At 68.8% G+C, this 55345-nt stretch carries 54 protein-coding genes and 1 tRNA gene (1 of these 55 cut by a window edge); 29 read left to right on the top strand and 26 right to left on the bottom strand.

The features are described 5' to 3' along the window. On the top strand, positions 1-464 hold a 464-nt coding region (locus tag V6M45_RS09840), incomplete at its 5' end, for a hypothetical protein (protein ID WP_332655951.1). Position 465: 1 nt separating this feature from the next. Here V6M45_RS09840 and V6M45_RS09845 read toward each other — a convergent pair. The 3 genes from V6M45_RS09845 to V6M45_RS09855 form a co-directional block, all read right to left on the bottom strand. After that, a complete protein-coding gene (locus tag V6M45_RS09845; protein ID WP_332655953.1) occupies positions 466-804 on the bottom strand; it encodes a VOC family protein in 339 nt (112 codons plus the stop codon). A gap of 161 nt (positions 805-965) precedes the next feature. Beyond that, positions 966-1706 (bottom strand): ABC transporter permease, encoded by a 741-nt coding sequence (locus V6M45_RS09850; RefSeq protein ID WP_332655955.1) that lies wholly within the window; start codon positions 1704-1706, stop codon positions 966-968. Beyond that, complete coding sequence (locus tag V6M45_RS09855; RefSeq protein ID WP_332655957.1) at positions 1706-2650, bottom strand: ABC transporter ATP-binding protein; 945 nt, start codon at positions 2648-2650, stop codon at positions 1706-1708. The genes V6M45_RS09850 and V6M45_RS09855 overlap by 1 nt, the downstream gene beginning before the upstream one ends. A 102-nt stretch (positions 2651-2752) precedes the next feature. Between V6M45_RS09855 and V6M45_RS09860 the strand changes: the two genes are divergently transcribed. Together V6M45_RS09860 and V6M45_RS09865 are read left to right on the top strand one after the other, a co-directional pair. Then, positions 2753-3253, top strand: a complete 501-nt coding sequence (locus tag V6M45_RS09860) for a DUF2975 domain-containing protein (protein WP_332655959.1) — start codon at positions 2753-2755, stop codon at positions 3251-3253. Further along, positions 3253-3489 carry a helix-turn-helix domain-containing protein gene (locus tag V6M45_RS09865; protein ID WP_332655961.1) on the top strand — a complete coding sequence of 79 codons (237 nt, stop codon included), beginning with the start codon at positions 3253-3255 and terminating at the stop codon, positions 3487-3489. Before V6M45_RS09860 ends, V6M45_RS09865 begins: the two co-directional genes overlap by 1 nt. Here V6M45_RS09865 and V6M45_RS09870 read toward each other — a convergent pair. From V6M45_RS09870 to V6M45_RS09885, 4 genes are all read right to left on the bottom strand, one after another. After that, entirely contained in the window at positions 3486-3980 is a 495-nt protein-coding gene (locus tag V6M45_RS09870; protein WP_332655963.1) for a DUF6702 family protein, read from the bottom strand. The two genes, V6M45_RS09865 and V6M45_RS09870, sit on opposite strands and share 4 nt — an antisense overlap. A gap of 1 nt (position 3981) precedes the next feature. Beyond that, positions 3982-6378, bottom strand: coding sequence for a M1 family aminopeptidase (locus tag V6M45_RS09875; RefSeq protein ID WP_442880576.1), 2397 nt, complete (start codon positions 6376-6378; stop codon positions 3982-3984). Between the two features lie 660 nt (positions 6379-7038). Then, complete coding sequence (locus V6M45_RS09880; RefSeq protein WP_332655965.1) at positions 7039-8220, bottom strand: thiolase family protein; 1182 nt, start codon at positions 8218-8220, stop codon at positions 7039-7041. A gap of 78 nt (positions 8221-8298) precedes the next feature. After that, the gene (locus V6M45_RS09885; protein WP_332655967.1) at positions 8299-8802 is read right to left on the bottom strand and encodes a winged helix-turn-helix transcriptional regulator; all 504 of its coding nucleotides are present in this window, start codon (positions 8800-8802) and stop codon (positions 8299-8301) included. Between the two features lie 168 nt (positions 8803-8970). Between V6M45_RS09885 and V6M45_RS09890 the strand changes: the two genes are divergently transcribed. Continuing rightward, on the top strand, positions 8971-9810 hold the full coding sequence (locus tag V6M45_RS09890; protein WP_332655969.1) for an acyl-CoA thioesterase: 840 nt from the start codon (positions 8971-8973) through the stop codon (positions 9808-9810). Between the two features lie 9 nt (positions 9811-9819). On the opposite strand, the gene V6M45_RS09895 is transcribed toward V6M45_RS09890, so the two are convergent. The 6 genes from V6M45_RS09895 to V6M45_RS09920 form a co-directional block, all read right to left on the bottom strand. Continuing rightward, a complete protein-coding gene (locus V6M45_RS09895; RefSeq protein WP_332655971.1) occupies positions 9820-10395 on the bottom strand; it encodes a hemerythrin domain-containing protein in 576 nt (191 codons plus the stop codon). Continuing rightward, positions 10388-11590 carry a tRNA 2-thiouridine(34) synthase MnmA gene (gene mnmA, locus V6M45_RS09900; protein WP_332655973.1) on the bottom strand — a complete coding sequence of 401 codons (1203 nt, stop codon included), beginning with the start codon at positions 11588-11590 and terminating at the stop codon, positions 10388-10390. Before mnmA ends, V6M45_RS09895 begins: the two co-directional genes overlap by 8 nt. A 117-nt stretch (positions 11591-11707) precedes the next feature. Continuing rightward, on the bottom strand, positions 11708-11998 hold the full coding sequence (gene sciP, locus V6M45_RS09905; RefSeq protein ID WP_332655974.1) for a CtrA inhibitor SciP: 291 nt from the start codon (positions 11996-11998) through the stop codon (positions 11708-11710). A gap of 164 nt (positions 11999-12162) precedes the next feature. Continuing rightward, positions 12163-13647 (bottom strand): flagellar hook protein FlgE, encoded by a 1485-nt coding sequence (gene flgE, locus V6M45_RS09910; protein WP_332655976.1) that lies wholly within the window; start codon positions 13645-13647, stop codon positions 12163-12165. A gap of 13 nt (positions 13648-13660) precedes the next feature. Then, the gene (locus V6M45_RS09915; RefSeq protein ID WP_332655978.1) at positions 13661-14416 is read right to left on the bottom strand and encodes a flagellar hook assembly protein FlgD; all 756 of its coding nucleotides are present in this window, start codon (positions 14414-14416) and stop codon (positions 13661-13663) included. 3 nt (positions 14417-14419) lie between these two features. Next, positions 14420-15661 carry a flagellar hook-length control protein FliK gene (locus V6M45_RS09920; protein ID WP_332655980.1) on the bottom strand — a complete coding sequence of 414 codons (1242 nt, stop codon included), beginning with the start codon at positions 15659-15661 and terminating at the stop codon, positions 14420-14422. Between the two features lie 625 nt (positions 15662-16286). Here V6M45_RS09920 and flgK point away from each other — a divergent pair. The 8 genes from flgK to V6M45_RS09960 all read left to right on the top strand — a co-directional run bounded on the left by flgK (position 16287) and on the right by V6M45_RS09960 (position 25630). After that, entirely contained in the window at positions 16287-18383 is a 2097-nt protein-coding gene (gene flgK, locus V6M45_RS09925) for a flagellar hook-associated protein FlgK (RefSeq protein WP_332655982.1), read from the top strand. Positions 18384-18433: 50 nt separating this feature from the next. Next, positions 18434-19309, top strand: a complete 876-nt coding sequence (locus V6M45_RS09930; protein WP_332655984.1) for a flagellin — start codon at positions 18434-18436, stop codon at positions 19307-19309. 63 nt (positions 19310-19372) lie between these two features. After that, entirely contained in the window at positions 19373-20614 is a 1242-nt protein-coding gene (locus tag V6M45_RS09935; protein WP_332655986.1) for a putative DNA modification/repair radical SAM protein, read from the top strand. Next, positions 20614-22059 carry a UdgX family uracil-DNA binding protein gene (locus V6M45_RS09940; RefSeq protein WP_332655988.1) on the top strand — a complete coding sequence of 482 codons (1446 nt, stop codon included), beginning with the start codon at positions 20614-20616 and terminating at the stop codon, positions 22057-22059. The genes V6M45_RS09935 and V6M45_RS09940 overlap by 1 nt, the downstream gene beginning before the upstream one ends. Positions 22060-22160: 101 nt before the next feature. Then, entirely contained in the window at positions 22161-23276 is a 1116-nt protein-coding gene (locus V6M45_RS09945) for an ABC transporter permease (RefSeq protein ID WP_332655990.1), read from the top strand. Continuing rightward, on the top strand, positions 23273-24067 hold the full coding sequence (locus tag V6M45_RS09950) for an ABC transporter ATP-binding protein (protein WP_332655992.1): 795 nt from the start codon (positions 23273-23275) through the stop codon (positions 24065-24067). Before V6M45_RS09945 ends, V6M45_RS09950 begins: the two co-directional genes overlap by 4 nt. A gap of 13 nt (positions 24068-24080) precedes the next feature. Next, positions 24081-25019, top strand: coding sequence for an MlaD family protein (locus V6M45_RS09955; RefSeq protein ID WP_332655994.1), 939 nt, complete (start codon positions 24081-24083; stop codon positions 25017-25019). Beyond that, a complete protein-coding gene (locus V6M45_RS09960; RefSeq protein ID WP_332655996.1) occupies positions 25016-25630 on the top strand; it encodes an ABC-type transport auxiliary lipoprotein family protein in 615 nt (204 codons plus the stop codon). Before V6M45_RS09955 ends, V6M45_RS09960 begins: the two co-directional genes overlap by 4 nt. A gap of 36 nt (positions 25631-25666) precedes the next feature. Here V6M45_RS09960 and V6M45_RS09965 read toward each other — a convergent pair whose 3' ends face one another. Both V6M45_RS09965 and V6M45_RS09970 read right to left on the bottom strand, forming a co-directional pair. After that, positions 25667-26320, bottom strand: coding sequence for a 3-oxoacid CoA-transferase subunit B (locus V6M45_RS09965; protein WP_332655998.1), 654 nt, complete (start codon positions 26318-26320; stop codon positions 25667-25669). Next, a complete protein-coding gene (locus V6M45_RS09970) occupies positions 26320-27024 on the bottom strand; it encodes a CoA transferase subunit A (RefSeq protein WP_332655999.1) in 705 nt (234 codons plus the stop codon). The genes V6M45_RS09965 and V6M45_RS09970 overlap by 1 nt, the downstream gene beginning before the upstream one ends. Positions 27025-27554: 530 nt before the next feature. Here V6M45_RS09970 and V6M45_RS09975 point away from each other — a divergent pair. The 7 genes from V6M45_RS09975 (at position 27555) to V6M45_RS10005 (ending at position 35994) form a co-directional block, all read left to right on the top strand. Further along, positions 27555-28457, top strand: a complete 903-nt coding sequence (locus V6M45_RS09975) for an SGNH/GDSL hydrolase family protein (protein WP_332656001.1) — start codon at positions 27555-27557, stop codon at positions 28455-28457. A gap of 11 nt (positions 28458-28468) precedes the next feature. Continuing rightward, on the top strand, positions 28469-29368 hold the full coding sequence (locus V6M45_RS09980; RefSeq protein WP_332656003.1) for a GDSL-type esterase/lipase family protein: 900 nt from the start codon (positions 28469-28471) through the stop codon (positions 29366-29368). Then, complete coding sequence (locus V6M45_RS09985) at positions 29369-30775, top strand: MBOAT family O-acyltransferase (protein ID WP_332656005.1); 1407 nt, start codon at positions 29369-29371, stop codon at positions 30773-30775. A gap of 15 nt (positions 30776-30790) precedes the next feature. Continuing rightward, a complete protein-coding gene (locus tag V6M45_RS09990) occupies positions 30791-31306 on the top strand; it encodes a hypothetical protein (RefSeq protein WP_332656006.1) in 516 nt (171 codons plus the stop codon). A 54-nt stretch (positions 31307-31360) separates the two neighbouring features. Further along, positions 31361-32683: a tyrosinase family protein gene (locus tag V6M45_RS09995; RefSeq protein WP_332656008.1), complete on the top strand. Its 1323-nt coding sequence runs from the start codon at positions 31361-31363 to the stop codon at positions 32681-32683. Beyond that, positions 32680-33480: a hypothetical protein gene (locus V6M45_RS10000; protein WP_332656010.1), complete on the top strand. Its 801-nt coding sequence runs from the start codon at positions 32680-32682 to the stop codon at positions 33478-33480. The genes V6M45_RS09995 and V6M45_RS10000 overlap by 4 nt, the downstream gene beginning before the upstream one ends. A gap of 69 nt (positions 33481-33549) precedes the next feature. Beyond that, entirely contained in the window at positions 33550-35994 is a 2445-nt protein-coding gene (locus tag V6M45_RS10005; RefSeq protein WP_332656012.1) for an alpha/beta hydrolase family protein, read from the top strand. Positions 35995-36046: 52 nt separating this feature from the next. Here the strand turns inward: V6M45_RS10005 and V6M45_RS10010 are convergent, their stop codons facing one another. Continuing rightward, complete coding sequence (locus V6M45_RS10010; RefSeq protein ID WP_332656014.1) at positions 36047-36802, bottom strand: hypothetical protein; 756 nt, start codon at positions 36800-36802, stop codon at positions 36047-36049. A 169-nt stretch (positions 36803-36971) separates the two neighbouring features. Between V6M45_RS10010 and V6M45_RS10015 the strand changes: the two genes are divergently transcribed. The 4 genes from V6M45_RS10015 (at position 36972) to V6M45_RS10030 (ending at position 41001) form a co-directional block, all read left to right on the top strand. Next, positions 36972-38399 (top strand): circularly permuted type 2 ATP-grasp protein, encoded by a 1428-nt coding sequence (locus V6M45_RS10015; RefSeq protein WP_332656016.1) that lies wholly within the window; start codon positions 36972-36974, stop codon positions 38397-38399. Next, positions 38399-39331 carry an alpha-E domain-containing protein gene (locus V6M45_RS10020; protein ID WP_332656018.1) on the top strand — a complete coding sequence of 311 codons (933 nt, stop codon included), beginning with the start codon at positions 38399-38401 and terminating at the stop codon, positions 39329-39331. Before V6M45_RS10015 ends, V6M45_RS10020 begins: the two co-directional genes overlap by 1 nt. Before the next feature lie 4 nt (positions 39332-39335). After that, positions 39336-40160 carry a transglutaminase family protein gene (locus V6M45_RS10025; RefSeq protein WP_332656020.1) on the top strand — a complete coding sequence of 275 codons (825 nt, stop codon included), beginning with the start codon at positions 39336-39338 and terminating at the stop codon, positions 40158-40160. A 73-nt stretch (positions 40161-40233) separates the two neighbouring features. Beyond that, positions 40234-41001, top strand: coding sequence for a peptidase (locus tag V6M45_RS10030; RefSeq protein ID WP_332656021.1), 768 nt, complete (start codon positions 40234-40236; stop codon positions 40999-41001). Positions 41002-41170: 169 nt separating this feature from the next. On the opposite strand, the gene V6M45_RS10035 is transcribed toward V6M45_RS10030, so the two are convergent. The 3 genes from V6M45_RS10035 to V6M45_RS10045 all read right to left on the bottom strand — a co-directional run bounded on the left by V6M45_RS10035 (position 41171) and on the right by V6M45_RS10045 (position 42560). Then, complete coding sequence (locus V6M45_RS10035) at positions 41171-41602, bottom strand: hypothetical protein (RefSeq protein WP_332656022.1); 432 nt, start codon at positions 41600-41602, stop codon at positions 41171-41173. Then, positions 41602-42261: a S1 family peptidase gene (locus V6M45_RS10040; RefSeq protein WP_332656023.1), complete on the bottom strand. Its 660-nt coding sequence runs from the start codon at positions 42259-42261 to the stop codon at positions 41602-41604. Before V6M45_RS10040 ends, V6M45_RS10035 begins: the two co-directional genes overlap by 1 nt. Before the next feature lie 223 nt (positions 42262-42484). Then, positions 42485-42560: transfer RNA gene (locus tag V6M45_RS10045), tRNA-Lys, on the bottom strand. A 158-nt stretch (positions 42561-42718) separates the two neighbouring features. Here V6M45_RS10045 and V6M45_RS10050 point away from each other — a divergent pair. Continuing rightward, positions 42719-43072 (top strand): Hpt domain-containing protein, encoded by a 354-nt coding sequence (locus tag V6M45_RS10050; RefSeq protein ID WP_332656026.1) that lies wholly within the window; start codon positions 42719-42721, stop codon positions 43070-43072. Here V6M45_RS10050 and V6M45_RS10055 read toward each other — a convergent pair. Further along, on the bottom strand, positions 43069-43434 hold the full coding sequence (locus V6M45_RS10055; protein ID WP_332656029.1) for a chorismate mutase: 366 nt from the start codon (positions 43432-43434) through the stop codon (positions 43069-43071). The two genes, V6M45_RS10050 and V6M45_RS10055, sit on opposite strands and share 4 nt — an antisense overlap. Further along, entirely contained in the window at positions 43406-44221 is an 816-nt protein-coding gene (locus tag V6M45_RS10060; RefSeq protein WP_332656032.1) for a ferredoxin--NADP reductase, read from the bottom strand. Before V6M45_RS10060 ends, V6M45_RS10055 begins: the two co-directional genes overlap by 29 nt. A 104-nt stretch (positions 44222-44325) precedes the next feature. Between V6M45_RS10060 and V6M45_RS10065 the strand changes: the two genes are divergently transcribed. The 5 genes from V6M45_RS10065 (at position 44326) to V6M45_RS10085 (ending at position 50492) form a co-directional block, all read left to right on the top strand. Further along, a complete protein-coding gene (locus tag V6M45_RS10065) occupies positions 44326-46596 on the top strand; it encodes a S9 family peptidase (RefSeq protein ID WP_332656034.1) in 2271 nt (756 codons plus the stop codon). 98 nt (positions 46597-46694) lie between these two features. Then, a complete protein-coding gene (locus tag V6M45_RS10070) occupies positions 46695-48197 on the top strand; it encodes an amidase (protein WP_332656036.1) in 1503 nt (500 codons plus the stop codon). A 16-nt stretch (positions 48198-48213) separates the two neighbouring features. Continuing rightward, positions 48214-49701, top strand: a complete 1488-nt coding sequence (locus V6M45_RS10075) for an amidase (protein ID WP_332656132.1) — start codon at positions 48214-48216, stop codon at positions 49699-49701. A 36-nt stretch (positions 49702-49737) separates the two neighbouring features. Beyond that, complete coding sequence (locus V6M45_RS10080; protein ID WP_332656038.1) at positions 49738-50229, top strand: low affinity iron permease family protein; 492 nt, start codon at positions 49738-49740, stop codon at positions 50227-50229. Then, entirely contained in the window at positions 50226-50492 is a 267-nt protein-coding gene (locus V6M45_RS10085; RefSeq protein ID WP_332656041.1) for a SemiSWEET family sugar transporter, read from the top strand. The genes V6M45_RS10080 and V6M45_RS10085 overlap by 4 nt, the downstream gene beginning before the upstream one ends. Positions 50493-50495: 3 nt before the next feature. On the opposite strand, the gene cysC is transcribed toward V6M45_RS10085, so the two are convergent. The 5 genes in view from cysC to V6M45_RS10110 are tightly spaced (at most 59 nt apart) and all read right to left on the bottom strand, a layout consistent with a single transcriptional unit that may run on beyond the window. Further along, on the bottom strand, positions 50496-52307 hold the full coding sequence (cysC, locus tag V6M45_RS10090) for an adenylyl-sulfate kinase (RefSeq protein ID WP_332656044.1): 1812 nt from the start codon (positions 52305-52307) through the stop codon (positions 50496-50498). Next, positions 52307-53221, bottom strand: coding sequence for a sulfate adenylyltransferase subunit CysD (cysD, locus tag V6M45_RS10095; protein WP_332656046.1), 915 nt, complete (start codon positions 53219-53221; stop codon positions 52307-52309). Before cysD ends, cysC begins: the two co-directional genes overlap by 1 nt. Positions 53222-53280: 59 nt before the next feature. Beyond that, complete coding sequence (locus tag V6M45_RS10100) at positions 53281-53673, bottom strand: RidA family protein (RefSeq protein ID WP_332656048.1); 393 nt, start codon at positions 53671-53673, stop codon at positions 53281-53283. Beyond that, the gene (locus tag V6M45_RS10105; protein ID WP_332656050.1) at positions 53670-54089 is read right to left on the bottom strand and encodes an acyl-CoA thioesterase; all 420 of its coding nucleotides are present in this window, start codon (positions 54087-54089) and stop codon (positions 53670-53672) included. The genes V6M45_RS10100 and V6M45_RS10105 overlap by 4 nt, the downstream gene beginning before the upstream one ends. After that, positions 54086-55345: the 3' portion of an AMP-binding protein gene (locus tag V6M45_RS10110; RefSeq protein ID WP_332656052.1), read on the bottom strand. It continues 345 nt past the right edge of the window; only the last 1260 of its 1605 coding nucleotides appear in the window; its start codon lies off the right edge, out of view — the gene reads right to left on this strand; its stop codon occupies positions 54086-54088. The genes V6M45_RS10105 and V6M45_RS10110 overlap by 4 nt, the downstream gene beginning before the upstream one ends.

Genomic DNA, 55345 nt, shown 5'->3' on the forward strand with positions numbered 1-55345 from the left:
CGAGGCCTTCAACGTCCGCCCCGATCCCCACGCCCTCGCCGCCGGCTCCGGCGCCGGCCGTGGCCGAGGCCCCGCCGCCGCCTTCGGTCCCCGCCGTCACCGTGCTGGACGCCGCCGCCCGCGCGGCCCTGCCGTTCACGCTCGAGCTCCCGGCCGGGTTCGAGCTGGTCACCGGCCGCCCGGGCCCCGACTTCAGGATCTACACCATCCGTCGCGGCGACCGCTCCTTCGCCATGATCTACGCCGGTCCCGCCTCGCAGTTTCCGATCTACAGCGGCGAGATGATCGAGGCCGGCGGCCGGGCCTCCGTCGTCTCGACCGAGGACGGCGTCCGCCACGCCCGCGAGCACCTGTTCCAGCGCGAGGGCGCGACCCCGCGCGAGGTCCACGTCTGGACCATGAGCCTCGACGGCCCCGATCGCGCCCTGGCCGAACGCATCGCCCAGTCGGTGGACGTGCGCTAGGTCAGGTCTCCGACCACACCGCCAGCTCGTTGCCCGCGGGGTCGCGGAAGTGGAACCGCCGCCCGCCGGGGAAGGCGAAGATCGGCTTGACGATCACCCCGCCCGCCGCCTCGACCTTGGCCAGCATGGCCTCGAGATCACGGGCGAACAGGATCGGCAGGGGCGTCCGCACGCCGTCCGCCTGGGCGTCGAACCCGCCGTCCATTCCCTCGTCGAAGGCCGCGTATTCCGGCCCGTAGTCGGTGAATGTCCAGCCGAAGGCCGCGCCGTAAAAGGCCTTGGTCGCGGGCAGGTCGCCGCCCGGCAGTTCGAGATAGTCCAGCTTGCCGTCTTCACGCATGGGTGATGCTCCTGTCAGTCGCCACCGACCCTTCGGGCTTGCCATGCCGACCCGCGCCACGCAATCTGCGAACGATTCGCAAGTTATCGGAGGCGGGGATGATCGTGCAGCTGACCGGCAGCGCGGCCCTGGCGCGGCTCCTGCGCGGCGACCGGCCGGCCTCAGAGCACCTCGCGCCGGCTCAGGTGGACGAGGGCCGCGATCAGGACGACCGCCCCGAGCCCCAGTCCCAGCCCCAGCGCCGTCTGGACCCGCCAAGCCTCGGTCGCCAGCATGTTCACCGGCATCTGCCACGGGAAGAAGACGCCCTGTTTCGCTGACGTCGCCACCACCGAGAAAAAGGTCCCGCCGATCCCGACCGCCAGCGCCGGCACGAAGCTGGCGTAGCGCAGGGCCACCCACAGCTGGATCGAGATCATCAGCAGGGCGGCCAGATACATCTTTCCCAGAGTGGCCGCGTAGCTCGCCAATTCGAAGGGTCCGGTCGGCTGCAACTGAGGCTTGATGGCCATCGCCAGCGTCACCGCCCCCCAGGTCATGGCCAGCACCGCCGCGCTCATCAGCGCCACCACCGCCAGCACGCAGACCATCTTGGCCGCATACAGCCGCCAGCGGGGCAGGGGCAGGGCGCGCAGGTGATCCCACGACCTCGGCCCGTGCTCCATATGCGCGACCAGCGCCGTCAGGGCCGTCACGCTCATCGGCAGCATGAAGAAGGCCCAGATGGCCGAGGCGCTGCCCATCCACATCTCCCACGGCTGCGGCGCCTTGCCCCGCAGCATGTTGAAGAAGACGAACAGGGCGATCAGCGACGGCGCCGCCACGGCCAGCACGGCCGCCAGCGAGCGGTTCAGCTTGCGCGCCTCGACGAACAGCGGCGCGAAAAAGGGGGCGGCGGTCATCAGGCGAACTCCGGCTGGGCTTTGGCGACAGGGGCGGGCGGCGAGACCTCGCGATAGATCCCCTCCAGCGAGCGCGACCGTGGCCCGATGGCGAAGACGGCGATATCCGCCTCGATCAGGGCCCGGTTCAGCGAGGCGGATGCGGTGCGCGCGTCCTCGCCCGGCTTCAGCCGCGCCACCAGCCCGTCCTCCGCCGCCGCCACGTCGAACCCCCGCGCCCGCGCCAGGGCCGTGGCCCGCACCGGATCGTCGGTCTGCAAGGCGATCTCGGGCGCCAGATCGGCCTTCAGCCGCCCCAGCTCCCCCTCCAGCACCAGCCTGCCGTGGCTCAGAATGCCGACATGGGTCGCCGTCTGCTCGATCTCGCCCAGCAGATGGCTGGACAGCAGCACCGTCGCCCCCGTCCGCTCCGGCAGGGCCCTCAGGAACCGCCGCATGTCGGCGATGCCGTCCGGGTCCAGCCCGTTGGTCGGCTCGTCCAGCACCAGCACCGCCGGCGCCCCCAGCATGGCCCGGGCCAGCCCCAGCCGCTGCCGCATCCCCAGCGAATAATCCGACACCCGGCGCCGCGCGTGCTCGCGCATCTCGACCACCTCCAGCACACGCTCGATCTCGGTCTTCGGCAGGCCCAGCAGGCTGCGAGTCAGATCCAGGTTCTCGCGCCCCGACAGATTGCCGTAGAAGCCGTGCGCCTCCAGCAGCGCTCCGACGTTCCGCGCCGCGCCGATCCGGTCGCGCGCCACATCGACGCCGCCGACGAAGGCCGCTCCGCTCGTCGGTCGGATCAGGCCCAGCAGCATCTTCAGCGTCGTGGTCTTGCCCGCGCCGTTGCGGCCCAGAAAGCCATAGACCGCCTTGTCGGGCACGGTCATCGACACGCCGTCGACGGCCAGCCGGCCTTTGAAGCGACGGCTCAGCTCGCGGGTCTCGATGGCGGCGGACATGGCGGCGCTCTCGTCTCGTTTAACTCAGACATAAAGTTGCAAACGCCGCGTCTTTAAGTCAAGATTAAATCTCTGACAGCTTTCCGACCCGGAGATTCGCCCGTGAGCCAGGCCGAGACCGACCGCTTCCGCCGCCGCTGCGCCCAGTTCCGCTGGCTGGCGGTGTTCATGGTCGTCAGCGTCGGCGCCCTGCTGGCGCTGATGTACCTGCTGGCGCCCGGCCTGCTGCTGGCCCGCGGTGACTATCCCGAGTCCCCGACCCGCTGGCTGGCCCAGCTGGTCTGGGCCCTGCCGACCGTCTTCTACCTGTTCGCGGTCTGGTCGATCGGCGCTGCCATGGGCCAGCTGTCGAAGGGCCGGTTGATCCAGCCGACGCTCGTTCACGCCCTGCGCCGGGTCGGTCTCGCCCTTGGCTTCGGCGGTCTGCTCAGCGTCTTCGGCGTCACCAACGTCATGCGCCTGATCGAGGGCGGCCGCGGCGGCTGGGCCTATTTCGACGTCGCCGGCATGACCCTCGGCATGATCGGCGGCGCCCTGTTCCTGCTCGGCGGGGTCATGGAGCAGGCCGGCAAGGTCCAGGCCGAGCTGGACGAGATGATCTGATGCCGATCCGCGTCACCCTCGACCAGCTGATCGTCAGGAAGGGCCTCAAGGCCCGCGACCTCGCCGCAGAGGTCGGCCTCAGCGAGACCCAGCTGTCCCTGTTCCGCTCCGGCAAAGTCAAGGGCATCCGCTTCCGCACCCTCGCCAAGCTCTGCGCCGCGCTGGACTGCAAGCCGGGGGACCTGCTCGGCTACGACTTCGACCCCTCCGACCTGCTGGCGGCGGAAGAGGACTAGAAGGTCACCGTCTGGGCTTCGGAGCCCGGGCGGAACACGACCGTCCGCGTCACCCCGTTCATCCGCACATTGACCTGCTGCTCCTGGTCGTCGTGCACGCCGGGGAAGAAGTCGAGATCGACGGTCACCGACCCGATTTCATGGTCCGTCGTCTCGCCGGCGAAGTTGACGCGCACATTGTCCCCGGCCAGCACCGTCCCGGCATGGCTGACCGCCACCGGCGCCCCGTCCACCGCCAGGCGGAAGCGCGCGCCCAGATGCGCCTCCAGATCGGCCACGGCGCGCGGATCGTCGAGGCTGGGCTGGGCCTCCGGCGCGATGCTCGGCAGGGCGGGCTCGACGTCATGCGCCGCGAACCGGTGGCTGACGCTGACGGCGCCAGAGCCCGGGTCGATCTCGATCACCGTCAGCCCCCCGTGCCCGCGGTGGGCGAGGGCGGGGGAGGCCATGCCCGCGATCAGGGCCGCGGTCAGGACGATCCGTCTGATCATGTCAGTCCCTGCGCCGCACGCGGGCCGCGGTCGAGTCCGGGCTGACCTCGACGTCGGAGTCGCGCATCCGGTTCTCTCCCGGCGGCGGCGCCGGCGACAGCCGCAGCGACCGCGTGTCGATCTGCTGCGGATAGAAGTTGTTGCTCCGGTCGGCGTCCGCGGTCTCCCACAGCGGGTCGATCTCGGCGCGGGTCAGCGTCTTCGACGACACGTGCTGCCACACCACCTGCTGACTGTTGCGCCGCCACACCTCGGCCGGGATCCGGATCGTCTCGTCCGAGCCGTCCGAATAGGTCAGCTTCAGGATCACCGGCATGACCAGACCGCCGACATTGCGGAAGGTGAAGCGGTAGATGTTGTCGTCGAAGCCCTGGGCCGCGCGCCGGTCCTCGTCCGCCCTGCGGGCTGCGGCCTCGGCGTCGCGCCGCTGCTGGGCCGTCACGGTGAAGCGGTCGGTCTGGTTGTAGAAGTCCCGCGTCGCCGGATCGCGCTCGACCACGGTCTCGATGTCCTGGTTGCGCGCCGCCGTCAGCGAGCCCGGCTCGGCCTCGAACCGCTCGCGGGCGGCGCGGGCGCGCACCTCCGGATCGGCGCTTTCCAGCCGCGCCGCCGTCACGCCTTCCAGCGCGATGTCGACATGGTCGGTCGAATAGAACCAGCCCCTCCAGAACCAGTCCAGATCGACGCCCGAGCTCTCCTCCATGGTGCGGAAGAAGTCATAGGGCGTCGGCCGCTTGAAGGCCCAGCGCTGGGCGTATTCGCGGAAGGCGCGGTCGAACAGCTCGCGGCCCAGCACCGTCTCGCGCAGGATCACCAGCGCCGTGGCCGGCTTGGCGTAGGCGTTGGCGCCGAACTGCAGCAGGCTGTCCGAGTGGGTCATCACCGGCACCTGGTCCTGGCTGACCATGTATTCGACGATGTCCTTGGGCTCGCCCCGGGCCGGGAAATCATGGTCCCACAGCTTCTCGGCCTGGAACTGCAGGAAGCTGTTCAGCCCCTCGTCCATCCACGTCCACTGGCGCTCGTCCGAGTTGACGATCATCGGGAAATAGGTGTGGCCGACCTCGTGGATGACCACGCCGATCAGTCCGTTCTTGGCCCGCTCGGTATAGGTCAGGGTGCCGTCGTCCGCCCGCACGGGCCGCGGCCCGTTGAAGGTGATCATCGGATATTCCATCCCGCCGACCGGCCCGTTGACCGACTGCGCCGTGGGGTAGGGATAGGTGAAGGCGAACTGGTTGTAGACGTCCAGGGTGTGGGCGATCGACTTGGTCGAATAGGCGTCCCACAGCGGCCGGGCCTCCTTCGGATAGAAGGACATGGCCATTACCACCGGATGCTCGGCGCTCTGCTGCTCGACGCCCATGGCGTCCCAGATGAATTTGCGGCTCGAGGCCCAGCCGAAGTCGCGCACGTTGTCGGCGCTGAAATTCCACGTCCGCGTCCCCGATCGGGCCGGCCTCGACTCGGCGGCGGCGGCCTCCTGCGGCGTCACGATATAGACCGGCTCGTCGGCCGTCCGGGCCCGGTCCAGCCGCGCGCGCTGCTCGGCGTTCAGGATGTCCGGGTTCTGCAGCTCGCCCGTTGCGGCCACCACGTGATCCGCCGGCGCCGTGATCGAGACGTCGTAGTCGCCGAACTCCAGGGTGAACTCGCCCGAGCCGAGGAACTGCGAATTGTGCCAGCCCTCATAGTCCGAATAGACCGCCAGCCGCGGGAACCACTGCGCCGCCAGGAAGATGCAGTTGCCGTCCTCATGCGCCTTGGTGAAACACTCGTAGCCGCTGCGGCCGCCGACGACATTGGTCTCCGGCATGGGCAGGGTGAAGTCGATGGTGAAGTCGAAGCTCTGGCCGGTCGCCAGCGGCCGCGGCAGTTCGATCCGCATCATGGAATCGACGATCGTGAACGGCACGGCCTGACCGTCCGGCCCGGTGATGCGCAGGTCGTTGAACCCGCCTTCCCAGTCCTGGAAGCGCTCGATGCGCCGAATCTCGTTGACGCTGACGGTCTCGGAATTGCTGTAGGTCCGGCTACGCTCGGCCAGCGAGTCGCGGCGGTAGTTCTGCTGGTCCAGCAGCAGCCACAGATAGCCCAGGGCGTCCGGCGAATTGTTGGTGTAGGTCACCGCCTCGCGGCCGGTCAGCGTCCGCCGCGCCTCGTCCAGCGACACGTCGATGTCGTAGTCCACCTGCTGTTGCCAGTAGCGGTGGCCCGGCGCGCCCGAGGCGTTGCGATAGTCGGTCGGGGTTGGCCAGTCCTCGCCCTCGAACTGCCGGAACTTGTCCTCGAAACTGCCTTTGGACTGGTCGATCGGCCCGATGCTCTGCTGTGCGAGCGCGGCCTGCGCCATCAGGGAAACGCCCGCCACGGAAGCGAGCAACAGTCCGACGCGCATGGGTAACCGTCCGTTTTCTGAAGAGGCGCCGCGACCTTAGCCGGGCGGCAGGGGCGCGCAAGACGCCGGAGATTACGTCTGTGTAATCCGCCCGGGCGTCGCCGCCCACGCCACCGCCAGCCGGAGCCGAAAGGCCGCGGTCGGACCGCCTGTGCGGCCATCTGCGGCGCCGCGCCCCACTGCTTTCGTCATCCTCCGGCGAGGCGCAGCCGGGACCGGGGGACCCGGCGGCGCCGAAGGCGATCTGTTCACGCGGGATGGTTCAGCTGCGGCGCTCGCGGCAGGGTCGCGCTATCGCGCCCGCTGGGGCCCCTGGTCTGCGCGGCTGCGCCGCTTGCCGGAGGATGACGAAAGCGGGCGAGGAATCCCTGACGCTGTGCTGGCAATTCGCGGAAACATGGTCTGGTTCAGCGGAAAACATCCCGCCGCATCAACCCCATCCGCTTTTCTCGAGCCTGTCTTCCCGCCTGAGAAAACCACGGGTGCATACTGCGTCCCGTCCCTTCGCCGGGACCGTCGCCGGTCTTTGACAATCCAACCCTGTCCGTGGCGCCGAAGCCGCGACCGCCCTCCGAGCCCTGGCGTCCCCTATCCGGACTGTTCGGACGGTTCGGACGGTTCGGACGCCTGTTTCGGGTTTCACCCGGGTAGAACCCCGCCTCAGACCAGTTCCACCGCCATGGCGACGGCCTCGCCGCCGCCGATGCACAGGCTGGCCACCCCCTTCTTGCCGCCGCGCGCCTGCAGCGCCGCCAGTAGGGTCGCCAGCACCCGCGCGCCCGAGGCGCCGATCGGGTGGCCGAGGGCCGTGGCCCCGCCGTTCACGTTCAGCCTGCCGTGCTCGATGCCCAGCTCCTGCATCGCGATCATCGGCACCACGGCGAAGGCCTCGTTGATCTCCCACAGATCGACGTCCTCGACCGACCAGCCGGCCTTCTTCAGCGCCTTCTGCATGGCCGGCACCGGGGCGGTGGTGAACAGGCCCGGCTCATGGGCGTGGGCCGAATGGCTGACGATGCGCGCCACGATCGGCAGGCCCAGCGCCTTGGCCACGCTCTCGCGGGTCATGACCACGGCCGCCGCTCCGTCCGAGATCGAGGCCGAGGACGCCGCGGTGATCGTCCCGTCCTTGGCGAAGGCCGGTTTCAGATTGGGGATCTTCTCCGGCATGGCCTTGCCGGGCTGTTCGTCCTCGCTGACCGTCTCGACGCCCTTGCGGGTGGTCACCTCGACCGGGGTGATCTCGGCCTTGAAGGCGCCCGAGGCGATGGCGTTGCGGGCCCGGGTCAGGCTCTCGATGGCGTAGGCGTCCTGGGCCTCGCGGCTGAACTGATAGGTCCCGGCCGTGTCCTCGGCGAACGACCCCATCGGCTTGCCGGGCGCATAGGCGTCCTCCAGCCCGTCCATCATCATCGAATCGACGATGACGTCATGGCCGATCCGCGCCCCGCCGCGGTGCTTGTTCATCAGATAGGGCGCCCCGGTCATGCTCTCCATGCCGCCCGCCACGATGACGTCGGCGGTGCCGGCGGTCAGGGCGTCCGAGGCCATCATCACCGCCTGCAGGCCCGAACCGCACATCTTGTTGACCGTGGTCGCCTCGACATGGCGGCCCAGTCCCGCGCCCAGCGCCGCCTGCCGCGCCGGGGCCTGGCCCAATCCGGCCGGCAGGACGCAGCCCATGTAGATCTGCTCGATCTTCGCCGGATCGACCCCGGCCCGCTCGACCGCCGCCTTGACCGCCGTCGCGCCCAGCTCGGTGGCCTTCACGCCGGACAGCGCGCCCTGGAAGCCGCCCATCGGCGTGCGGGCGAAGGAACAGATGACGATCGGATCGGACATGTCGGTGCCTTGGGGAGGGGTAGTGGAAAACCGGGCGCTGGATGGGCTCTTTGATCGCGCTGCGCAAGCGTCGGCGGCTCAGGCGACCTCTTCGTCGGCCCGTTCACGCGGCATCATCTCGCCGACCGTCGGGCAGTCGCTCTCGAGGTTCAGCTGGATGTCGCGCGGCTTGACGATCTCGTTGCAGTGGCCGCAGGCGATGCGGGGGGCGAGGTCGTGACCGCAGGTCTTGTGGGTCATCGAAACGCCCGCGCCGGTCTCGCCATAGACGTGTTTGGCGCCCCACCCGTGCAGGGTGACCAGCACCCCGTACAGGTCCTTGCCCTTGGCGGTCAGGACGTACTCATTGCGGGGCGGCCGCTCCGAATAGAGCCGCGGCTCCAGCACCCCGTGCTGCACCAGCGACTTCAGCCGCGCCGCCAGCACGTTGCGGGCGACGCCCAGCCGCTCCTGCCACTGCTCGAACCGGCTGACCCCGTTGAAGGCGTCGCGGATGACCAGCAGGGTCCACGGATCGCCGATCACCTCCAGCGTCGCGGCGATCGAGCAGCTCTGGCGAGAATAGTCTGCGGTGCGTCCCATGCCGGTAAAGGTGACGCCGCGTCAGGGTTTTGGCAAGAGGGTTGCCAATCTAAACGGACTCGGTCAGTCTTGTTTGGCTACGGACTCGCCGCGGCGTTTCCGGATCCCTCGACTGGGGCGGAGGGTTTCGGCCTTCCGCCCGTCTTTCCCCCGCGATACTCCGGACCCATGACGCAGCAGACCCTCGCCGAAGCTCTGGCCCTGACCGACGACGGCGCCGGCGGCCTGACCGCCCGCCTGTCCGGGGACTTCTCCAACGCGCCCCTGTCCGCGCCGCCGGAAAAGGGTGCGCCGTTCGGCGGCCTGATGGCGGCCCTCGCCGCCGGCGCCGCCCGGCAGGGGCTGGGTCTCGACACCCCGCTCAAGACCCTGACCGTCCAGTATCTGGCCGCCGCCCGCTTCGAGGACGCCACCTTCGTCCCGACCCTGACCCGCGGCGGCCGCAACGTCGCCTACGCCTCGGTGCTGGGTGGCCAGCCGGACCGCCCGGCGCTGCAGGCCCTCGCCACCTTCGGCCGCGAGGTCGACGGACCCGTCCTGACCCCGCTGGCGACGGCCCCCCGCCCGCTCTCTGACATCGAGCCGACCCCGCTCGATCCCCGCTTCGGCCCATGGTTCACCCGCTACATCGAGCACCGCTTCGTCGCCGGCCCGAAGCTGTTCGGCCAGAACGCCGGCGCGTCGCCCGAACTCGGCTGCTGGATGCGCACCACCGACGGGGCGCCGCTGGACGAGGCCCGGCTGCTGTTCCTGCTGGACGGCGTCTATCCGACCTACTGGACCGCCCTGCCGGCCCCGCCGGTCTTTTCCGCCAGCGTCGATCTCCGCGCCGACCTGCTGGAGGCGATCACGCCGGAGACCTCGCCCGAAGGCTGGGCCTGTTTCCACTTCACCAGCCGCGACGTGGGCGGCGGCTGGGCGGTCGAGGACGGCGTCGCCCACGCCCCAGACGGTCGCCCCATCGCTCTCGTGCGCCAGCGCCGCAAGCTTATGCCGACGCGGTCCTAGCCCTCCGGCTCAGACCGTGCCGTGCAGGTCGCGCAACTGGATCAGGGGGATGACGATATCCTCCTCGTCCTCCAGGTGACGCAGCAGGGGCCGGGCGTTTGCCTCGATCAGGTCCGACAGCCGGTTGGCCGCGTCGGCGATATCGGAGGTTCTCGCGGACATGGCCTGATGAAAGGCCAGACCGGCGCGAAACATCGCCTCCAGCACGCCGTGGATGGCTTCGTGGTCGCGGTCCAGCAGGTCGATCCCCGCGCCGATCCCCGGCTCAACCCGCCGCATCATCGGAAAATAATGCCCGCTCTCAACGCGATGGTGGCCATCCAGATGCTGGAGGAAGGACTGGAGCGTCGGGATCAGCTGGCTATGCAGGGCCGTCGCATCCCCGCTCGCCCGCCACTGGCGGATCAGCCCGTCCATATGGGCCTGATGCCCCCGGAAGCTGGCGTGCATCTGCAGCCAGAAGGCGGCCGTCTCGTCGAGCGTCGAGGTCCAGCGGTCGCGCGGGAATGCGGCCCGCAGGTAGAGCAACTCCGGCGGCAGGCCCGCCCGCGACGCCAGCGACAGCGCGTCCGCCGTGTCAGACAACGGCCGTGGTCGTCTTGATAAAGCCGCCGCCGACCAGCCGGTCCGGGTCGGCCGGATCATAGAGGGCGCACGCCTGCCCCGGGGCCACGCCTTCCTCGCCGGTCTCGAACGTCACCGAGACCGCGCCGTCAGCCATCGAAAGACGGGCGGGGGAGGGGGGGCGGGTCGACCGGACCCGGGCCAGCACCGGCGCGCCGGCCGCCGCCGCCGCCTCCATCGAGGCCTCATCCCCAAGCCAGTTGGTCTCGTCCAGGGTCAGGGAAGCGGTCAGCAGGGCCTCCCGCGGGCCCACGATGACGTGCCTCCGGGCCGGATCTAGCCTGGTCACGAAAAGCGGCTCGCCGACGGCGACATTCAGCCCCCGCCGCTGGCCGATGGTGTAGTCCGTGATGCCGGAGTGAGACCCGAGCACGCGACCGTCCATATGCACGATCTCGCCCGCCTCCCGACCCTGGGGGCGCAGCTTGTCGATCAGGGTGCGGTAATCGCCGTTGGGGACAAAGCAGATGTCCTGACTGTCCGGCTTGGCGGCGATCCGCAGCCCCAGTTCGGCCGCAACGCCCCGAACCTGCGGCTTTTCGAGATCGGCCAGCGGGAAGCGCAAATAGTCGAGCTGCGCGGCGGTCGTGGCGAACAAGAAGTAGGACTGGTCTCGCGAGTGGTCGACCGCCTTGCGCATCTGGGCGCGTCCGTCGGCGGCCACCGCCCGGCGAACGTAGTGACCCGTGGCCATCGCCTCGGCGCCCAGGTCACGCGCCACATCCAGCAGGTCGCGGAATTTGACCGTCTGGTTGCAGCGAATGCAGGGCACGGGGGTCTGGCCGGCCAGATAGGCGTCGGCGAATTGGTCGATGACCGCGTCGCGGAACCGGCTCTCATAGTCGAGGACATAGTGGGGGATGCCCAGCATCTCGGCCGCCAGCCGGGCGTCGTGGATGTCCTGGCCCGCGCAGCAGGCGCCCTTCTTCTTCAGCGCCGCGCCGTGGTCGTAGAGCTGCAGGGTGACCCCGACCACATCGTACCCCGCCTTGTGCAGCAGGGCCGCCACCACGGTGGAGTCCACACCCCCGGACATGGCCGCGACGACCCGGGATCCCACGGGCAGGCCGACGGCCATGCGCGCGGCTTCGATCGCCGCGTCCATATCGGCGCGGGCGATGTCGGGTACGGGGCAAAGGGGCTCGGCGAGCGTCATGGCGCGCTATCTAGTGCCAAACACGCGCGATTTCGAGGCCGGGCCGAAATCCCGGGCCGGAAACGACGACGGCCGCCCCCGTCGCCGGGAGCGGCCGTCGTGTCTTCGGGGAGTTATCTAGCTGCCGCGGCCGTAGTGCTGGATGCGGGTGGTGCGCAGGCCCTGCATGCCCCACTTGTCGATGGCCTTCTGCCAGGCGAGGAACTCCTCGGCGGTCAGGCGGTAGCGCGCCAGCGCGTCGTCGAGGCTGATCAGTCCGCCGCGCACGGCGGCCACGACCTCGGCCTTGCGGCGGATAACCCAGCGGTCCGTATTGGCCGGCGGGAGATCGTGCAGGGTCAGGGGCGTGCCCGTCGGGCCGACCACATACTGTTCGCCTCGATTGTTAAGGCGTCGCTCTTGCAACATGGGCTTATGCCTCATTGACCACCATCACTAAGGTTCGAACCGTAGCGGCCGGCGGCTAAGGGCCGTTTAAGCGTCGTGGTGAAGGAAAGCCTAAAATGCCCTCCGTCCACCCGCTCAATATTCAACAAAGGCTTCATTGAGGTTTACGACCCGTTACTCAACGATCAACGTTTGATGCTGATCAGTTCGGCCAGCATCTCGTCTGCGGTGGTGATGATTTTCGAGGACGCGGAATAGGCGCGTTGGGTGGTGATCAGGCCGGTGAACTCAGCCGACAGGTCAACGGTCGAGGCTTCCAGCTGGGAGGCGCCGATCAGGCCCGCGCCGCCGGAGCCTGCGGCCTTCAGGTTGAATGTCCCGGAGCCCTGGCTGACCCGGAACGCGTTGCCGGACACCTCGGACAGTGCGTCGGCGCTGGGGAAGGTCGCGAGGGCGACCTGGGCGATCTGGCGGGTGACGCCGTTGTCGAAGATGGCGGTGACGAAGCCCTTTTCGTCGATCTTGACCTCGGACAGGTTGCCGAAGGCGGTGCCATTGGTGAGCGTAGCCTGGACCACCGAGGCGCTGTCGTACTGCGAGAGGCCACCGGCGGCGGCGGTCAGGTCGAAGGTGATGGCCTGGTCATCGATGCCGAGTTGATCCCCCCACATGAACTCGCCCGCGGCGAGAGTGGTGGGGTCGGTGTCCGAAGCCAGGAAAGTCAGCGAGGCCGCGGAGGGGTCCGGGAACAGCGCGACACCTGCGGGCATGGCGGCCATGGCGTCCACATCAAGTCGGCCGTCCTGGGTGAAGGCGACAAGTCCCGACTTCAGCACGCCGTCGGTGCCCAGGCTCGCATGGGTGGTGACGTCGTCAGCCGGAATGGCGCGCACTTCGGCGTACCATTGGTTCGGGATCGTGCTCTTGAGGAAGGATACGGCCAGGGTGCGTTGACCGCCCTTGGAGTCCGAGACTGGAATGGTGACCTCGAAGTCCGGCTTCACGCCGTTTCCGGTCTCCGGATCCCACATGGCCATGGAGTTGGTCATGACGTCATAGGCGCCGGCGGCGGCGGGATCGAGCGGATCGGCGTCACGCGCCGCCCGGGCGATGGCCTCGGGCGAGGGGTCCTGGCTCGAGCGGAGGTTGGCGTTCAGTTGAACACGTGTGGTGGGTTCGGCGGCGCCGCCGACCGAGCCGACGTTGATCGTCCGCAGACGATTCAGGTCTGACGGGTCGGTGGTGATGTCGCCGTTGGCGTCGACCGGCCAGCCCTGCAGGTAGAGGCCGGCGGTGTTCTTCAGATAGCCGAGGTTGTCGACCCGGAAGGCGCCCGCGCGGGTAAACAGCCGAGAGTCGGCGGGGGTCAGGTTCTCGGACTTCTCGGTGACAACGAAGAAGCCCTGACCGGCGATGCCGAGGTCGGTCGAAGAGGTGGTCCGCTGAAGCTGGCCGTTCTGGCTGGTGTAGTGACGGGCCCCGGCCAGCACGCCGCCGGCGGAGTAGCCCGCGCCGGCGCTCTGGGCGTTGACGACCGTCTGGAACTCGGCGGCGGACCGCTTGTAGCCAACCGTGTTTACGTTCGCGATGTTCTGGGAGATCGCCGCCAGGGCGGCGGAGTTGGCGGTCAGACCGGACACGCCGGCCAGTAGTGCGCTGTTGATGCTCATGGCGCGGGGCTCCTTACGAGAACAGTTTCAGAGGATTGAGGGAGGAGGCGAGCGAGGCCAGCAGGCTCTCGTCCGTCTGGGCAGCGGGAGGGGGCGTCGCCGCCGTGCGCGCTTCCTCGAGCGCAATCACGGTGGATAGCGGCACGATCGAATTTCCGACGGTCAGGAAGGCTTCGCCGTCGTACATCTCGACGCCGGTGATGCGGCCACGGGTCAGAACCTGGGCGTCGATGGTCCCGCCGGCGGCGTCCTTGGCGACGACCTTCAGGGTGTAGACCTGGCCTTCCTGGCCGTCGTTGCCGGTAGTCGCCTCGCCGTCCCAGGAGAATTCATGGACGCCGGTGGTCTTGTCCGGCGCGTCGCCAGACCAGACCACATTGCCCGAGCCGTCCAGCACTTCCAGCTTCACCGATGCGGCGTTGGAAGCGATCTCGTAGCTCCACTCGGCTTCTCCGTCGGTGAACTTGGTCGCTGACCAGGCCGCGGTCGCCTCCTTGCCGATGTAGTTGGCGGCGCTTTCGAGCCCGCCGCCGCCCTGGGCCGAGACCAGGCTCTTGAGCAGTTCATTGGTCAGCAACTGCTGCTCGACGCCCGCCATCTGGGTCAGCTGGGCGGTGAACTGGTTGGAATCGACCGGCGACAGCGGGTCCTGGTTCTTCAACTGGGACGTCAGCAGCGCGAGGAAGGTCTCGAAGTTCGAGGCCAGCATGGCCGAGCCGCTGTTGATCCGGTTCGTCGCATTGTTGGTGGTGGTGACGGCGTCAACCATCAGTCAGACTTTCATGTCCACGCCCGAGGGCGAGAGGGAGAGGGCCAGCCATTGGGGCGGCTGCGCCATGTCGATTTCCGTCTTCAGGCGCGCGGCGGCGGCGAAGGCCCGGTTCTGCCCCTCCCGGGCGTCCTGTCCCCGATCGAAGGCGCTGGAGCCGCTGTCGCGGTCGGCGAATTCAAAGGCGTCGTCGGCCAGCTGGAAGCCCGCGGCTTCAAGCTGACGTCTCAACTCGTCGGCTCGTCCGCGCAGGTCGGTGGCGGCGGCCGGATTGTCGAAGGCGAGCCGGGCGGCCAGCCGGCCTTCGGCGTCGATGTCCAGTTTGACGTCAACCCGTCCCAGTTCGTCGGGCCGTAGCGCGATCTCGAAGCGGGTGGAACGCCCTTCCAGCTTGCGCAAGATCTGCGCCGCGATCTGCGCCGTGGCGTCAATGGTGGCGCGTGACAGGGTCGGCAAGCTGTGATCCCGCGCCGGGGCTGCGGCCTCGGCCTGGGAGGTGACGCGTCCGTCCCCGGGAGTCGGTTCTTCCGGCGTTCGTTCCGCCGCATCCCCTTGCAAAGCGGTCGGGGCGGGCGCCGGCTGCAACGATGACTTCCCCGGCTGGTCGGTCTGCGGCGAGGCCGGCGAGGCGATCGAACCGATCCCCTTTGGGTCTGGAGGCGACGAAGAGGGCGCAGCGCCCGCGTCGTCGAGAGGTCGGGAAGTCCGCTCGGCCAGCGCCCGCAGGAGCGGCGGCGTCGGTTGAAGGGAGGGCGCCGGCGTTGGCGTCCCGGTCGGCCGGGCCGAGTCGGGGCTGGGCCCGGAGGACGCGACCTCCATCGTGTCTCCGCCCCGCGCAGCGGGCACGTCGATGTTGGCCGAACCGGGCAGGACTTGCGGCTGGGGTTCCTTCCCGGCGACCGCGCCGGGCAAGACTTGCGGTCCGGGCTCCTTGCCCGCCAGACCGTTCGGCTGCACCTGGGGCTCGGGGCCGTTCTTGACCTGCGTCGTGTCCGGGAGAACCTGCGGTTCGGGTTGCCTGGCTACGGGCGCGCCCGGGAGAACCTGCGCCTCGACCTCCTTGCCGGTGGGCGTGGCGGGCAGGACTTGCGGCTCGGGATCTCTGGACAGTTCGATGTCCGGTAGAACCTGAGGCTGGACGTCCTTCACGGGCGGCGTTCCCGGCAGGATCTGCGGATCGGCGTTGAGGTCCGGCGTGCTCGCGTCGTCGGCGACTGGCGGGACAGGCGCCGGCCGAACCGGCACTACCGGGGCGCCGAGCAGAAACGGGTGCGCTGACGGCGATGCCGTCCGGTCATCCGGCGCTCCGGCGCTATTCGCCGTGTTTGCGACCTCGCCGTCCGCCGGGACAAGGGCGGCGAGCAAGCCCTGGAAGCCGGATGCGTCGTCTCCCGTCGACGACCCCCGTGGGGTCGCCGGCAGGGCGGACGCGATCATGGATAGGACGGCTTGAGCGGACATGGTCCCGAGGGGTGTCGCCGGAGCGATGGTGACTGGAGCGCCTGCTGCGCCGAACATTCGGAGGCTCCGGCGCAAGTCGTGGGCCAGTTCATGTCCGCGAGTTAGAGAACGGAAAAGACACGAGATTCTTATGCAGCCCCGGTCGGGCTGATCGCCTGAGCCCGGTCGAAACTTGCCGTGTAGCGACGTTTCTTGCCCGGCTCCATTGCTCGGACGCGGGGTGGGCCGGTCTGGCCCGAGGCTTGCCCCCCTAGCCCGTCATGACCCAGTCGGGAAACGCGAACGTGCGGAATTTCAGTGGCTTGGCCCCGCGGCCTCATAATGTCGCCGGGCAAAAAGCGCGCATCGGATGGCAGGCCTTGCCGGGCGCCGCCCAGTTGGAGACCTGTGGATGTCGCTAAGTCTGATCATGAACACCGCGACCAGCGGGCTGACCTCCGCACAGACGCAGCTGCGGGTGGTCTCTGACAACGTCTCCAACGTCAACACCCCCGGCTATGTCCGCAAGATCGCGGATCAGGTCTCCCTGAACAGCCAGGGGATAGGGGCGGGCGTCGAGGTGGCGCGGATCCGTCTGGCCACCGATCGTTTTCTCCAGGCTGCGAGCCTCAATGCGGGCGCGGAAGCCGCGCGCCAGGGCGTGCGACATGAGCTTTACGACCGCATCCAATCGCTGTTCGGCGATCCTGGCGGCGACAGCGGCTTTTTCTCGCAGGTCGACTCCGTTTTTTCCGCCTTTGCGGCAAGCGCCGAGGACCCCGCTTCCTCGCCCCGCCGGCAGGACGCCCTGTTCCGGACCCAGGCGCTGTTCGACGAGGCCGGCCGGATCGGCCAGCAGATCCAGGCCGTGCGCGAAGACGCGGACGGCCGCATTCAGAGTGCGGTTGAGAAGGCCAACGATCTGCTGCAACGGATCGAGGGCCTGAATATCGAGATCGCCCGCGCCACGGTGGTGAGCGGCGATGCGTCCGGCGCCGAGACCGCCCAGTCGGCCCTGATCGGTCAGTTGGCCGAGCTGATGGACATCCGCGTCTCTGTTCGCGCCGTCGGCGGCGTCTCCATCCGCACAGGCGCCGGAACCCTTCTGGCGGGCGATGGCGCCGCGACGCTGGCCTATACCCGGGCCGGTACCGTTACGGGTGAAACAGCCTTCAATGAAATATGGGTGACGGAGCCAGGGGGGCAGAAGCGCTCACTGCTGGACGGCGTGGTCTCGGGAGAAATCAAGGGCCTGGTCGAACTGCGCGACCTCGAGGCCCCGGCCACAGCGGAGCGGTTGGCCGAACTCGTCGCCCATGTCGCCGATGAGCTCAACCGCGCTCACAACGCCAACAGTTCGGTTCCCGCGCCGACCAGCCTGACGGGCCGGAACGTCGGTCAGAGCTTCCAAAGCGCGATCGCGGGCTTCACCGGCCAGACCACGATCGCGGTGACCAATACGGCAGGGGTCATCCAGAGCCGCGCTGACATCGTCTTCAGCGGCGCCACGATGACGGTCAACGGCGCGCCGGCAACGCCAGCGACCTTTCTGACCGTGCTGAACGCCCAGCTGGGCGGGGCCGCAACGGCCAGCTTCGTCGACGGCAAGCTGTCCATTACGGCCACCGGGAGCAACGGCGTGGCGGTCGCCGACGATCCGACAAGTCCTTCTGCCAAGGCCGGACGAGGCTTTTCGCACTATTTCGGCCTCAACGATCTGATCTCGACCGACCGTCCCGCCTTCTACGAGACAGGCATGACCGCGGCGTCCGCCCACGGCTTCACCGCCGGCGAAGCCCTGAGTTTCCGCTTTACGGGTGAGAGCGGCTCGAAACTGCGCGATATTCAGGTGACCGTGCCCGCGGGCGGCACGGTCGGCGACCTGCTCAGCGCCCTGAACGATCCGGCGACCGGCGTCGGCCGATTTGGCGCGTTCGCTCTGGCGGCGGACGGCTCCCTCAGCTTCACCGGGTACGGGAATCCTCCGCCGACGATGAGCGTGCTCGAGGACACGACCGTCCAGGTTCCGTCCGGCGTCTCGGTAACCGAGCTTTTCGGGATTGGGGGCGGTGTTCGGGCCTCCCGCGCCGACGGATTTTCGTTGCGTACCGATATCCGTCAGAGCCCCGGCAAGCTTGCCCTGGCGCAGTTGAACCTGTCCGCCGCCGTCGGCGCCTCGGCCCTGAGCACAGGCGATGGCCGGGGCGCCCTTCTGCTGGCCGACGCCGGTGAACGGGCCGCCAGCTTCTCACCCGCTGGCGGCGCGTCCGGGGGCACGATCTCGGTGTCCCGCTACGCTTCGGAACTGTCGGGTGAGATCGGGGGAAAGGCGGCGGCGGCCAAGAACCGCAATGACACGGCGGCCGCGCTCGCCGCCGAGACCTCGGCGCGGCAGACGGCCTACGAGGGCGTCAACTTGGACGAGGAACTGGTGCTGATGACCACCTATCAGCAGGCCTTCAACGCCTCAGCGCGCCTGATCCAGGCCGCACGGGACATGTATGACACGCTTCTGGGGATGGTCTGATGAACCGCGTCGCTACATTCGGAAACTATCAATCCGCCCTGCTGGACCTGATGTCGGCCCAGACCCGAGCGGCCGACGCCCAGGAACGGGTTTCGACGCAGAAGAACGCCACCGACCTGACCGGCTTCGGCCGCCAGTCGGAGACCCTGACGGCGCTGAAGGGAGCCCAGAGCCGGATTCAGGGTTTCATCGATACCGCGAAAGCCGTATCCGCCCGGCTGACGACCCAGGATCTGGCCATGGGCCAGGTCAGTGACGGCATCGCCGGCCTGAGGGAGGCCGTCGGCAGCGTGCTCGCGACTGACTCGGCGGGCTCGCTGATGTTGGAACTTGAGGGGCAGTTCCAGACGATCCGCGCCGGCCTGACCACGAGGCATCATGGCGGCTACCTGTTCTCCGGCGCGTCAACCTCCACTTCCCCGCTTAATGTGGCCAATCTGAACGAACTGGCGGCCGCGCCGGACGTGGCCTCAGTCTTCGACAACGATACCCTCAAAACCGCCAGCCGGGTGGCGGAAGGCACGACGCTGGAGACCGGCTTCCTGGCCGATGAGCTCGGCAGCGAGGTGATGGAAATTCTCCGGGATATCCAGATCTACCACGCCGGCGTGAACGGGCCCCTGAACGGCAAGGTCAATGCAGCCCAGAAGGCTTTTCTCACAACCCAGCTCGCTCGCCTTGAGCAGGCCGCTACGGGAGTGATCGACAAGATGGCCACAACGGGCTCGATGGCGAACCAGGTCGAAACCATCACCCGGGGACACCAGGCGCAGCTAGGCTCGCTGGATGAATTGGTGTCGGATCGCACCGACGCCGACATGGCCGCGGCGATCACCGATCTCCAGCTGTCGCAGGTCGCCATTCAGGCGTCAGCGCAGGTGATCTCGCAACTTCGCCAAGTCTCCTTGCTCAACTATCTGACCTGACGCGGCAAATCCTTTTACGGCCACGCTGGACGCGCAGTTCCTTGCGGAACATAGTGCGAACAAATGGCCCAGATTGATCTCCGGCGAAAGCTGTCCATCCTCGCTGACGCGGCCAAGTACGACGCCAGCTGCGCCTCCTCGGGCTCGTCCAAACGGGACTCGCTCCGCGGCAAGGGTGTTGGCTCCACTGAGGGGATGGGCATCTGCCACGCCTATACGCCGGACGGGCGTTGCGTTTCCCTGCTCAAGGTCCTGCTGACCAATTTCTGCATCTACGACTGCGCCTATTGCATTAACCGGGCGAGCTCCAACGTGTCCCGGGCCCGGTTCGCGGTGGCCGAGATCGTCGACCTGACGCTGAACTTCTACAAGCGGAACTATATCGAGGGGCTGTTCCTGTCGTCCGGCATCATTCGCTCGGGCGACTACACCATGGAGCAACTGGTGCTGGTGGCGAAGACGCTGCGTCTGGACCACGACTTCCGTGGCTACATCCACCTGAAGTTGATCCCCGAGGCCGATCCCCGGCTGGTCGAGGAAGCCGGCCTGTACGCCGATCGGCTGTCGGCCAACATCGAGCTGCCGCGTGACGAAGCCCTGAAGCGACTGGCGCCCCAAAAGGATGTCGGGGTGATCAAGAAGGCGATGGGTCAGGTCCGGATGGCGGTCGAGGCCGCGAAGCCGGGTCGGCGGGATCGGCTCAAGCCGCCGAAATTCGCGCCGGCCGGCCAGTCGACCCAGCTGATCATCGGCGCTGATGGAGCCCCGGACACCGAGATCATGGAGCGCAGCGCGTCACTTTACGGCGGGTATGGTCTTCGGCGTGTCTACTATTCGGCGTTCAGCCCGATCCCGGATTCCTCGAGCGCCCTACCGCTGGCGAAGCCGCCCCTGATGCGAGAGCATCGCCTGTACCAGGCCGATTGGCTGATGCGGTTCTACGGCTTTTCGGCGCCGGAAATCGGCGAGGCCGCGACGGACGGCATGCTCGACCTTGCTATCGACCCCAAGCTGGCCTGGGCGTTGAACCGGCGGGAGCAGTTTCCGGTTGATGTGAACACCGCACCCCGCGAGATGCTGCTGAGGGTGCCGGGGCTGGGCGTGAAGACGGTGGACCGGATCGTCGCCGTGCGGCGCTGGCGTACGCTACGTCTGGAAGACATCGCCCGCCTGTGCCGGGGCGTGGACAAGGTACGCCCGTTCATCACCACGCTGGACTGGACGCCGGGAGGGCTGACCGACGCCGCCGATCTTCGCGCCCGCATCGCGCCGGATCCGCCGCCAGCGCAGATGAGCTTGTTCTGATGCGCGTCGCCGTTCTGGCGGGAGAAACCGATTTTGAAGGCTGGCGCCAGGCGGCCCGGGCGTTCCGGCAGGCGGGGACGGCCCCGGGGCAGGCAGCCTTCCGGGTTGGCGGAGCGGGGGACGGCCTGTTCGACGAAGGTCCAACCCCGCCCCCGCCAGATGCAGCCCCGTTCATCGTCCCAAAGGCGTTCGTTGACCTCGCGGGGGATGTTGTCCTGCATCGGTCCGAAGATCGCTTCGACCTGCTGTATCGTTTGCTGTGGCGGTTGGCCTCGGAACCCGATCTGATGAAGATCGTCTCTGACATCGACGTGGCTGACGCCCTGGAGCGGGCTAGGAACGTCAGCCGGGCCAGCCACAAGATGAAGGCCTTTGTCCGTTTCCGGCGGGTTGAAGACGCGGCCGGCGAGCGTTGGATCGCCTGGTTCGAGCCGGCGCATCGGGTGCTTGAGAGGACGGCGCCGTTCTTCGTGCGACGGTTCACGACCCTGAACTGGTCGATCCTCACGCGGGACGGGTCCGCGTCCTGGGACGGCGAGGAGCTGACCCTCGGGCCGCCCGCGACGCGCGACATGGCCCCGACCGAAGATGAGATCGAGGAATTCTGGAAGACCTATTACGCCTCGACCTTCAATCCCGCGCGATTGAAGACGAAGGCGATGCAGGGCGAGATGCCGAGACGGTACTGGAAGAACCTGCCGGAAGCGGCGCTGATCCCGGAACTGGTGGCGCAGGCGGCGGTTCGGACCGAGACCATGGTCGCCGCGCCCGCACCCGAACCGAACGCCCGGCTGGCGAAGACGCTCTCACGCATCAACCGGGACCGTTCGTTTGACGAGGGGTTCGTCCCGTCGAGGCTGGAGGAGCTGGATCAGGCGGTTCAGGCCTGCCGCCGATGTCCCCTCTGGCGGGACGCGACCCAAGGCGTCTGCGGCAAGGGTCCCGGAAGGGCGAGTTTGATGATCGTCGGCGAGCAGCCCGGCGATCATGAGGATCTCGCGGGGCGCCCCTTCGTAGGGCCGGCGGGTCAGGTCCTGGACGCGGCGCTGGAAGACGCGGGAATCGACCGCGACGACGTCTTCGTCACCAATGCCGTCAAACACTTCAAGCACGAGCCGCGCGGCAAACGGCGGCTGCACAAGACCCCCTCCACAACCGAAGTCAGCGCCTGCCGCTGGTGGCTGCAGGCCGAGCGGCGACTGGTTCGACCGAAGGTGATCGTCGCCTTGGGGGGCACGGCCGCGCTGGCGGTGCTCGAACGCAAGGTGGAGGTGACGAAGGAACGGGGGGCCGGCATAGACTTGGCCGATGGAGCCAAAGCCATGATCACCGCGCATCCCGCCTATCTGCTGCGCATTCCGGACGCCGCCGCTCGGGCGTCCGAGCGCGACAGGCTCGTGGCCGACCTGCGGGCGGCGAGCGCGATGCTCAAACTGAACTCGTAGCGTGTCTGAACGAATACGGTCGGGCGGCGTTGTTCCGCTCTGCGCCAGCTTTGCCGTGCTCGCACCGTAGGCAAACCGAACGGCGCAATCTAGGTAGGGGCATGGCCGCAGCGGACTTTCAGATTGACGAGGGCGAAGGGCGCTTGACTCTGCGGCTGGTCGGCGACTGGACCGCCACAAGCCTCGGTAGGATATCGCGCCGGCTGGACGAGTCTCTCGACCAGCGCTGCGTCGATGCGGTCGATCTGAGCGAACTCGGACGTTTCGACACCGCAGGCGCCCTCGCCATCGTGCAGGCCAGCAACTGCGTGCTGCCCGAAACGGCGTGGAAGCAGCGGCCGGAGGCGGGACGAACCTACGCCCTGATTGAACGGCTTGAACGCGAAAGCGCCGGACCGCCTCGCCGCTCTTCTGGCTGGGTCCGGGGCTTCGCCAAGGTCGGTCGCGGCGTCCAGGACATCGTCGCCGAGGCGACGCTGTCCCTGGCCTTTCTCGGTCGTCTGATCGTCGCGGTCGGAGCGGCCCTGCGGCATCCCGCTCGCATTCGCTGGGCCGCCTGGTTCAGCCAGAGCGAGCGCGCAGGCCTTGACGCCATTCCGATCATCGCCGTGACCAACTTCTTCATCGGTGCGGTCATCGCCTACCTCGGCGCCAATCTGCTGACCCAGTTCGGCGCTTCGGTGTTCACGGTCCAGCTGGTTGCCGTGTCGGTGCTGCGCGAGTTCGCCGTGGTCATAACCTCGGTGCTGCTGGCGGGCCGCTCATCCTCGTCCTTTGCTGCCGAAATCGGCTCGATGCGGATGAATCAGGAGGTCGACGCCATGCAGGTGATGGGCGTGAATCCGTTCCAGGCGCTGGTGATTCCGCGGCTGGCGGCGATGCTGGCCATGCTGCCGCTGCTGACCTTCGTCGGCATGGTGGCGGGGCTGTTCGGCGGCATGCTGGTGACGTGGAGCGAGCTTTCCTACGGCCCTGCCTTCTTTATCCAGCGCATCGCCGAGGATCCCAAGATGAGCACTCATCTGGGTGTCGGGCTGATCAAGGCGCCGGTGTTCGCGGTCGTCGTCGCCGCGATCGGCTGCCGTCAGGGAATGGCGGTGGCGGGCGACGTTGAGAGTCTGGGCCGCCGCGTCACCGCGGCTGTGGTGCAGGCCATCTTCGCCATCATCTTCCTCGACGCCGTGTTCGCCATGATCTTCCTGGAGCTGAACTGGTGACCGCCGCGACGCCGGAAGCGGGCGTGAAGCCGGAGATCCTGATCGAGGTGCGCGGTTTGCTGAGCCAGTTCGGCGAGCGCGTGATCCACGAAAACCTCGATCTGGAGGTCGAACGTGGCGAGGTGCTGGGCGTGGTCGGCGGTTCCGGCTCGGGCAAGACCGTGCTGCTCAACTCCATCATCGGGCTCAAGGAGCCGGAAGGTGGAACCGTGCGGGTGTTCGGCCATGACATGACCGACCTCAGCAAGGAGCAGGCGGCGGACATTGAGCGGCGGACCGGAGTCCTGTTCCAGCAGGGGGCCCTGTTCTCGGCCCTCAGCGTCATCGACAACGTCGCCTCTCCGCTGATCGAACACACGCGACTGCCCAGGGACATCATCCGTGAACTGGCCGAGATGAAGATCGCCATGGTCGGACTGAAGCCTGAAGCCCATCACCTGAAGCCGGCCGAGCTGTCCGGCGGCATGCGCAAGCGGGTCGGGCTGGCGCGGGCCCTGGCCCTGGATCCGGAGCTGCTGTTCCTGGATGAGCCGACGGCGGGACTGGACCCGATCGGCGCGGCGGCGTTCGATGATCTGATCCGCCGGTTGTCGGATGATCTGGGACTGACCGTCTTCATGATCACACACGATCTCGACAGCCTCTACGCCATCACCGACAAGGTGGCGGTCGTGGCGGACAAGCGGATCGTAGCCAAGGCGACAGTTCAGGAACTGGAGCAGTCGGACCACCCCTGGATCCAGGAATACTTCCTCGGCCCGCGCGGTCGCGCCGGCAAGAAAGCCGCCTGAGGAGAGCGGAGAGATGGAAAGAGACGCCCACTACGCCGCCGTCGGCATCGCCACCGTCGCCCTTCTGGCGGCGCTCGCGGTCTTCGCCATCTGGCTGGCCCGGCTTCAGTTCAACAGCGACTACGACGTCTATGACATCGTCTTCTATGGGCCGGTGCGCGGTCTGTCCGAGGGCGGAGAGGTGCATTTCAATGGCATCCGGGTCGGCGAGGTCACCGACCTGAACCTCGACCCGAAGAAGGGCGACCAGGTTATCGCGCGGATCCGGGTCGACGGAACCACGCCGGTCCGCGTCACCTCGCGTGCGCAGCTGGAACCGCAGGGGATCACGGGACTGAACTACATCCAGATCACCGCCGGAAATCCGAACAGCGCGATCCTGAAGACGCAGTACCCGGACAATGTCGTGCCGGTGATCCAGAGCCAGCCGTCGCCGATCGCGGAACTGCTGTCGGGATCGGGCACGGTGCTGGCGCAGACGGTTGATGCGCTGAACCGGATCAACCGGGTCCTGTCGGACGACAATGTGCGGTCCTTCTCGAGCAGCCTGAAGAATATCGAGTCGCTGACCACCGAGCTGGAGGCCCGCAAGGGCATGCTGGAGCAGCTGGAGCAGGCGCTGACCCGCGCCAACTCGGCCGTGGCGGAGTATGAGGCGCTGGCGGTCAGCACGCGTCAGATCGTCGAGGGCGACGGCAAGCAGGCGGTGGCCAACATCAACGCCGCCGCCGAGGAGGCCCGAACCGCCGTGTCCGCGATCAACCGCATCGCCACGGGCGCCGAGGGTCCGATCAACGAGTTCGTCACCACCGGCCTGCCGCAGATGCAGCAGGCGATTCAGGGGCTGGAGGACGCGACCCGCTCGCTGGAGGGGTTGATCGACGAGGTGCGGTCCAGCCCGCGCGACTTCATCGGCCGCGCGCCGAGCAGGGAAATGGAGGTCCAGCCGTGATCCGTCTTTCGATCAGGAGCGCCGGCGTCGCGGTCAGCGCGCTCGCGCTGGCGGGCTGCGCCCTGCTGTCCTCGCCCGATCCGGTGCAGACCTACCGCTTCGGCGGGCCGGCCGCCGCCAGCGCGGTCGCCGAGGGGCAGTCGAACCTGCGTCAGGTCACCCTGCGCCGGGTCCAGTTTCCGGAGGCGGTGGAGGGCGACAAGATCCTCGGCGTGACCGGGACCGAAACGGCCTACATCGCCGGCGCCCGCTGGGTGTCGCCGGCCACCGACCTCTATATGGAGAGCCTGGAGAACGCCTTCGCGGCGCAGGCGACGCGGGTGCGGTTGATCGGTCCGCGGGAGCTGACCCGCGGCGAGCGGTCCCTGGACATCGACATCCGCGCCTTCGAGGCCCGCTATGAGGCGCCGGGCGCGATCCCGACCGTGGTGGTCACGGCGCGGGCGCGGCTGCTGGCCTTGCCCGACCGGACCGTCGCGGCGGAGCGGACCTTCACGGTGCAGCAGCCCGCTTCCGAGAACCGGGTCTCGGCGATCGTGGAGGCGTTCGACATCGCCACGCGGGACCTGAACACCCAGATCGTCGGCTGGACCGACGCCAACGCCGGCTGAGGGCCGGCCGGCGTCGCCGGCTGGCCTCGGCTTCGCCTACGCCTTGAGGGCTTCGGCAACGGTGTAGCTGGCCTCGGTCTTGCTCGCGACCTCCTCGAGGGTGACGCCGTCGGCCAGTTCGATCAGCTCAAGGCCCGCGCCGTTCGGCTTGACGTCGAACACGCACAGGTCGGTGATGATGCGGCTGACCACGCCCGTGCCGGTCAGGGGGAGGGTGCAAGCCTTAAGCACCTTGGATTGGCCGTGCTTGTTGGCGTGATCCATGACTACGACCACGCGCTTGACTCCGGCGACGAGGTCCATGGCCCCGCCCATGCCCTTCACCAGCTTGCCGGGGATCATCCAGTTGGCGATGTCGCCGTTCTCGGCCACTTCCATGGCCCCGAGGATGGACAGGTTGATGTGGCCGCCGCGGATCATGGCGAAACTGTCCGAGGAGCTGAAATAGCTGCTCTCCGGAATCTCGGTGATGGTCTGTTTGCCGGCGTTGATCAGGTCGGGGTCGACCTCGTTTTCATAGGGGAAGGGGCCCATGCCGAGCATGCCGTTCTCGGACTGGAGGGTGACCTCCATGCCCTCGGGGATGTAGTTGGCGACCAGGGTCGGGATGCCGATGCCCAGGTTCACATAGAAGCCGTCCTGCAGCTCTTTCGCGGCGCGTTCGGCCAGTTGTTCACGGGTGCGGGCCATTACGCGGACTCCCTCTGGCGGACGGTGCGTTGTTCGATGCGCTTTTCGGACACGGTCTGGACGATGCGGTCGACGTAGACGCCCGGGGTGTGGATGCAGTCCGGGTCCAGCGAGCCGGTCGGGACGATCTCCTCGACCTCGACGACGGTGACCTTGCCGGCCGTGGCCATCATCGGGTTGAAGTTGCGGGCGGTCTTGCGGAAGACGAGATTGCCGCGCTCGTCGGCCTTCCACGCCTTGATGATCGACAGGTCGGCGAGCAGCCCCGTCTCCATGATGTAGCGCTCACCGTTGAAGGTGCGCTCTTCCTTGCCCTCGGCGACAAGGGTGCCGACGCCAGTCTTGACGAAGAAGGCCGGGATGCCGGCGCCGCCGGCGCGGATGCGCTCGGCCAGGGTGCCCTGGGGGTTGAACTCGAGCTGGAGCTCGCCGGCCAGATACTGGCGCTCGAACTCCTTGTTCTCGCCGACGTAGGAAGAGATCATTTTCGCGATCTGACGGGTGCCGAGCAGCTGGCCGAGGCCGAAGCCGTCGACGCCGGCGTTGTTCGAGATGACGGTCAGGCCCTTGACGCCGCTGTCGCGCAGGGCGGCGATCAGGTGTTCGGGGATGCCGCACAGACCGAAGCCGCCGGACATGACGGTCATGCCGTCGAAGGTCAGACCTTCCAGGGCGGATTTGGCGTCGGGGAAGATTTTCCGCATCGCTTCCTCATTGTTTTTCACCGCCTGATGAATATCGACGGCCTTGATCGGTCTCTACGGCGGCCCGCCGGGCGGGGCAAGTGCCGGACGAGCTCCACAGCGTCGACGAGTTTTCACCCGGGTGAAACCCGGAAATTGGCGTCCGAACCGTCCGAACCGTCCGAACCGTCCGAAGTGGAGGCCGGGTCGGACGAGGTTTGCGACGCGCCCTGGGCGTGTAACGGCGGATGCGATTGTCAAAGACCAGCGACTGGCAGGCGGACAGACGGAGTATGCGCCGGCCGTTCCCTCAGGTGGAAAGATTGGTTTGAGAAAAGCGTATGTAATGGATTTTGCGGGATATTTTCCGCGTATCCAGACTATAGATTCGCGGATTGTCAGCACAGCGTCACGGTCAGCTCCCTATCGCCCTTCGCCGATGGGGAGGTGAGGCTCAGCGTCGCCCCGTTAACCTTTTTCTTCGCGTGAGGCGGGCGCGTGATGGTCAGCGAGCGGCGATCGGGTAAAAGCGGGGCCGTGGCGGAGTCACGGTGGGGGACGAGTTGCGCGCTGGCGTCAATGCATTGACGGCGACCTTCGTGGTCGGCGTGCTGGCAGGGCTGCTTTTGACGCCGGATGGTCGCCAGTGGCTGCGCCATCCCACCCTGATGCTGGGCGACCGGGCCAACGCCTCGGCCCCGCCGGCTTCGACCCCCGTCACGCCGCCGGCCGCCGTCGTCGCCGCGCCCGCCATTCCCGCCGTGACGCCATTGTCGGTGCGGCTGGCCCAGGGGCCGCTGCGGATCGGGGTGTTCGGCGACTCCATGGCCGACGGCCTCTACGCCGGCCTGTACCGCGACCTGCGCGGCGAGCCGAAGATCACGGTGACGAAATTCTCGGAGGTCTCGACCGGCCTGTCGCGCTACGACTATGTCGACATCCAGGCCAAGACGCAGCGCCAGATCGACGAGACGCCGATCGACGTGGCTGTGATCCTGTTCGGCACCAATGACGCCCAGGGCATCAGTCTGGACGGCGTCATCCACGACTTCGGAACCGAGGGCTGGAAGGCGGCCTATGCGACACGGATCGACAACCTCGTGGCCATGCTGCGGGGGCGCGATGTGGCGGTCTACTGGGTCGGTTTGCCGCGGATGAAGAGCGCCCGGTTTGACGGCCGGATGGCCCTGATCAACGGCGTGGTCGAGGCGCGGATGCGGGCGTTGGGCGTGCCGTACCTGGAGACCGCGGCCCTGACCTCGAACGAAGCCGGCGGCTACGAGGCCTATCTGCCCAACGACAGCGGCCGCAAGGTGCTGATGCGGGCCAATGACGGAATCCACATGTCGATGGCGGGCTATCTGCGGATCAGCGGACCCGTGGCGGAACGGCTGAAGCGGGACGCGGGACTGGATCGCGAGGCCGGGACGGCGTCCGCCTCGCCCGCCGGCTGAAGATGCGACGGGTGGGAGGGCTCATCGCGGCGGGCGTCTGGGCGATGGCGAGCGCGGCGGCGGGGCAGGCGGTTCCCTATCTGTCACTGGAGCGGCTGGCGCCCGGGCCCTCGGTCTGCACCGGGGGCCTGTGTCAACCAGAGGCGCTGGCCGCGGTGTTCCGCCGGTTGGCGATGACCGAGACGGGGCAGCCGACCCCGGTCGTGCAAATCCTTCAGATCGGGGACAGCCATACCGCGGGCGGCCGGATCACCGGCGCCGTCCGGGCCCGTCTGCAGGGGCGGTTCGGCTATGCCGGGGAGACCGCCGATCCCGCCTATCCGGTTGACGCGGAGGGCCTCGCCGGGGTGCGACTGCTCGAGGTCGGCCGGGTCGGCGCGACCCTGCGCGACATGGAGGGGTGGAGCGACGGCGAGGTGTCGGGCGGGCCGGAGCGCGGCGCCGCCGACCTCGTCATTCTGGCGTTCGGGACCAATGAAGGCTTCGAGGACGCGCTGGACGCGGCGGCCTATGAGTTGCTGCTGCGGAGCCAGATCGGGCGGTTGCGCCGGTTGGCGCCCGGTGCGTCGCTGATGATCCTGGGGGCGCCCGATGCGCTCCGGGCCGGCGCGGGAGGCGGCTGCAGCGCCGACGGGCTGCGGGCCCCGCCCCCGTCGCTGGCGCTGGTCCGCGACGTGCAACGGCGGATCGCCGCCGACATGGGTGTGGCGTTCTGGGACTGGCACGGACGGATGGGCGGCGACTGTTCAGCGGACCGGCTGGCCTTGCGGGTCGAGCCCTATGTGCGCGGCGACCGGGTGCATTTCACCAGCGCCGGGGCCGACTGGATCGGCGGCGTGCTGGCGGGCGACCTGCTGGCCGCCTACGACGCGTGGAAGGCGGAACAGGCCCCGGCGGGGAGCGCGGACTAGATGCTGTTCCCCACTCTGGCGTTCGGCGTCTTCTTCCTGATCGTCTATTTCACCGCCTGGTCGCTGGATCGCGAGAACGGGCGGCGCAAGCTGTTCCTGCTGCTGGCCAGCTGGTTCTTCTATGCGCAGTGGGACTGGCGCTTCGTCGGCCTGCTGATCGGTTCGGCGGTGCTCAACTGGGGCGTGGCGGCGCTGATCGCGCGGAACCGCGAGCGGGGGCGGCGGACGGGCTGGCTGGTCGGGCTGGGGGTCGCGGCCAATCTGCTGATCCTCGGCTTCTTCAAATACTACGGCTTCTTCGTCGAAGAGGCGGGCGAACTGCTGGCGCGGTTCGGCTGGGAGCGGGACCTGCCGCTGCTGCAGATCGTGCTGCCGGTGGGGATCAGCTTCTTCACCTTCCAGGGCATCAGCTACGTCGTCGACGTGCAGCGCGGGAAAACGCCGCCGGCGAAGAGCCTGCTGGACGTCATGCTGCTGATGAGCTTCTTCCCGCATCTGGTGGCGGGGCCGATCGTGCGCGCCTCGGACCTGCTGCCGCAGTTCGAGCGGACGCCGCGGCTGACGCGGGAGATGGCCACGCACGGCCTGCTGCTGATCGTCTGGGGCCTGTTCAAGAAAACGGTGATCGCCTCGGAGCTGTCGGCGCAGCTGGTCGATCCGGTGTTCTTCGATCCGACGGCCTATGGGGCGGTGGATATCGCGGCGGCGGTCTATGGCTATGCGGTCCAGATCTACTGCGATTTCTCGGCCTATTCGGACATGGCGATCGGACTGGCGGCGCTGCTGGGCTATTCCTTCCCGCGCAATTTCGACCAGCCGTACCGGGCGTCGTCGATGCAGGCCTTCTGGCGGCGCTGGCATATCAGCCTGTCCAGCTGGCTGCGGGACTACCTCTATGTGCCGCTGGGGGGCGGGCGGAAGGGGCTGATTTCCAGCTGCATCAACGTCTTCATCACCATGGTGCTGGGCGGGCTGTGGCACGGGGCGGCGCTGACCTTCCTGGCGTGGGGCGCGCTGCATGGCGGGGTGCAGGTGATCGAGCGGCTGTTCCGCGCGGCGCTGGGAGAGCGGAAGGTCATCCCGACCGTCGTCGGGGTGCTGGTCACCTTCCACATCGTCTGCCTCGGCTGGATCCTGTTCCGGGCCGAGAGCTTCGAGCTGGCGATGCAGATGCTGCAGGGGCTGGGGCGGATCGGCCCGGCAGTCATGCTGACGCCGCTGCTGCTGACGCTGATCGTCGGCGGACTGGCGATGCACTGGCTGCCGCCGCGCGCGATCGAGGGGATGGCCGGGCGGCTGAAGGCGGCGCCGTCGCTGACGCTGGGCCTGCTGATCGGGGCGGCCATACTGCTGGTCGAGGCGGTGCGGCCCGAGGGCGTGGCGCCCTTCATCTATTTCCAGTTCTAGGGCGTTGGAGGAGGCATGACGGACTATCGCGACGAGCCGCCGATCCCTCTGGAGCCGTTTCCGGTGCGTCAGGCCGAGTCGCCGTTCCCGCCGCTGGCGGAGAGCGTGGCGGCGCCTGCGGAGCCTGACCCGCCCAGCGACTGGATCGAGACGGCTGACGCCCACGACCTGCCGACCCGGGAGAACGCTTTGGCGGCGCTGGGCCGGTTCGCCTTTCCGCCGGCGCCGCCGCTGGATGACGAGGGCGTGGCGGCGCGGGACCGGCGCTGGACCAGCCGGACAGTGATGACCGCGACGGCCTTCCTGCTGGTGTTCAACGCCGTGTCGCCGCTGAACTGGGCGCGGCAGCAGCCGCCGGGCTGGGTTCCGGAGACCGTGCGTCAGCTGTCGGAAGTCTGGGCGGCGCAGCTGTCGGTGTTCGCCGTCGACCAGCCCCGGCAGGGGATGCGCGAGGTCTGGGAGGCGGCGCGGCGCGCGCGCTTCATCGGCCAGGCGCCGACCGACGCCTCGACACCGGCCGGGGATTCGTGAAACCTCCACGTTGAAGCCGGGGCGCGCACCGGTTGCGGGAGCGGGGGCGCTGGGATGAGATTGAACCGTCGGGCGGCGTTGGCCGGAGGAACGGCCGCGGCGATGCTGGGGGCCGGGAGAGCAGGGGCCCAGTCGCCGGTGCGCGTGCGCAGGGGCGCGGGCGATCTGACGGCGACCAGCGACGATGTCGTGGCCTTCGCCGAGGCGGTGCGGATCATGAAGGGCCGTCGCGACGGCCTGTCCTGGGCGCGCCAGACCCAGATCCATCACCGCGACTCGCAGCACAACAACGGCCTGTTCCTGCCGTGGCACCGGCAGCAGCTGGTCCATATGGAGCGGATCGTGGCGCGGCTGACCGGGCATGACGCCTTCGCCATGCCGTACTGGGACTGGCAGGAGCACCGCTTCCTGCCGTCGTGGGTCTGCGACAGCGACTCGCCGCTGTTCGAGCGCAACCGGGCGCGCGGGGTGGAGACGCTGGATTTCGCCGCGGCGCGGTGGGCGGAGTCGGCCTATACGGCGAAGCTGGCGTCGGACGGGTTCGACACCTTCTGCGGCAAGCTGCCGGAGGGGGCCGGGATGGTCGAGGGCTATGGCCACAACCACATCCACCAGCTGATCGGCGGGGCCATGCGGCATCCGCGCACCTCGGCCCAGGACCCGATGTTCTGGCTGCACCACAGCAATGTCGACCGGGTGTGGGCGACCTGGCATCGCAACCAGGGGCGGGACCTGTATCCGGCGGACTGGTCGGCGCTCACGGTGACGGGCTTCGTCGACGTCGAGGGGCGGCCGGTGGGCGCGCTGCCGGTGGGCGGGACGCTGGAGACGCGGCCGCTGGGCTATGACTACGACCGGCTCTACCCGTTCCCGGTGTTCAATGTGCCGGAAGGCGGGCCGCCGGGGGCGACGCGGCGGATACCGACCGGGGCGCAGAGCTGGACCGTGCGGGCCGCGGCGGCGGGCGGGGGGCGGGCGAGCCTGACCCTGCCGGACGAGGCCGTGGCGCGGATGCGGGACGCCGACGATGCGCTGATGATCGCGGGCGAGGGGGCGGTGGCGTATGCGCGCGAGGCGGCGCTGGAGGACCGGTCGCTGGAGATCCGCATGACCTGCGACGGGCGCGAGCGGTCGCTGGGGTCGTCGCCGACGTTCGTGCACCTGCCTGAGCCGGGGGCCGGCCATCACGCGCATCGCGGGCCGTATGTGCTGCCGTTCCGGTTCGGGGAGGAGGTGCTGAACCTGCTGGCCTCGGGCGACGGGCCGGCGGCGGTGACGGCGTTCGCGGAGGACCTGGCGCCCGAGCTGGCGCGGGCCGACGCGCGGGCGGAGTGGATCGAGCTGACGCTGACGCTGACGGAGACGCGCTGGGCATGAACCGCTTCCGGATTGTTGTGATGCTGATGCTGGCGGGGCTGGTCGCCGCGCCAATCGCGGGCTGTGCGCTGTTCCAGCAGGAGCCGCCGCCGGTCGTGGCCCCTCCGCCGCCGCCACCGCCGCCGCCGCCGCCTCCGCCCCCTCCGCCCGCGCCGCCGCCGGCCGAGGCGGACATGTGGCCGGACGGGATCGTGCCGATGTGTTTCCAGTCACCGACGGACGAGGACGGCTGGGCCCGCGACAAGGTGATGGAGGCGGCCGCGAGGTGGGAAGCCGTGGCGAAGGTCGATTTCGACATCCGCGCCGACTGCGCCGGCGGGGCGACCTCGGGACCGGAGCGGCGCATCCCGATCCGCATCGTCCACGACCCGGAGCTGTTCGCCTCGGCCAGCCATCTGGGGGTGAATCTGGTGCGCGGCGGGACCATCACGCTGAACGCGGAGTATCTGGTCACCAACCGCATCTGCGGGCGGCGGGGCAGCGTGGGGCGGGAGGGCTGTTTCCATGCCGACGCCCTGCACGAACTGGGGCACGGGCTGGGATTCTCGCATGACCACGTCAGCCCGCGCGCGCCGGACTGCGTGGCGCGGATGAGCACGCCGGAGCCGGTGGCGGCGGACGAGACCTATTACGACGCCGCCTCGATCATGAACTACTGCAACCCGGAGCGCTGGAAGGGCGAGCTGAGCCCGGCCGACATCTGCTCGATCCGGGCGGCCTATGGCGACCGCGAGGGCCGGCGGCCGACGCGGGCCAGCTGCTATGCGATGACAGGAGCGGCGCCGCGGCGGCCTTGACCGGCGGCGGCGGCCAACCCTAGCGTGCCGTCGCCCGTCGGACGGACCCGGGGGCTGTGGGGATTGAACATGCGTCTTCGTCGTCTCGCCCGGGCCCTGCCCGCCTTCGTGCTGATCGCCGCCATCAGCGGACCGGTGCTGGCCCAGGACGGGCTGGCCTATCAGCAGCCGCCGGCGCCGATCGCGGACATCCTGGACACGAAGCCGACGCCGACGCCGAGCCTGAGCCCGGACCGGACGACGCTGGCCCTGTACGACCGGGCCAATCTGCCGCCGATCGCCGAGCTGGCGGAGCCGATGCTGCGGCTGGCGGGCTACCGGATCAATCCGAGGAATAACGGGCCGGCCAACAGCCGGGTCAGCTGGCTGACGGGGCTGAGCTTCCAGCCGGTGGCGGGCGGACCGGCGCGGACGGTGGTCCTGCCGGCCGGGGCGCGCTTCACCTCGCCGGGCTGGTCGCCGGACGGCAAGTCGGTCGCCTTCCTGATGGATGCGCCGACGGGGCTGGAGCTGTGGATCGCGGACGTGGCCAGCGGCCAGGCGCGCAGACTGACCGACGCGCGGGTCAATGCGGCGGCGGGCGGCGCCTATGACTGGACGCCCGACAGCGCCGGGCTGGTGGTGCGGATGGTTCCGGAAGGGCGCGGCGCCGCGCCCGACGTGAGCCGCCCGCCGTCGGGGCCGATCGTCGAGGAGAGCATGGGCCGCACGGCCCCGGCGCGGACCTATCAGGACCTGCTGTCGAACAGCGGCGAGGAAGCCCTGTTCGACCACTATTTCACCTCGCAGCTGACCCTGGTTCCGCTGCAGGGGCCGGCGCGGACCCTCGGCGAGCCGGCGGTGCATCTGGGCGCGGGCGTGTCGCCTGACGGACGTTTTGTGCTGAAGACGACGGTCAAGCGGCCCTACAGCTATGTGGTGCCGGCCGCGCTGTTCCCGGCGGAGGTGTCGGTCGTCGACCTTCAGGGGCGCGAGGTGCACCGCGTCGCCGACCTGCCGCTGCGCGACAATATTCCGACGCCGTTCGACGCCACCGCGCCGGGCCCCCGCTCGGTCAGCTGGCGCGCCGACGCGCCGTCGACCCTGGTCTGGGTCGAGGCCCAGGACGGCGGCGACCCGCGCACCCCCGCCGAAGTGCGCGACCGGGTGTTCATGCTGGCCGCGCCGTTCACGGCCCCGCCGACGACCCTGGTCGACCTGAAGGAGCGCTACGCCGGGATCACCTGGGGCGACGCGGACACGGCGCTGGTCAACAGCCGCTGGTTCAACACCCGGCACGAGACCCGCCATGTGGTCGATCCGTCGAACCCGGGCGCGGGACGGGTGCTGCTGGAGCGCAACTATCAGGATCGCTACAACGACCCCGGCTTCCCGGTGACCGAGCCCAATGCGGCGGGCTTCCCGGTGGCGCGGTTCGCGTCGGACGGGCGGATTCTGATGTCCGGGGCGGGGGCGACGCGCGACGGGGAGTATCCCTTCCTCGCGGCCATGGACCTGACCAGCGGCCAGAGCGAGCGGCTGTGGACCTCGGCCAGCGGAGACTATGAGAGCATCGTCGGCATCCTCGACGATGACGCCCGGCGGCTGGTGACCCGGCGCGAGACACGCAACGACCCGCCGAACCTGTATGTCCGCAATCTGGATGCGCAGGCCCCTGACGCCCTGACGACCTTCCCCGATCCGGCCCCGCAACTGGCGGGGGTCACGCGGCAGCTGATCACCTACACCCGCGACGACGGCGTGCAGCTGTCGGGGACGCTGTATCTGCCGGCGGGCTATGACAAGGACCGGGACGGGCCGTTGCCGCTGGTGATGTGGGCCTATCCGGCCGAGTTCACCGACGCCGCCGTGGCGGGGCAGGTGGTCGACACCGCCAACCGTTTCGTGCGGCCCGGCGGCTCCAGCCACCTGTTCCTGCTGACCCAGGGCTATGCGGTGCTGGACGATCCCTCGATGCCGATTGTCGGCGCCGACGGCGCCGAGCCCAACGACACCTATATCGAGCAACTGTCAGCCAGTGCGAAGGCGGCGGTCGACGCCGTGGTGGAGATGGGCGTGGCCGACCGCGACCGGATCGCCGTCGGCGGCCACAGCTACGGCGCCTTCATGACCGCCAACCTGCTGGCCCACACCGACCTGTTCCGCACCGGCATCGCCCGCTCGGGCGCCTACAACCGCACGCTGACCCCGTTCGGCTTCCAGGCCGAGCAGCGCACCTACTGGGAGGCGACCGACACCTATACGGAGATGTCGCCCTTCACCTACGCCAACCGGGTCAATGAGCCGATCCTGCTGATCCACGGCGAGGCCGACGACAACTCGGGCACCTTCCCGGTCCAGTCCGAGCGGTTCTACGCGGCGCTGAAGGGCAACGGAGCCAATGTGCGCTACGTCGTCCTGCCGCTGGAGGCGCACGGCTACCGGGCGCGGGAGTCGGTCGGGCACACCCTGTGGGAGATGACCCGCTGGCTGGACCAGCATGTGAAGAACGCCGGACCGCGGGCGGCGAACTGAAAAAAGGGCCCGGCGTCGCCGCCGGGCCCTCCATCACACAGGGGCGGCGAGCCTAGCGCCGCTTCGCCTCGGCCGCATTGCCGGTGCCGCCGTCTGAGACGTCGCCGACGATGGGGTTCTCGGCCTGGATGCGCGGCCGGCTCTGGCGCCAGCTGTCGAAGTCGGACGAGAATTTCTGGCGGCGTTCGTTGCGCCAGTCGCTGTAGTCCTTGTCGAAAGCCGAGAGCTGCTGCTCACGCCAGTGCAGGTAGTCGGGCTCGAAGTCGTGATGCGCATGCGTCTGGCCGCCCATGCCCCGGCCGGAGCCTTCCCAGATCTGCGAGCCGGGCGCGTAGCCGTGACTGGCGTAGCCCTGACCCATGGCGCCCTGGCCATAGGGCTGACCGCCGCGGGCCGGGTCGGCGTAGCCACGGGTCATCGGCGATCCATAGGGCTCGGACAGGCCTCCGGACTGACCGCGGCTGTAGGAACCGTAGTTCTGCGCGCCATAACCCTGGCCGCCGAAATCCTGGCCGTACTGCGGGCCGCCGCCGTACGACTGGGCGCCGGTCGCGTAGCCGCCAGGTCCGGCATAGCCCCCGGTCCAGCCGGTCGAGGGACCCTGGCCGTAGCGGCTCTGCTGGTGCTGGCCGTAGCCCTGGTCCGGGCCCTCATGGCGGAAGGCCTCGGCGGTGCGGCCGCCGTCGCCGCCGCCCCAGCTGCGATATTCGTCAGGCCGCCGCTCGGCGCGCCAGTCGCCACCCTGCGGATGGCGATCGTCGTCCTCGCGACGGCCGGGCTGGTCCTGATGACGGAAGGGATTTTGCATGGTCCTGCACTCCGTTGGTTGGGACAGCAAAACCGGACGGGGCAGGGGATGTTCCGGCGCGTCCGCCCGCTCACGAAGGTGTCAGCTAAGGTCGGGGCCGTGCAACATTCCTGTTGCGCGCGCGTAGCTTATCTGGCCACGGTCATGGTTCATCGGCAGCGGGAGCGGCATGGCCTTCGACGAGATGTCAGGAGACGCGGCCGCCTATGGGGCGGACGTCCGGGAGAGCTATCGGGGGCTTGCGCGCTGGCTCGCCGAGGCTCCCGAAGGCCTGCTGCAATCGCGCTCGCGCCAGGCCGAGCTGTTCTTCCGCCGCATGGGGATCACCTTCGCCGTCTATGGCGACGCGGAATCGAGCGAGCGGCTGATCCCGTTCGACGTGGTGCCGCGCATCATCGGGGCCGCTGAGTGGGCCGGGCTGGAGGCCGGGCTGGTCCAGCGGGTCAAGGCCATCAACCTGTTTCTCGCCGACATCTACGGGCCGCAGGAGTGTCTGAAGGCCGGGGTGCTGCCGTCGGAGCTGGTGCTGACCAATCCGCACTATGCGCCGGAGATGCAGGGCCGACGGCCGCCCCGCGGGGTGTGGGTGCATATCGCCGGCGTCGATCTGGTGCGGACCGGCGAGGACGGCTTCTATGTGCTGGAGGACAATTGCCGCACGCCGTCCGGGGTCTCCTACATGCTGGAGAACCGCGAGATGATGATGCGGCTGTTCCCGGACCTGTTCGCCGACTATCCGGTGCGGCCGGTCGAGACATACGCCGACATGCTGCTGACCTCGCTCCGGGCCTGCGCGCCCGAGGCCGCGGGGGCGGACCCGACCATCGTGGTGCTGACGCCCGGGCCGTTCAACTCGGCCTACTATGAGCACAGCTTCCTGGCCGACAAGCTGGGGGTCGAACTGGTCGAGGGGCGCGATCTGTTCGTCGACGACGGCAAGGTGTTCATGCGCACGACGCAGGGACGCCAGCAGGTCGATGTGGTCTACCGCCGGATCGACGACGACTTCCTCGATCCCCTGACCTTCCGCCCGGACACGGCGCTGGGCGTGCCGGGGCTGATGACCGCCTACCAGGAAGGGACCGTGACCCTGGCCAATGCGGTCGGCACGGGCGTGGCCGACGACAAGGCGGTCTATACCTACATGCCGGAGATCATCCGCTTCTTCACCGGGGAGGAGCCGATCCTGAAGAATGTGCCGACGTGGCGGTGCCGCGAGCCGGAGGCGCTGAAGCACGTTCTGGCCAATCTCGGCGATCTGGTGGTCAAGGAGGTCGGGGGATCGGGCGGCTATGGCATGCTGGTCGGGCCGGCGGCGTCCAAAACGGAGATCGAGGCCTTCCGCAAAAGGCTGATCAACGACCCGGACGACTTCATCGCCCAGCCGACGCTGGATCTGTCGACCGCGCCCACGCTGGACAAGTCCGGCGCCCTGACGCCGCGCCACGTGGATCTGAGGCCGTTCGTCCTGTCGAGCCCGGACGGGGTGAGGGTGGCGCCCGGCGGGCTGACGCGGGTGGCGCTGAAGCCGGGCTCGCTGGTGGTCAACTCCAGCCAGGGCGGCGGGACCAAGGACACCTGGGTGCTGGACGTCTGATGCTGAGCCGCACCGCAGACGCCCTCTACTGGACCGGCCGCTATATCGAGCGGGCGGATTTTCTCGCGCGGATTCTCGAGGCCACGCTGAGGCTGGCGGCGATTCCGACGCGCGGCGACGGCGACGCCGAGACGGTGTGGGCCAGCGCCCTGGCCTCGGCGGGCGCGCCGCGGGCGCTGGGCCGGTCGCCGACCGAGAAGTCGGTGCGAGAGTTCCTCGCCTTCTCGCCCGAGAACCCGTCGTCGATCGCCGCCTGCATCACACGGGCGCGGACCAATGCGCGGTCGGTTCGGACCGCCCTGACCATCGAGCTGTGGGAGGCGATCAACGGGGCGTGGAACGGGCTGGAGGAACAGGGCCAGCCGACCCGGCGCGATGACTTCGCCCGCTTCCTCGAGTGGGTGAAGACCATGACCCTGTCGGTCGAGGGCGCGACCAGCCGGACCATGCTGCGCAACGACGGCTACTATTTCCTGCGGCTGGGGGCGGCGATCGAGCGGGCCGACAACACCGCGCGGCTGCTGGACGTGAAATACCATCTGCTGCTGCCCGAGGGCGAGCGGGTCGGGGGGCAGCTGGACTATTTCCAGTGGACCACCCTGTTGCGCGAGGTGTCGGCCCTGACGGCCTATCGCTGGGTCTATCGGGACTCGGTCAAGCCGTGGCTGGTGGCCGATCTGCTGGTGCTGAACCGGCAGATGCCGCGTTCTCTGGCCAGCTGCCAGGCCTCGATCGTGCGCTATCTGGAGCGGCTGGCCGGCGACTACGGTCGGCGGGGGCCGGCGCAGCGGCTGGCGGCGGACCGGATGCGGTCGTTCGACAATTCCCGCATCGAGGCCATCTTCCAGTCGGGGCTGCATGAATACATCCAGGCCTTCCTCGCCGAGAACGGCCGGCTGGGGCAGGCCATCCATGACCAGTATCTGAGCTGAAGCGTTGCGCATCCACATCGACCACGCCACGACCTACGCCTACGACCGGCCGGCGCGGTTCATCATCCAGACCCTGCGTCTGACGCCGCGTTCCAGCGAGGCCCAGCAGGTGCGCCACTGGGGGGTGGAGACCGACGTCGATGCACGCCTGCGCCGCTCGGAGGACGCCTTCGGCAATGTCGTCCACACCCTCTACACCGAGCAGCCGACGTCGAGCCTGACGGTGCGGGTCACCGGCGAGGTCCTCACCAGCGACACCGCCGGGGTGGTGCCGCCCGACCAGGAGACCCTGGTCCCGCAGGTGTTCCTGCGCGACACGCCCCTGACCCGCCGGGACAAGCTGATCTCGGTGTTCGCCTCGGAGTTCTCGGCCCATCCGCCGCTGGAGCGGCTGCACCGTCTGACCGCGGCGATCCATGGATCGGTGGCGTTCGAAGTCGGGGTGACGACGCCGACCCACACCGCCGCCGAGGTGCTCGCGCTCGGTCGGGGGGTCTGCCAGGACCACGCCCATGTCTTCATCGCCTGCGCCCGGCATATGGGTACGCCGGCGCGCTATGTGTCGGGCCATCTGTTGCGGAGCGACACCGAGGCCCAGGAGGCGGCGCACGCCTGGGCCGAGGCGTGGATCGACGGCCTCGGCTGGGTCGGCTTCGATCCGGCCAACGGGGTCTGCCCGACCGACCGCTATGTGCGGGTGGCGACGGGGCTGGACTATCTGGGCGCGGCGCCGGTTCGGGGCGCCAGCTACGGCGGCGGCGGCGAGCGGCTGGCGGTGACGCTGACCGTGCGTGATGCCGACATGCAACAGCGCCAGCAACAGGCCTAGACGAAGGATCGACCGGCGCGGGAATCTGTTACCGTCCCCGGATGACGGATGCAGGCGTGAGTCGAGGCGTCGCATGACCTACTGCGTGGGCATGCTGGTCGAGGAGGGGTTGGCGATGATCGCCGACACCCGGACCAATGCGGGCGTCGACAACATCTCGTCCTATCGCAAGCTGCATGTCGTCGATCGCCCCGGCGAGCGGGTGCTGGGCATCTGCACCGCGGGCAATCTGTCGGTGACCCAGACCGCCCTGGCCATGGCCCGCGAGGGGGTCCACCTGCACGTCGGCGAAGAGCCGGACACGCTGGAGACGGCGCCGACCCTGTTCCGCTGCGCCCAGCTGCTGGGCCACGCCCTGCGCGAGACGCGGCTGTCCATCGCCCCGGCCATGCAAGCCGACAGCCTGAACACCTCGGCCAGCATGCTGCTGGGCGGCCAGATCGCCAACGGCGAGATCGGCCTGTACCTGATCTACAGCCAGGGCAATTTCATCGAATGCGGGCGGGACACGCCCTATCTGCAGATCGGCGAGCTGAAATACGGCAAGCCGATCCTCGAGAGCGGGCTGGCGTACGACACGCCGCTGGCCGAGGCGGTCAAGCTGGGGCTGATCTCGTTCTCGACCACCATGCGGTCGAACGTGGCCGTCGGGGCGCCGTTCGACATGCTGACGCTGAAGCGGGGCTTCCTGAGCGGCGATGTGCGGCGGATCGAGGAAGACGACCCCTATTTCAACGACCTGCACGAGCAGTGGACCCGCGCCCAAGCGGCGGCCCGTCGCTCGATGCCGCAGCCGCCCTGGATGGGCGCCGCGCCGAGGCTGGCGGCCAGCCGGGGCTGAGGAAGGGACGATGGTGGGTGATCACGGGCTCGAACCGTGGACCCGCTGATTAAGAGAAATCACGAATCCACTGAGGAGCAATGGTGGCGGGCACGTTTCAATTAAAAACCGGGCGAAAGCGGGTATATTCGGGCCTAGCGGGCGACAAAGTCTCACGTGAGACCTGACGTCATGGCATCCCGCATGATTTACAAAAGGCGTTTAAGCCAACTTTGGCCGCTAGAGAGAACAACAACGCAATCACCGGAATGATGGCCGCCGCTGCCAAGCCGACGTACGGGGATATCGCAGCTGCGACAGCGGCGACGAGCCCAATCTTTCCGTGCGTTTTCCAGATGGCCTCAGCTTGAGTTCGCTCAGCCTGATATTTGGCATCACCGCAGACGAACGCGATAACTTCAGCTTTCACGTTGGCATAAAAGCTCTGCATTGGCCCGCCTACGCCAAAGCCGGAGGTTGTTGAGGCACCGACTTTGGAGAGCCAGATTTCAGCGACCTGCTCCTCAGTGGATCCGTCATCGACCAGCTGCCTGATGAGAGTGGCCTGCACAGCAGGTACCGCGTCCAGCCAACCTTCTTCTGTAAGTTCGATTTGAAGCATCACAGCATCCCCGTGATGTACTCGGCGGACACCGCATGAGTTGTCTGATGCAAAGTCTGGGGGTCGATGCCACCAAGCGAAATGCCGCCGGTGCTTCCGGCCGGGGAATAGCCACCGACGATCATGGCGCAAACGCTGCGACCGTCTCCCGTGAACACAGGACCCCCTGATTGTCCGGGTCGTGTCTGCGTATTGAGCACAAGGTGCTTTACCTTCACGCTCTCTGCGCCGAGCAGCACTCGCGCGCCGACCATGCTCGATTGCTGTGTCAGGACCAGCCTGCCGTGGTCTGCATGGGGGTAGCCTAGACTGACAACAGGCGATCCAGACCCCACTTGGTCTGATCCACCAAGGTTATAGGTGAAGGTCACAGATCCGGAGTTCACGAGCTCGAGGATGCAAATGTCGTGGATAGGATTGTAGTTCGCGATTTTGAGGTCGAACGACTGAGCGGACATGTCTGTTGTGTCTTGGTAGTCTGAGAGAGCATCTGCGCGCCCAATGATCGCGACCAGTCCCGCGTCTACCGGACCTGTCACATGCGCGGCCGTAGCAAACTGCCGGGGACCGACAGCGAAGCATGTGCCGAGAGGCACCAGCGCTCCTCCCGCGCCTTTGCGCGCCAGCGGCACCACAACTCTACCAATATGTGCATCCATCAGAATTCCCCCATGGCGATGATGCTCCCGCAAAGTTCGGGGGCAAGCAAGCCTTTGCGAGTTGCCCGACGCCAGGTCTCACTACGTCAGGGCCGCAGACAGCCTGCCTTCCGGGGAGGCGAATTTGGATGCCGGCGCCGAAGCTCACAAAACAGCGGGGCAACTTGTGAGTAACGTCGCTACGCCAACCCGATATTCAGCTTGTATTTGAAGTAGTTGACGATGGTGGGTGATGTAGGGTTCGAACCTACGACCCGCTGATTAAGAGTCAGCTGCTCTACCAACTGAGCTAATCACCCGGACCATGCGTCGGCGCGTCCCGCAGGACGGCGGCTCCGGGGGCGGCGGACCGTCTCCGAAGGGCGCTCCTGATACTGACTCGCCCCCCTCGGCGCAAGCGTCCATTTCATGGCGTCCGGCGGCGCGCTAGGCTGGGCCGGAATCAGGGCGGGGCGGCATGGCGAGACGGGATTTGTCAGGCGCGGTCGATTTCGGCGTGCTGGAGCGGATGACCGGCGGCGACGACGGGGTCGGCGAAGAGATCCTGGGCCTGTTCGCCCAGCAGGCGGCGCTGTGGTCGCCGATGCTGGACGTGCGCGAAGACGGCTGGCGCGACGCGGTGCACACCATCCGGGGCGCGGCGGCGGGGATCGGGGCCGGGGCGCTGGCGGACGCCTGCGCGGCGGCCGAGGCGGAAGACAAGGCGGGCGCGCCGCCGTTGCTGGATCGGGTGCGGGACGCGCTCGACGCCGCCTTGGCCGATGTGGCCGCCTGGCGGCACGAACTGATGTTGAGATCGCTGAAGCGCTAGGACCGCGTGCGGTCGAACGTCTCGAACTCGTGGGCGATGCAGCGGTCGATCAGGGTGCGCCAGACGGGCTCGGCGATGGCCGGCGACAGTCCGGCGGGGCCGGCGGCGGCGAGCACCTTGCGCACCACATCCTCGATGCGGGCGTCGTCGTGGACGACGGAGCGGTCCGGCTTGATGCGGGCGGCGGCGTCCATGTAGCGCTGGCGCTCGGCCAGCAGGGCGACGAGGGCGCGGTCGAGGGCGTCGACGCCGTGGCGGACCTCGGCCATCGACAGGCAGGCCTCGGGGGCGACCCGGGCGTCGACGGCGACTACGGTCGGGGCTTCTTTCACATCAACCGACAAAGGCGCGCTCCAGCACATAGTCGCCCGGTTCGGCGTTCGAGCCTTCCTTGAGGCCGTACCCTTCGAGCAGTTCGGCCGTTTCCTTGATCATCGCCATCGAGCCGCACAGCATGACCCGGTCGGTTTCAGGGGAGAAGCCGGGGGGCAGGCCGAGGTCGGCGAACAGGGCGCCGGAGCGGATGCGGTCGGTGATGCGGCCGGGGGTCTCGAACGGCTCGCGGGTCACGGTCGGATAGTAGGTCAGCTGGGCCCTGGCCTCGTCGCCGATCAGGGGATCGTCGTGGATGCCCGAGGTGAAGAAGTCGCGGTAGCTGAGGTCGGCGACGTTTCGCACCGTGTGGCAGACGATGACACGGCCAAAGCGGCTGTAGGTGTCGGGATCGCGGGCCACCGACAGCCACGGGGCCAGGCCGGTGCCGGTGCCGATCAGCCACAGGCGCTCGCCGCCGGTCAGGGCGTCCAGCACCAGGGTGCCGGTCGGCTTCTTGCCCATCAGCACCGTGTCGCCGGGCTGGATCTTCTGCAGCCGCGAGGTCAGGGGGCCGTCGGGCACCTTGATCGACAGAAACTCCAGCGCCTCGTCCCAGCTGGGGCTGGCGATGGAATAGGCGCGCAGGATCGGCTTGCCGCCGTCCTCGCCGGGCAGGCCGAGCATGACGAACTCGCCGGAGCGGAAGCGGAAATCCTCGGGCCGGCGGATGCGGAAGCTGAACAGCTGGTCGGTCCAGTGGTGGACCCACAGCACTTCCAGCTCGTGGAAGGGCGAGGCTTTCGCGGGCGGGGCGGAGACGGCGACGTCGGTCATCGGGGGCTTATTAGGGGGCGGAAGGCCGAGGGGGAAGGGATGCGGCGTCGCGGGCGGGGAACAAGGGGATGACGGCGCCGGGATTCGCCTCTAGCGTCGCCGCCATGCGCAACATTCTCCTCGCCTCCACCCTGTTCCTCGCGGCCCAGTCGCCGTTCACCGCCGCCCACGCCCAAGGCGTGCCGCAGTCCTCTGACCCGGCGGTGCTGACGCCCGAGCGGGTGTTCGCCAATCCGTCGCTGGCGGGGCCGGTGGCCAAGGGCGTGTCCCTGTCGCCCGACGGCGAGCTGGTGGCCTTCCTGAGGTCGCGGGAGGACGACGTCGATGTGCTGGACCTGTGGGCCGCGCCGACCGGCGAGGGCGAGCCGTTCAAGCTGATCGACGCCCGGGCGCTGGTTCCGGACGCCGGCGAGTTGTCGGAGGCCGAGAAGGCGCGGCGCGAGCGGATGCGGATCAGCGCCCGCGGCGTGGTCGAATATTCGTGGGACGAGCAGGGCCGCTATATCCTCGCCCCGCTGGAGGGCGACGTCTTCCTGGCCGAGCGGGAGGGCGGGGCGGTGCGCCGGCTGACCGAGACCGAGGCCGACGAGATCGACGCCAAGGTGTCGCCCGACGGGAACTACGTCTCATGGGTCCGGGATCAGGATCTGGTGGTCTATGATCTCGCCGCGAACCGCGAGACGGCGGTGACCACGGACGGCGAGGGCCTGATCACCTGGGCCACGGCGGAGTTCATCGCCCAGGAGGAGATGGATCGCGACACCGGCTATTGGTGGAGCCCCGACGAGCGCTACATCGCCCTGCAGCGGACCGATGAATCGACGGTCGACGTCATCCCGCGGCTGGACATCACCGGCGGCGGGGCGAGCGTGATCGAGCAGCGCTATCCGCGCGCCGGCCGGCCCAATGCGGTGGTCGAACTGTATGTGCACGACCGCCAGACCGGGCGGCGGACCAAGGTCGATCTGGGCGCGAACACGGACATCTATCTGGCCCGGGTGAACTGGTCGGCGGACGGCGGGACGCTGTACGTGCAGCGCCAGTCGCGCGACCAGAAGACGCTGGACCTGCTGAGCGTCGACCCGGCGACGGGCGCGTCGAAGGTGATCGTGACGCAGCGCTCGGACGCCTGGGTTCCGCTGAACCACGACTTCAAGGCGCTGGACGACGGGACCTTCATCTGGTCGTCCGAGGAGAGCGGCTGGAAACACCTGTATCTGTACGATCGCGACGGTCGTCGCCTCCGGGCCATCACCAGCGGCGACTGGCCGGTCAAGGCGCTGAACGGCGTCAATCAGGAGACCGGCGAGGTCTTCTTCACCGCGTCGATGCGCGACGGTCAGGAACTGCCGATCGAGCAACAGCTGTTCCGCACCAGCCTGCGCGAGGCCATGACGCCCGTGGCCGTGACCCCGGCCGGCGGCTGGTGGAGCGCCTCGGTCAACCGCACGGGCACCGCCTTCGTCGGCAACTATTCAGACCTGAACACGCCCTCGCAGTCGGGCCTGTATCGCGCCGACGGGACCTTCGTGCGCTGGATCGAACAGAACCGGCTGGACGCGACCCACCCCTACTGGCCGTACGCCTCGCGGCGGGGCGAGGTGACCTTCGGCACGCTGGAGAGCCACGGGGAAACCCTGGTCTGGCAGATGACCACGCCGCCGGGGTTCGACGCCTCGAAGAGCTATCCGGTGGTCATGCAGGTCTATGGCGGACCGTCGGGCGGCGGGGTCAAGCGGGCTTGGCAATCGGCCAACAATCAACTGTTGACTGAGGCCGGCTACATCGTCTTCCGGCTCGACAACCGCGGCGAGGGCGACCGCTCGGCGGCGTTCAAACAGGCCCTGCATCTGAAGATGGGGCAGCCTGAGATCGAAGATCAGGTTCTGGCGGCGAACTATCTGAGATCATTGCCATTCGTGGATGACGACCGCATCGCCATGATGGGCTGGTCCTATGGCGGCTTCATGAGCCTGATGGCGATCACCGAGCCGAAGATGGGCCTGGCCTCGGCCATCGCCGGCGCGCCGCCGACCGAGTGGAGCCTGTACGACACCCATTACACCGAGCGGTTCATGTCGACGCCGGAACTGAACGTCGAGGGCTATGCGGCCTCGGACGCGATTCCGCGCCTGCCGAACATGACCGGGCGGCTGTTGTTGCTGCATGGCATGGCCGACGACAATGTGATCTTCGAGAACTCCACGCGGGTCATCAACGCCTTGCAGGAGAACAGCCAGCCGTTCGAGATGATGCTCTATCCGGGGCAGCGTCACGGCGTGCGGGGCAATGAAAGGCAACTTCAGCAATGGCGTACGTATCTGGACTTCCTCGACCGGACGATCGGGTCGCGGGCGCCCGCCGCGCAGGACTGATCGGCGGCGCCGCGCTCGTCCTCGCCTTGGCGGGGGCCGCGACGTCCGACGCCGCCGCGCAAGCGACGGACCCGGCTTCCCCCGCGACCTGCCGGCTGATGAGCCAGATGTCGCCGGCCGAGCAGTCGGACATCCGGCGACAGGCCGCCAATGCCGGCCGCCCGATCCCGGACGGCGCGGAGGTCGAGGTCTGTCGGGAGCCGATCGACGGCGGTCGCGGAATGTCGCTGGCTGAGATGCTGGGGCCGATCGATGCGCCTTACGCCAGCGTGCTCCGCTGGGCCGATGGCGGTTCCTTCATGGTCGAGGGCGGTGAGCACGCTCCGCTTCGCGGCCTTTCGATCCTGCTGAAGGACAATATCGAGACGGCCCATATGCCGACCACGGCGGGCTCGCTGGCTCTGGTCGACAACGCGCCGGGGCGGGACGCTCCGCTTGTGACGCGGCTGCGCGAGGCCGGGGCGATCATCCTCGGCAAGGCCAACCTGTCGGAATGGGCCAACATCCGGTCGTCGTCCTCGATCAGCGGCTGGAGCGCGGTCGGGGGGCAGACGCGCAATCCGTATGATCCGGAGCGGACGCCGTGCGGCTCGTCGGCAGGCAGCGCCGTGGCGGTGGCCATCGGCCTGGCGCCGGCGGCGATCGGGACGGAGACCGACGGATCGATCACCTGCCCGGCCTCGGTCAATGGCGTGGTCGGGTTCAAGCCGACGGTGGGACTGGTCAGCCGCACCCACGTCGTGCCGATCAGCCATTCGCAGGATACGGCGGGGCCGATCGCGACCACGGTCGAGGACGCGGCCAGGGTGCTGTCGGTGATCGCCGGGAGCGATCCGCTGGACCCGGCCACGGCCGAGGCCGATGCTCGCAAGGTCGACTATCGCGCGGCGCTGGACGCGGAGTCGCTGCGCGGGGCGCGGATCGGGGTGCTGCGCTTCCTCGTGTCCAACTATTCGGCGGAGACCCAGGCGGTGTTCGAGACGAACCTGCAGGCGATGCGCGACGCGGGGGCCGAACTGGTCGAGATCACCGAGGCGCCGGCCGACTTCCGCCAGATCGCCGGCTGGGAGCTGACCGTGCTGCTGACCGAGCTGAAGCACGATCTGAACCTGTATCTGGCCTCGACCGATCCGGCGCAGGTGAAGACCCGGACCCTGGCCGACGTCATCGCCTTCAACGCCGCGGAGCCGCGCGAGACCGTGCTGTTCGGTCAGGACCTGTTCGAGCGGGCCGAGGCGACCGGCGGGCTGACCGACCCGGCCTATGTCGAGGCGCGCGAGCGGTCGTTCCGGGCGGCGGGGCCGGAGGGCATCGACCGGATGATGGCCGAGCATGGCGTCATCGCCCTGACCGCGCCGACGACCTCGCGGGCCTGGACCAATGATCCGGACGATGACGACCGTTCGCAGGGCTCGGCCAGCCGGCTGGCGGCGGTGGCGGGCTATCCGCACCTGACCGTGCCGATGGGCTTCGACCGCGGCATGCCGGTGGGCATCAGCTTCATCGGCGGCAAGTGGGACGATGCGAGGGTGCTGTCGCTGGGCCATGCCTTCGAACAGCGGACGCGGGCGCGGCGGGCGCCGACGCTTCAACAGCCATGAGGACGGGCAAATGACGATGACGGGCCGATGGACCATCGCCGCGACAGCGGCCGCGCTGCTGCTCGCCGGAGCCGCTTCGGCGCAGGAAGCCTATGGCGCGCGCCATGTGACGCCGCAGGAGGCCGCGACCAACAGCGTGCTGGTCTGGGCCGATCCGCAGCAGGTGGTGCGGTGGGAGGCGGGCTCCGGCATCGTCGGCATGCCGATCCTGCTGAAGGACAATATCGAGACGCGGGACATGCCCACCACGGCGGGGTCGCTGGCGCTGGTCGACAATGCGCCGGGCCGGGACGCGCCGCTGGTCGCGCGGCTGCGCGAGGCGGGGGCGGTGATCCTCGGCAAGACCAATCTGTCGGAGTGGGCCAATATCCGCTCGTCCAATTCGACCAGCGGCTGGAGCGCGGTGGGCGGGTTGACGCGCAATCCGCACGCGCTGGACCGTAACGCCTGCGGCTCGTCCTCGGGCAGCGGGGCGGCGGTGGCGGCAGGGCTGGCGCCCGCGGCGATCGGCACCGAGACCGACGGCTCGATCACCTGCCCGGCGGCGATCAACGGCATCGTCGGCTTCAAGCCGACCGTGGGGTTGGTGTCGCGCACCCACATCGTGCCGATCAGCCATTCGCAGGACACCGCCGGGCCGATGACCCGCACGGTCGAGGACGCCGCCATCGTGCTGTCGGCCATCGCCGGCTCGGACCCGCTTGATGCGGCGACGGCCGAGGCCGATGCGCGCAAGGTCGACTATCAGGCGGCGCTGGACGCCGGGTCGCTGCGGGGGGCGCGGATCGGGGTGATGCGGTTCGCGATGGGCTATTCGGCCAAAACCGACGCGGTGTTCGAGGCCAGTCTGGAACAGATGCGGCAGGCCGGGGCGGAGATCGTGGAGATCACCGCGGGACCGGACATGGAGGCCATGGGCGGGGCCGAGCTGGACGTGCTGCTGTACGAGCTGAAGCACGACCTGAACGCCTATCTGGCCTCGACCGACCCGGCGCAGGTGCAGACCCGGACCCTGGCCGACGTCATCGCCTTCAACGAGCGGACCCCGCGCGAACTGGCCCTGTTCGGGCAGGAGTTGTTCGTCCAGGCGCAGGCCAAGGGCGGACTGGACGACGCGGCCTATGTCGAGGCGCGGGCGACCTCGCTGCGGCTGGCGGGGGCCGAAGGCATCGACCGGCTGATGCGCGAGCACGGGGTGGTCGCCCTGATCGCCCCGACCACCGGCCCGGCCTGGACCACCGACGTGATCAACGGCGACCACTACGGCGGGGCGGCCAGCACCATGCCGGCCATCGCCGGCTATCCGCACCTGACCGTGCCGATGGGCTTCGTCGACGGCCTGCCCGTCGGGATGAGCTTCATCGCCGGCCAGTGGGAGGACGCGAAGGTGCTGTCTCTGGGCTATGCCTTCGAGCAGTTGACCGGCGCCCGACGGGACCCGGCCTTCGCGCCCTCGGTGGAGTTGATTGAAGTCATGGCGCCGCTTCTGGACCCCGCCCGATAACGGCAACCATCGCCTTTCGAAGGGATTAGGGGCCGGATGGAAAAGCAGTTTATCCAGTTCGCGACGCATACGGCCAAGGTGGCCGGGAAGCCGTGGACCTTTCTGATTTGCCTGGCCGTGGTCATCGTCTGGGCCGTCTCCGGGCCGGTCTTCCAGTTCAGCGAGTCATGGCAGCTGGTCATCAACACCGGCACCACGATCGTGACCTTTCTGATGGTGTTCCTGATCCAGAACACCCAGAACCGCGACGGCGCGGCGATCCAGGCCAAGCTGGACGAACTGCTGCACGGCGTGGCCCGGGCGGACGAGCGCTTCGTGGGCATCGAACGCCTCACCGAGAAGGAACTGGATCTGATCCTCGCCCAAGTGGAGGCCCGGGCGGAGCGGGTCCGGGAGCAGGGGGGGCCGATCGTCGCCACCCGGCAAGAGGATGCGAAGAAATCGCGCAAGGCGGCGGCGCGAAAGGCTTCGCGGGCCCGCCCCGAGGCGGCGTCGGCCTCCAGGCGCAAGACGGGGAAGGCGGCTTGAGCAGCCTGGCGGCCAATCTGGTGGGCTCCGCCGCGGCCCTCTGTTCGATCACCAGTTTCGCGCCGCAGATGATCAAGATCTGGAAGACGCGCGACGCCTCGGCCGTGTCGCTGAAGACCTATTCCCTGACCGTGACCTGTTTCGTGCTGTGGACGGCCTACGGGGTGATGACCTCGGCTTGGCCGATCACCGCCGCCAACGCCTGCGCACTGCTGATGGCCGGCGGGGTGCTGGCGATGAAATGGAAATTCCGCGACCGCTGAGGCTCAGAACCGGTCGCGGAGGGCGTCGATGATCCGCTCGCAGGCCTGTTCGGGGGTGAGGGCGGCCGCGTCGATCCGGATGTCCGGGCTCTCCGGCCGCTCGTAAGGGCTGTCGATGCCGGTGAAATTGGCCAGCTCGCCGGCGCGGGCCTTGCGGTAGAGGCCCTTGACGTCGCGGCGCTCGACCACCTCCAGCGGGGCGTCGACGAAGATTTCGACGAACTCGCCGGGCGCCATCCGCTCGCGGGCCATGCGGCGCTCGGCGGCGAAGGGCGAGATGGCCGAGACCAGCACGATCAGGCCGGCGTCGGCCATCAGCCGGGCGACCTCGGTGATGCGGCGGATGTTCTCGACCCGGTCGGCGTCGGTGAAGCCGAGGTCCTGGTTGAGGCCGTGGCGGACGTTGTCGCCGTCCAGCAGGAAGGTGTGGCGCCCGTCGGCGAACAGCCGCTTGTCGACGAGGTTGGCGATGGTCGACTTGCCGGCCCCGGACAGGCCGGTGAACCACAGCACCAGCGGCTTCTGGTGTTTGAGGGCGGCGCGCTCGGCGCGGCCGATGTCCAGCGCCTGCCACTGGACATTGGCCGAGCGGCGCAGGGCGAAACGGATCAGGCCGGCGCCGACCGTCTCATTGGTCTGACGGTCGATCAGGATCAGGCCCCCGAGGTCGCGGCTGACTGCGTAGGGTTCAAACGTCAGCGGGGCGTCGAGGTGCAGGTGGCAGACGGCGATGTCGTTGAGCTCGAGCGTGCGGGCGGCGAGGTGTTCGCTCGTCTCGACATTGATGCGGTGGCGGATGTCGGTGATCTGGCCGGTGACGGTGGCGGCCCCCAGCTTCACGACATAGGCGCGGCCCGGGAGCAGGGGCGCGTCGGCCATCCAGACGAGCTGGATTTCGAACTGGTCGGCGACCTCGGGCGGCGCGCCGGCGTCGGCCAGGACGTCGCCGCGCGATACGTCGAGGTGGTCGGCCAGGGTCAGGGTCACAGACTGGCCGGTCGTCGCCTCGGACAGGTCTCCGCCCATGGTCACGATACGGTCGATGGTGGTGGTGCGGCCGGAAGGCAGGACGGTCACGGGATCGCCGGGGCGAACGGTCCCGGAGGCGATCCGGCCGGCATAGCCCCGGAAGTCGGCGTCGGGGCGGTTGACCCACTGGACCGGCATGCGGAAGGGACCGGGGGCGGCCCCGGCCAGGTCGGTGGTCTCCAGCCATTCCAGCAGGGTCGGGCCTGCATACCAGGGCATGTCAGCGGAGCGGCGGACGACGTTGTCGCCGCCGAGACCCGACACCGGGACCGCGGTGACCTCGCTCAGGCCCAGTTCGGCGGCGAGGGCGCGGTAGTCGGCGGCGATCTCCTCGAAGGCCGCCCGGGACCAGTCCATGAGGTCCATCTTGTTGACCGCCAGCAGCACCCGGCGGACGCCCATCATGCCGACCAGATGCGAGTGGCGGCGGGTCTGGGGCAGCAGGCCCTTGCGGGCGTCGACCAGCACCACGGCGACGTCGGCGGTCGAGGCCGCGGTGACCATGTTGCGGGTGTACTGGGGGTGGCCGGGGGTGTCGGCGAGGATGAAGCGGCGGCCGGCGGTCTCGAAATGGCGGTAGGCCACGTCGATGGTGATGCCCTGTTCGCGCTCGGCGTCGAGGCCGTCGAACAGGCGCGAGACGTCGACCTCGCCCGACGGCGTGCGCAGGGCGGCCAGCTGGTCCTCCGGCACCGCGCCGGCGTCGTGCAGCAGGCGGCCGATCAGGGTCGACTTGCCGTCGTCGACGGAGCCGCAGGTGATCAGGCGGACGAGGTCGCGGGCCATCAGAAATAGCCCTCGCGCTTCTTGATCTCCATCGAGGCGGTCGGGTCCTGGTCGATGGCCCGGCCCTGACGCTCCGAAGCGGTGGAGGCCGCCATTTCCGCGATGATCGCCGGCAGGTCCGCGGCCTCGCTGTCGATGGCGCCGGTCAGGGGCCAGCAGCCGAGGGTGCGGAAGCGCACCCGGCGGGTCTGCACCGTCTCGCCGGGGCGCAGCACCATCCGCCCGTCGTCGATCATGATCAGCGCCCCGTCGCGCTCGACCACCGGACGCTCGGCGGCGAAATAGAGGGAGACGACCTCGATCCCCTCGCGCTCGACGTAGCGCCAGACGTCCATCTCGGTCCAGTTGGACAGGGGGAAGACGCGCACCGACTCGCCCTTGTGGACGCGGGCGTTATAGAGCCGCCACAGCTCGGGGCGCTGGGCCTTTGGATCCCAGACGTGGGTGCGGCTGCGGAAGGAGAAGATGCGCTCCTTGGCGCGGCTCTTCTCCTCGTCGCGGCGGGCGCCGCCAAAGGCCGCGTCGAAGCCGTACTGGTCGAGCGCCTGCTTCAGGCCCTGGGTCTTCCAGAGGTCGGTATGGAGGGTGGCGCCGTGGTCGAACGGATTGATCCCCTGGGCCTCGGCCTCCGGATTGCGGTAGACCAGTAACTCCATGCCGGCCTCCGCCGCAACGCGGTCGCGGAAGTCGTACATCTCGCGGAATTTCCACGCCGTATCGACGTGCAGCAGCGGGAAGGGCGGCGGGGCCGGGAAGAAGGCCTTGCGGGCCAGATGCAGCATGACCGCCGAGTCCTTGCCGGCCGAGAACAGCATGACCGGGCACGCGCACTGGGCGACCGTCTCGCGGATGATCTGGATGGACTCGGCCTCCAGTTCGTCGAGATAGCGGTCGTCCGGCGAAGTCAGGGGCAAGGGAGGGGTCCGGCTGGTTGCGCGCGACCCTGACCGAGCCGGGCGGCGGGATCAAGCGGTCAGGCGGGGATGACGGCCGTGGTCTCGATCTCTACGCGGGCGGCGTCCTCGATCAGGCCCTTGACCTCGACCACAGCCATGGCGGGGTAGTGGGGGCCCATGCGTTCGCGCCAGACCGCGCCGATGTCGCGCAGGGCGGCGAGGTATTCGGCCTTGTCGACGACGTACCAGGTCATGCGGACGATATGCTCAGGGCCGGCTCCGGCCTCGGCGAGGACGGCGAGGCTGTTGTCGATCGTCTGGCGGAACTGGGCGGCGAACCCTTCGGGGAAGCGGCCTTCCGGGTCCCAGCCGATCTGGCCGGCGACGAAGACCATCCGGCCGGACGCCTCGATCCCGTTGGAATAGCCCTTCGGCCGGGGCCAGCCTTCGGGCAGCAGGACGCGGTTCATGGCTGGGTCTCCAGGAAGGGCTGGATGCGGGTCCGCAGGGTCTCGGGCCAGGGCTCGGGCTTCAGGGAACGGCCGACGTAGACGATCGTCTGGGTCGCCTCGAAGCGGCGCTGGCCGTCGCACTCGATTACATGGCGCAGGCCGCAGGAGGCGCCGCCGAGCTTCGTCACGGTCAGCGAGAAGGTCAGGTCGTCCTCCAGCCGCGAGGGGGCGATGAAGCGGGCCTCGACGGCGGCGGTGGGGACGCTGACCTCGCGATTGACGTGCAGTTCGCGGAAGGACGCTTCGAGCGGGCCGGCGAACCAGTCCTCGACCACGCCGTTCAGCATCTCGAAATAGCGCGGGAAGAAGACGATGCCGGCGGCGTCGCAGTCGGCGAAGCGGACGCGGCGGGTGGTGGTGAAGACCTGGCTCATGTGTCGGCCTTCAGCCGGAAGCGCTGCAGCTTGCCGGTCTGGGTCTTGGGCAGGGCGTCGACGAAGTCGAGGGCGCGGGGGTATTTGTAGGGGGCGATGACGGACTTCACGTGATCCTGCAGGGCGGCGCGCAGGGCCTCGGACGGGTCGTGGTCCGCGTGCAGGACGACGAAAGCCTTGACGATCTGGCCGCGCTCGGCGTCCGGAACGCCGATGACGGCGGCCTCGGCCACGGCGGGGTGGCGCAGCAGGGCGTTCTCCACCTCGGGGGCGCCGATGTTGTAGCCGGACGAGATGATCATGTCGTCGGCGCGGGCCACGAACCAGAACCAGCCGTCCTCATCGAGCCGGTAGACGTCGCCGGTCAGGTTCCAGCCATCCTGGACGTAGGCGGACTGGCGCGGGTCGTCGAGGTAGCGGCAGCCGGTCGGGCCGCGCACGGCGAGGCGGCCAGTCTCGCCGGGCGGCAGGGGCTTGCCTTCGGCGTCGATGATGCGCGCCTCATAGCCGGGCACGGCCTTGCCGGTGGACCCGGGGCGGATGTCAGGACCGGACGCCGAGATGAAGATGTGGATCATCTCGGTCGAGCCGATGCCGTCGATGATGCGCACGCCGGTCGCCTCATGCCAGGCGTCGGAGGTGGCGGCGGGCAGGGTCTCGCCGGCCGAGACGCAGGTGCGCAGGGACGACAGGTCGTGCCGGTCCGCCAGCTTGAGCAGGGCGCGATAGCCGGTCGGGGCGGTGAACAGGGCGGTGGCCCCGTGACGCTCGATGGTCTCCGCGAGGGCGTCGAAGCCGGGGCGGGGGGCGAAGGCGGTGGCGGCGCCGGCGCTGGCCGGGAACACCACCAGGCCGCCGAGGCCGAAGGTGAAGGCGATCGGCGGGGTGCCGACGACGATGTCCTCAGGCGTCAGATCAAGCGTGTGCCGGGCGAAGGTGTCGGCCATGGCGAGGACGTCGCGATGGAAATGGACGCAGCCCTTGGGCTGGCCGGTGGTGCCGGAGGTGAAGGCGATCAGGGCCGGGTCGTCGGCGGCGGTGTCGACCGGGTCGACGACTGTCCCAAGCGGCAAGGCCTGCGCGGCCTTCTGCAGGGCGGCGGAGTCCATGACGTGGGTCAGGCAATCGGTCGCGGCCCGGGCCTCGGCCACGGCCTCCGCGAGAGGGGCGTAAACCAGAGCGTGGCTGATCCGGGCCTTGTCGATGACGGTGGCCAGTTCGGCCGCGCGGAGCATGGGCATGGTGGCGCAGACGAC

The sequence above is a fragment of the Brevundimonas sp. genome, from assembly GCF_036676055.1.
Classification (GTDB): Bacteria; Pseudomonadota; Alphaproteobacteria; order Caulobacterales; family Caulobacteraceae; genus Brevundimonas.

What these genes read in the sequence shown, in the direction of transcription:
- V6M45_RS09880 (WP_332655965.1), bottom strand. Translation starts at nt 8,220, where the DNA reads ATGTCCGATCCGATCGTCATCTGTTCCTTCGCCCGCACGCCGATGGGC.
- V6M45_RS10065 (WP_332656034.1), top strand. Translation starts at nt 44,326, where the DNA reads ATGCGCAACATTCTCCTCGCCTCCACCCTGTTCCTCGCGGCCCAGTCG.
- mnmA (WP_332655973.1), bottom strand. Translation starts at nt 11,590, where the DNA reads ATGACGCTCGCCGAGCCCCTTTGCCCCGTACCCGACATCGCCCGCGCC.
- V6M45_RS09870 (WP_332655963.1), bottom strand. Translation starts at nt 3,980, where the DNA reads ATGATCAGACGGATCGTCCTGACCGCGGCCCTGATCGCGGGCATGGCC.
- V6M45_RS09955 (WP_332655994.1), top strand. Translation starts at nt 24,081, where the DNA reads ATGGAAAGAGACGCCCACTACGCCGCCGTCGGCATCGCCACCGTCGCC.
- V6M45_RS10105 (WP_332656050.1), bottom strand. Translation starts at nt 54,089, where the DNA reads ATGAGCCAGGTCTTCACCACCACCCGCCGCGTCCGCTTCGCCGACTGC.
- V6M45_RS10010 (WP_332656014.1), bottom strand. Translation starts at nt 36,802, where the DNA reads ATGCAAAATCCCTTCCGTCATCAGGACCAGCCCGGCCGTCGCGAGGAC.
- V6M45_RS09970 (WP_332655999.1), bottom strand. Translation starts at nt 27,024, where the DNA reads ATGCGGAAAATCTTCCCCGACGCCAAATCCGCCCTGGAAGGTCTGACC.
- V6M45_RS09875 (WP_442880576.1), bottom strand. Translation starts at nt 6,378, where the DNA reads ATGCGCGTCGGACTGTTGCTCGCTTCCGTGGCGGGCGTTTCCCTGATG.
- V6M45_RS10020 (WP_332656018.1), top strand. Translation starts at nt 38,399, where the DNA reads ATGCTGAGCCGCACCGCAGACGCCCTCTACTGGACCGGCCGCTATATC.
- V6M45_RS10080 (WP_332656038.1), top strand. Translation starts at nt 49,738, where the DNA reads ATGGAAAAGCAGTTTATCCAGTTCGCGACGCATACGGCCAAGGTGGCC.
- V6M45_RS09855 (WP_332655957.1), bottom strand. Translation starts at nt 2,650, where the DNA reads ATGTCCGCCGCCATCGAGACCCGCGAGCTGAGCCGTCGCTTCAAAGGC.
- V6M45_RS10100 (WP_332656048.1), bottom strand. Translation starts at nt 53,673, where the DNA reads ATGAACCGCGTCCTGCTGCCCGAAGGCTGGCCCCGGCCGAAGGGCTAT.
- V6M45_RS09850 (WP_332655955.1), bottom strand. Translation starts at nt 1,706, where the DNA reads ATGACCGCCGCCCCCTTTTTCGCGCCGCTGTTCGTCGAGGCGCGCAAG.
- V6M45_RS09995 (WP_332656008.1), top strand. Translation starts at nt 31,361, where the DNA reads ATGAGATTGAACCGTCGGGCGGCGTTGGCCGGAGGAACGGCCGCGGCG.
- V6M45_RS09930 (WP_332655984.1), top strand. Translation starts at nt 18,434, where the DNA reads ATGTCGGCCCAGACCCGAGCGGCCGACGCCCAGGAACGGGTTTCGACG.
- V6M45_RS09945 (WP_332655990.1), top strand. Translation starts at nt 22,161, where the DNA reads ATGGCCGCAGCGGACTTTCAGATTGACGAGGGCGAAGGGCGCTTGACT.
- V6M45_RS09990 (WP_332656006.1), top strand. Translation starts at nt 30,791, where the DNA reads ATGACGGACTATCGCGACGAGCCGCCGATCCCTCTGGAGCCGTTTCCG.
- V6M45_RS09940 (WP_332655988.1), top strand. Translation starts at nt 20,614, where the DNA reads ATGCGCGTCGCCGTTCTGGCGGGAGAAACCGATTTTGAAGGCTGGCGC.
- cysC (WP_332656044.1), bottom strand. Translation starts at nt 52,307, where the DNA reads ATGGCCCGCGACCTCGTCCGCCTGATCACCTGCGGCTCCGTCGACGAC.
- V6M45_RS10070 (WP_332656036.1), top strand. Translation starts at nt 46,695, where the DNA reads ATGAGCCAGATGTCGCCGGCCGAGCAGTCGGACATCCGGCGACAGGCC.
- V6M45_RS09915 (WP_332655978.1), bottom strand. Translation starts at nt 14,416, where the DNA reads ATGGTTGACGCCGTCACCACCACCAACAATGCGACGAACCGGATCAAC.
- V6M45_RS10040 (WP_332656023.1), bottom strand. Translation starts at nt 42,261, where the DNA reads ATGGATGCACATATTGGTAGAGTTGTGGTGCCGCTGGCGCGCAAAGGC.
- V6M45_RS09935 (WP_332655986.1), top strand. Translation starts at nt 19,373, where the DNA reads ATGGCCCAGATTGATCTCCGGCGAAAGCTGTCCATCCTCGCTGACGCG.
- flgE (WP_332655976.1), bottom strand. Translation starts at nt 13,647, where the DNA reads ATGAGCATCAACAGCGCACTACTGGCCGGCGTGTCCGGTCTGACCGCC.
- V6M45_RS09965 (WP_332655998.1), bottom strand. Translation starts at nt 26,320, where the DNA reads ATGGCCCGCACCCGTGAACAACTGGCCGAACGCGCCGCGAAAGAGCTG.
- V6M45_RS10000 (WP_332656010.1), top strand. Translation starts at nt 32,680, where the DNA reads ATGAACCGCTTCCGGATTGTTGTGATGCTGATGCTGGCGGGGCTGGTC.
- V6M45_RS09985 (WP_332656005.1), top strand. Translation starts at nt 29,369, where the DNA reads ATGCTGTTCCCCACTCTGGCGTTCGGCGTCTTCTTCCTGATCGTCTAT.
- sciP (WP_332655974.1), bottom strand. Translation starts at nt 11,998, where the DNA reads ATGTTGCAAGAGCGACGCCTTAACAATCGAGGCGAACAGTATGTGGTC.
- V6M45_RS10005 (WP_332656012.1), top strand. Translation starts at nt 33,550, where the DNA reads ATGCGTCTTCGTCGTCTCGCCCGGGCCCTGCCCGCCTTCGTGCTGATC.
- V6M45_RS09885 (WP_332655967.1), bottom strand. Translation starts at nt 8,802, where the DNA reads ATGGGACGCACCGCAGACTATTCTCGCCAGAGCTGCTCGATCGCCGCG.
- V6M45_RS10050 (WP_332656026.1), top strand. Translation starts at nt 42,719, where the DNA reads ATGGCGAGACGGGATTTGTCAGGCGCGGTCGATTTCGGCGTGCTGGAG.
- V6M45_RS10015 (WP_332656016.1), top strand. Translation starts at nt 36,972, where the DNA reads ATGGCCTTCGACGAGATGTCAGGAGACGCGGCCGCCTATGGGGCGGAC.
- V6M45_RS09845 (WP_332655953.1), bottom strand. Translation starts at nt 804, where the DNA reads ATGCGTGAAGACGGCAAGCTGGACTATCTCGAACTGCCGGGCGGCGAC.
- V6M45_RS10055 (WP_332656029.1), bottom strand. Translation starts at nt 43,434, where the DNA reads ATGTGCTGGAGCGCGCCTTTGTCGGTTGATGTGAAAGAAGCCCCGACC.
- V6M45_RS10060 (WP_332656032.1), bottom strand. Translation starts at nt 44,221, where the DNA reads ATGACCGACGTCGCCGTCTCCGCCCCGCCCGCGAAAGCCTCGCCCTTC.
- V6M45_RS10035 (WP_332656022.1), bottom strand. Translation starts at nt 41,602, where the DNA reads ATGCTTCAAATCGAACTTACAGAAGAAGGTTGGCTGGACGCGGTACCT.
- V6M45_RS10075 (WP_332656132.1), top strand. Translation starts at nt 48,214, where the DNA reads ATGACGGGCCGATGGACCATCGCCGCGACAGCGGCCGCGCTGCTGCTC.
- V6M45_RS10030 (WP_332656021.1), top strand. Translation starts at nt 40,234, where the DNA reads ATGACCTACTGCGTGGGCATGCTGGTCGAGGAGGGGTTGGCGATGATC.
- V6M45_RS09865 (WP_332655961.1), top strand. Translation starts at nt 3,253, where the DNA reads ATGCCGATCCGCGTCACCCTCGACCAGCTGATCGTCAGGAAGGGCCTC.
- flgK (WP_332655982.1), top strand. Translation starts at nt 16,287, where the DNA reads ATGAACACCGCGACCAGCGGGCTGACCTCCGCACAGACGCAGCTGCGG.
- V6M45_RS09890 (WP_332655969.1), top strand. Translation starts at nt 8,971, where the DNA reads ATGACGCAGCAGACCCTCGCCGAAGCTCTGGCCCTGACCGACGACGGC.